Annotated in this window: 46 protein-coding genes (1 of these 46 cut by a window edge); 21 read left to right on the plus strand and 25 right to left on the minus strand. The window is 72.0% G+C overall.

Annotated features, from left to right (window positions below):
• The 5 genes from KBX43_RS17190 to KBX43_RS17210 all read right to left on the minus strand — a co-directional run.
• Positions 1-326 carry the 5' end (the start) of an extracellular solute-binding protein gene (locus KBX43_RS17190; protein WP_104115297.1) on the minus strand. Its footprint begins 748 nt before the window's first position, so 326 of the gene's 1,074 nt are visible here — the first part of the coding sequence; it begins with the start codon at positions 324-326; the stop codon falls past the left edge of the window.
• Between the two features lie 161 nt (positions 327-487).
• A complete protein-coding gene (locus KBX43_RS17195; RefSeq protein WP_113973274.1) occupies positions 488-1,621 on the minus strand; it encodes an ABC transporter ATP-binding protein in 1,134 nt (377 codons plus the stop codon).
• Positions 1,622-1,628: 7 nt separating this feature from the next.
• The gene (locus KBX43_RS17200; protein WP_104115299.1) at positions 1,629-2,486 is read right to left on the minus strand and encodes an ABC transporter permease; all 858 of its coding nucleotides are present in this window, start codon (positions 2,484-2,486) and stop codon (positions 1,629-1,631) included.
• On the minus strand, positions 2,483-3,349 hold the full coding sequence (locus KBX43_RS17205) for an ABC transporter permease (RefSeq protein WP_158559984.1): 867 nt from the start codon (positions 3,347-3,349) through the stop codon (positions 2,483-2,485). The genes KBX43_RS17200 and KBX43_RS17205 overlap by 4 nt, the downstream gene beginning before the upstream one ends.
• Before the next feature lie 40 nt (positions 3,350-3,389).
• Positions 3,390-4,172 (minus strand): IclR family transcriptional regulator, encoded by a 783-nt coding sequence (locus tag KBX43_RS17210; RefSeq protein ID WP_158559985.1) that lies wholly within the window; start codon positions 4,170-4,172, stop codon positions 3,390-3,392.
• Positions 4,173-4,533: 361 nt separating this feature from the next.
• Here KBX43_RS17210 and KBX43_RS17215 point away from each other — a divergent pair, with 361 nt between their 5' ends.
• The 7 genes from KBX43_RS17215 (at position 4,534) to KBX43_RS17245 (ending at position 10,399) form a co-directional block, all read left to right on the plus strand.
• Positions 4,534-5,457 carry a DUF6282 family protein gene (locus KBX43_RS17215; RefSeq protein WP_113973276.1) on the plus strand — a complete coding sequence of 308 codons (924 nt, stop codon included), beginning with the start codon at positions 4,534-4,536 and terminating at the stop codon, positions 5,455-5,457.
• Positions 5,454-6,386 (plus strand): 3-keto-5-aminohexanoate cleavage protein, encoded by a 933-nt coding sequence (locus KBX43_RS17220; protein ID WP_113973277.1) that lies wholly within the window; start codon positions 5,454-5,456, stop codon positions 6,384-6,386. Before KBX43_RS17215 ends, KBX43_RS17220 begins: the two co-directional genes overlap by 4 nt.
• Before the next feature lie 30 nt (positions 6,387-6,416).
• Positions 6,417-7,334 carry a hypothetical protein gene (locus KBX43_RS17225; protein ID WP_199496027.1) on the plus strand — a complete coding sequence of 306 codons (918 nt, stop codon included), beginning with the start codon at positions 6,417-6,419 and terminating at the stop codon, positions 7,332-7,334.
• The gene (locus KBX43_RS17230; protein WP_113973278.1) at positions 7,331-8,131 is read left to right on the plus strand and encodes an HpcH/HpaI aldolase/citrate lyase family protein; all 801 of its coding nucleotides are present in this window, start codon (positions 7,331-7,333) and stop codon (positions 8,129-8,131) included. Before KBX43_RS17225 ends, KBX43_RS17230 begins: the two co-directional genes overlap by 4 nt.
• Before the next feature lie 8 nt (positions 8,132-8,139).
• Positions 8,140-8,598 carry a thioesterase family protein gene (locus tag KBX43_RS17235; protein ID WP_158559986.1) on the plus strand — a complete coding sequence of 153 codons (459 nt, stop codon included), beginning with the start codon at positions 8,140-8,142 and terminating at the stop codon, positions 8,596-8,598.
• Positions 8,599-8,618: 20 nt separating this feature from the next.
• Positions 8,619-9,596: a cyclase family protein gene (locus tag KBX43_RS17240; protein ID WP_158559987.1), complete on the plus strand. Its 978-nt coding sequence runs from the start codon at positions 8,619-8,621 to the stop codon at positions 9,594-9,596.
• Between the two features lie 167 nt (positions 9,597-9,763).
• Positions 9,764-10,399: a helix-turn-helix domain-containing protein gene (locus KBX43_RS17245; RefSeq protein WP_222948663.1), complete on the plus strand. Its 636-nt coding sequence runs from the start codon at positions 9,764-9,766 to the stop codon at positions 10,397-10,399.
• 70 nt (positions 10,400-10,469) lie between these two features.
• On the opposite strand, the gene KBX43_RS17250 is transcribed toward KBX43_RS17245, so the two are convergent.
• The 19 genes from KBX43_RS17250 to KBX43_RS17340 all read right to left on the minus strand — a co-directional run bounded on the left by KBX43_RS17250 (position 10,470) and on the right by KBX43_RS17340 (position 32,975).
• A complete protein-coding gene (locus tag KBX43_RS17250; protein WP_113973280.1) occupies positions 10,470-11,570 on the minus strand; it encodes an alpha/beta hydrolase in 1,101 nt (366 codons plus the stop codon).
• Positions 11,567-12,565 (minus strand): LLM class flavin-dependent oxidoreductase, encoded by a 999-nt coding sequence (locus tag KBX43_RS17255; protein ID WP_043325196.1) that lies wholly within the window; start codon positions 12,563-12,565, stop codon positions 11,567-11,569. Before KBX43_RS17255 ends, KBX43_RS17250 begins: the two co-directional genes overlap by 4 nt.
• Positions 12,562-12,891, minus strand: a complete 330-nt coding sequence (locus tag KBX43_RS17260) for a TIGR04076 family protein (RefSeq protein WP_043325197.1) — start codon at positions 12,889-12,891, stop codon at positions 12,562-12,564. The genes KBX43_RS17255 and KBX43_RS17260 overlap by 4 nt, the downstream gene beginning before the upstream one ends.
• A complete protein-coding gene (locus KBX43_RS17265) occupies positions 12,888-13,892 on the minus strand; it encodes a zinc-binding dehydrogenase (protein WP_113973281.1) in 1,005 nt (334 codons plus the stop codon). Before KBX43_RS17265 ends, KBX43_RS17260 begins: the two co-directional genes overlap by 4 nt.
• Entirely contained in the window at positions 13,889-14,302 is a 414-nt protein-coding gene (locus tag KBX43_RS17270) for a nuclear transport factor 2 family protein (protein ID WP_064447407.1), read from the minus strand. Before KBX43_RS17270 ends, KBX43_RS17265 begins: the two co-directional genes overlap by 4 nt.
• Positions 14,299-15,564, minus strand: a complete 1,266-nt coding sequence (locus KBX43_RS17275) for an amidohydrolase family protein (protein ID WP_043325200.1) — start codon at positions 15,562-15,564, stop codon at positions 14,299-14,301. The genes KBX43_RS17270 and KBX43_RS17275 overlap by 4 nt, the downstream gene beginning before the upstream one ends.
• On the minus strand, positions 15,561-17,231 hold the full coding sequence (locus KBX43_RS17280) for a hydantoinase B/oxoprolinase family protein (RefSeq protein ID WP_210885486.1): 1,671 nt from the start codon (positions 17,229-17,231) through the stop codon (positions 15,561-15,563). Before KBX43_RS17280 ends, KBX43_RS17275 begins: the two co-directional genes overlap by 4 nt.
• Positions 17,224-18,912 (minus strand): hydantoinase B/oxoprolinase family protein, encoded by a 1,689-nt coding sequence (locus KBX43_RS17285; RefSeq protein ID WP_043325202.1) that lies wholly within the window; start codon positions 18,910-18,912, stop codon positions 17,224-17,226. The genes KBX43_RS17280 and KBX43_RS17285 overlap by 8 nt, the downstream gene beginning before the upstream one ends.
• Positions 18,909-20,960, minus strand: coding sequence for a hydantoinase/oxoprolinase family protein (locus KBX43_RS17290; RefSeq protein WP_043325203.1), 2,052 nt, complete (start codon positions 20,958-20,960; stop codon positions 18,909-18,911). Before KBX43_RS17290 ends, KBX43_RS17285 begins: the two co-directional genes overlap by 4 nt.
• Positions 20,957-22,990: a dipeptide ABC transporter ATP-binding protein gene (locus KBX43_RS17295; RefSeq protein ID WP_210885537.1), complete on the minus strand. Its 2,034-nt coding sequence runs from the start codon at positions 22,988-22,990 to the stop codon at positions 20,957-20,959. The genes KBX43_RS17290 and KBX43_RS17295 overlap by 4 nt, the downstream gene beginning before the upstream one ends.
• 2 nt (positions 22,991-22,992) lie before the next feature.
• Complete coding sequence (locus tag KBX43_RS17300; protein WP_064447403.1) at positions 22,993-23,880, minus strand: ABC transporter permease; 888 nt, start codon at positions 23,878-23,880, stop codon at positions 22,993-22,995.
• Positions 23,880-24,890, minus strand: coding sequence for an ABC transporter permease (locus KBX43_RS17305; protein ID WP_064447402.1), 1,011 nt, complete (start codon positions 24,888-24,890; stop codon positions 23,880-23,882). The genes KBX43_RS17300 and KBX43_RS17305 overlap by 1 nt, the downstream gene beginning before the upstream one ends.
• Positions 24,891-24,905: 15 nt before the next feature.
• Positions 24,906-26,561 (minus strand): ABC transporter substrate-binding protein, encoded by a 1,656-nt coding sequence (locus KBX43_RS17310; protein ID WP_210885489.1) that lies wholly within the window; start codon positions 26,559-26,561, stop codon positions 24,906-24,908.
• Positions 26,562-26,874: 313 nt separating this feature from the next.
• Positions 26,875-27,663 (minus strand): ATP-binding cassette domain-containing protein, encoded by a 789-nt coding sequence (locus KBX43_RS17315; protein ID WP_210885491.1) that lies wholly within the window; start codon positions 27,661-27,663, stop codon positions 26,875-26,877.
• Positions 27,663-28,838, minus strand: coding sequence for an alanine racemase (locus KBX43_RS17320; protein ID WP_210885493.1), 1,176 nt, complete (start codon positions 28,836-28,838; stop codon positions 27,663-27,665). Before KBX43_RS17320 ends, KBX43_RS17315 begins: the two co-directional genes overlap by 1 nt.
• A gap of 19 nt (positions 28,839-28,857) precedes the next feature.
• The gene (locus KBX43_RS17325; RefSeq protein WP_030499606.1) at positions 28,858-29,838 is read right to left on the minus strand and encodes an ABC transporter permease; all 981 of its coding nucleotides are present in this window, start codon (positions 29,836-29,838) and stop codon (positions 28,858-28,860) included.
• Positions 29,839-30,804: an ROK family protein gene (locus KBX43_RS17330; RefSeq protein WP_210885494.1), complete on the minus strand. Its 966-nt coding sequence runs from the start codon at positions 30,802-30,804 to the stop codon at positions 29,839-29,841.
• A complete protein-coding gene (locus KBX43_RS17335; protein ID WP_043325210.1) occupies positions 30,804-31,796 on the minus strand; it encodes a phosphotriesterase in 993 nt (330 codons plus the stop codon). Before KBX43_RS17335 ends, KBX43_RS17330 begins: the two co-directional genes overlap by 1 nt.
• A 63-nt stretch (positions 31,797-31,859) precedes the next feature.
• Entirely contained in the window at positions 31,860-32,975 is a 1,116-nt protein-coding gene (locus KBX43_RS17340; RefSeq protein ID WP_043325211.1) for a substrate-binding domain-containing protein, read from the minus strand.
• Positions 32,976-33,317: 342 nt separating this feature from the next.
• Between KBX43_RS17340 and KBX43_RS17345 the strand changes: the two genes are divergently transcribed.
• The 13 genes from KBX43_RS17345 (at position 33,318) to KBX43_RS17405 (ending at position 50,870) form a co-directional block, all read left to right on the plus strand.
• Complete coding sequence (locus KBX43_RS17345) at positions 33,318-34,505, plus strand: ROK family transcriptional regulator (protein WP_187692475.1); 1,188 nt, start codon at positions 33,318-33,320, stop codon at positions 34,503-34,505.
• A gap of 353 nt (positions 34,506-34,858) precedes the next feature.
• Entirely contained in the window at positions 34,859-36,175 is a 1,317-nt protein-coding gene (locus KBX43_RS17350; RefSeq protein WP_043325212.1) for a cellulose binding domain-containing protein, read from the plus strand.
• Positions 36,176-36,504: 329 nt separating this feature from the next.
• On the plus strand, positions 36,505-37,980 hold the full coding sequence (locus tag KBX43_RS17355; protein WP_043325214.1) for an arabinofuranosidase catalytic domain-containing protein: 1,476 nt from the start codon (positions 36,505-36,507) through the stop codon (positions 37,978-37,980).
• A gap of 50 nt (positions 37,981-38,030) precedes the next feature.
• Complete coding sequence (locus KBX43_RS17360; RefSeq protein ID WP_069090013.1) at positions 38,031-40,439, plus strand: ricin-type beta-trefoil lectin domain protein; 2,409 nt, start codon at positions 38,031-38,033, stop codon at positions 40,437-40,439.
• A gap of 124 nt (positions 40,440-40,563) precedes the next feature.
• On the plus strand, positions 40,564-42,303 hold the full coding sequence (locus KBX43_RS17365) for a family 43 glycosylhydrolase (protein WP_210885550.1): 1,740 nt from the start codon (positions 40,564-40,566) through the stop codon (positions 42,301-42,303).
• 11 nt (positions 42,304-42,314) lie between these two features.
• Positions 42,315-43,439: an RICIN domain-containing protein gene (locus tag KBX43_RS17370; protein WP_043325219.1), complete on the plus strand. Its 1,125-nt coding sequence runs from the start codon at positions 42,315-42,317 to the stop codon at positions 43,437-43,439.
• Positions 43,440-43,543: 104 nt separating this feature from the next.
• Positions 43,544-43,960, plus strand: a complete 417-nt coding sequence (locus KBX43_RS17375; RefSeq protein ID WP_030499597.1) for a PPOX class F420-dependent oxidoreductase — start codon at positions 43,544-43,546, stop codon at positions 43,958-43,960.
• A gap of 43 nt (positions 43,961-44,003) precedes the next feature.
• The gene (locus tag KBX43_RS17380) at positions 44,004-44,594 is read left to right on the plus strand and encodes a DinB family protein (protein WP_113973288.1); all 591 of its coding nucleotides are present in this window, start codon (positions 44,004-44,006) and stop codon (positions 44,592-44,594) included.
• An 88-nt stretch (positions 44,595-44,682) separates the two neighbouring features.
• On the plus strand, positions 44,683-46,494 hold the full coding sequence (locus KBX43_RS17385; RefSeq protein ID WP_187692477.1) for a hypothetical protein: 1,812 nt from the start codon (positions 44,683-44,685) through the stop codon (positions 46,492-46,494).
• A 55-nt stretch (positions 46,495-46,549) separates the two neighbouring features.
• Positions 46,550-47,626 (plus strand): glycosyltransferase family 2 protein, encoded by a 1,077-nt coding sequence (locus KBX43_RS17390; protein WP_223201151.1) that lies wholly within the window; start codon positions 46,550-46,552, stop codon positions 47,624-47,626.
• Between the two features lie 114 nt (positions 47,627-47,740).
• The gene (locus KBX43_RS17395) at positions 47,741-48,883 is read left to right on the plus strand and encodes an SPFH domain-containing protein (protein ID WP_030499593.1); all 1,143 of its coding nucleotides are present in this window, start codon (positions 47,741-47,743) and stop codon (positions 48,881-48,883) included.
• 46 nt (positions 48,884-48,929) lie between these two features.
• Positions 48,930-50,018, plus strand: coding sequence for a hypothetical protein (locus tag KBX43_RS17400; protein ID WP_043325226.1), 1,089 nt, complete (start codon positions 48,930-48,932; stop codon positions 50,016-50,018).
• 159 nt (positions 50,019-50,177) lie between these two features.
• A complete protein-coding gene (locus tag KBX43_RS17405; protein ID WP_069090016.1) occupies positions 50,178-50,870 on the plus strand; it encodes a DUF4386 domain-containing protein in 693 nt (230 codons plus the stop codon).
• A gap of 5 nt (positions 50,871-50,875) precedes the next feature.
• Here KBX43_RS17405 and KBX43_RS17410 read toward each other — a convergent pair whose 3' ends face one another.
• The gene (locus KBX43_RS17410) at positions 50,876-51,655 is read right to left on the minus strand and encodes an SDR family NAD(P)-dependent oxidoreductase (protein WP_104115323.1); all 780 of its coding nucleotides are present in this window, start codon (positions 51,653-51,655) and stop codon (positions 50,876-50,878) included.
• Positions 51,656-51,741: 86 nt separating this feature from the next.
• Between KBX43_RS17410 and KBX43_RS17415 the strand changes: the two genes are divergently transcribed.
• Positions 51,742-52,581 (plus strand): helix-turn-helix transcriptional regulator, encoded by an 840-nt coding sequence (locus KBX43_RS17415; RefSeq protein WP_064447392.1) that lies wholly within the window; start codon positions 51,742-51,744, stop codon positions 52,579-52,581.
• Positions 52,582-52,839: the final 258 nt, after the last annotated feature.

Consider the following 52,839-nt stretch of genomic DNA (forward strand, 5'->3'; position numbering starts at 1 on the left):
GTCCCGCAGTTCTGGGTCGCGGCGGCCGGCGCGGTCGCGACCACGTCCCAGAGCACCGCCCCGCTCTCGACCTGGGCCTTCACCTGCGCCACGTCGGGCGGCGAGGTGTTGGTGAAGGTCACGTTCGGGTGCGCCTTGGTGTACGGCTCCTGGTAGTGCTTGATCATCGCGTCCTGGCCGACACCGCCGTAGGCGACGAACGTGAGCTTGACGTCCCCCTCGGGGTCCACCGCGGCGGCCGGCTCGTCTCCGCCGCAGGCGGCGGTCATCGACACGACTGCGGTCGCCACGAGGACCGCGAGGACGCGGGATGTTCTCAACACCATGTCACTTCCTTCGGCTATGGCCCGCGAACGCGGGCGTACTGTTCGGAATATGGATTGGTGCTTCGTATAGTGAACAGTAGCGAGGGCGTAACGTGCCCAACAAGAGCGTGGAACCTGTTCGTTACCAAAGAGCGCGGTCGAATGTGCGTATGGTGAACGAGCTACCCCGCGACGACGCGCTGCCGGTCGACTCGCCACCAGGCGACCACGGGCTGGCCGATCCGCAGGTCGCTCTCCAGCGCGTCCAGCCGGGCGCGGCCCATCACGTCGCCCGCGCCCCCGAGCGACAGCATGGCGGTCCGGTACGCCCCCATGTACTCGATGTCGCGGACGATCGCCGCCGCGCAGTTCGCGTCCGGCGGAACCGCGTCCCGGTCGGCCGCGATCCGGACGTCCTCCGGCCGTACCACCAGGGCGGCCGGGCGGCCCTCACGCACCAGGCCCGACACGGTACGGCCGTCGACCGACCACACCTCGCCCTCCCAGACCGCCGTCGTACCGGTCACCTGCGACAGCGTGAAGACCGTCGAGTCGCCGAGGAACCGCGCGGTGAACAGCGTCTCCGGCGACCGGTAGAGCGCCTCGGGGCGGCCCAGCTGCTCGATCCGCCCGTCGTTGAAGAGCGCGATCCGGTCGGACAGGTTCATCGCCTCCTCCTGGTCGTGGGTGACGAAGACGAACGTCGAGCCGACCTCCCGGTGGATACGGCGGATCTCCAGTTGCAGCGTGGCGCGCAGGTTGCGGTCCAGCGCGCCGAGCGGCTCGTCCAGCAGCAGCGCGGTCGGGCCGAAGACGATGGCCCGGGCCAGCGCGACCCGCTGCTGCTGCCCACCGGACAGCTGCGCCGGGTAGTGCCCGTCCCGGCCGGTCAGCTGGACGAGTTCGAGCACCTCCGCGACCTTGCGCGCGATGTCCGGCTTGGACATGCGGCGTTCCCGCAGCGGATAGGCGACGTTCTGGGCGACTGTCATGTGCGGGAAGAGCGCGTAGTTCTGGAAGAGCATGCCGAGGTTGCGCTTGTGCGGTGGCAGCCGGCTCACGTCCACGCCGTCGAACGAGATGGCGCCGGTGGTGAGCGTCTCGAACCCGGCGATGAGGTTGAGCGTGGTGGTCTTGCCCGAGCCGCTGGGCCCGAGCAGGGTCATGAACTCGCCCGGCTCGATGGTCAGTGAGACGTCGTCGACGGCCGGATGGGTCAGTCCGTAGTCCTTCGTCACGTTGCTGAGCCGGATCTGGGTCCCGGCCCGGGTGGACGCCGGCACGGGCTCGGCCGTGCGGAACGTGGATGCGGACATGATGCTCCTATCGGCTCTTTCGGTTGCCCACGAACAGCACGAGGCAGATGACGGTGACCGCGACGACGACCAGGCTCGACGACGCGGCGATGGTGGGGTCGATCTCGACGGTGACGCTGTTGTACATCTGCACCGGCAGCGTCTGGAACGTCGGCGCGCGGAGGAACAGCGCGATCACCACCTCGTCGAACGAGGTGACGAACGCGAAGATGGCGCCGGTGACGATCCCCCGGCTGATCAGCGGCATGGTCACGAACAGGAAGGTCCGGATCGGCGTCGCGCCCAGCGACGCCGACGCCCGCAGCAGCTTCGGGTCGAAGCCGCTGAGCGCGCTCGTCACCGACACCAGCACGAACGGCACGCCGATCGCGGCATGGGCGAGGACGTACCCGCTCAGCGTGCCGACGAGGTGCCACTTCAGGAACGAGATGTAGACCGCGACCGCGATCACGATCGACGGCGTGACGATAGAGACCATCAGCAACGTCCGGGCGAGCCGCGCGAGCCGCCCGGTCAGGCTGTGCAGGCCGATGGCGGCGGCGGTGCCGACCACTGTGGCGAGCGACGCGGCGAGCACGCCGACAAGCACCGAGGTACGCAACGACGCGAGCCAGGTCGGGTCGGTGAAGAAGTTCTCGTACAGCTTGAGCGAGAAGCCGGTGGGCGGGAACTGGAACGTCGACGCCGTGCTGAAGCTCATCGGGATGACGAACAGGGTCGGCAGGATGAAGTACAGCGCCACCAGGGCGCCGACGAGCTTGAGCCACCAGGGGATCGGGTCCACGGAGGTGGCGCGGCGGCGCCGACGGGCCGGGGCGGGTCGCCTCTGCGTACCCGGAGGGTTGTCGGTCTTCGTCGCGGTCATGGCTGGTCCTTCGTCCTGGCGGCGGCGACCACGCCGATCGCCGAGATGGTTCCGCCGAGGCGGTTCGCCCAGGCGACTAGCACGAGGGTGACGACGAGCACGAGCATCCCCAGCGCGCCCGCGCCCGAGAAGTCGAGCAGCAGGGTGGTGCGCTGGCCGAGCAGCTGCGCGACGAGGGACTGCTGTGGCGACCCGAGCAGGGCCGGCGTGACGTAGAAGCCGAGGCTCAGGGTGAACACGAGGATCAGGCCCGCGACCACGCCGGCGCGCGACAGCGGCCAGTAGATCTTCCAGAACGCGACCAGCGGGTGGGAGCCGAGGCCGCGCGCGGCCAGCAGGAGCCGGCGGTCGATGCCGGACAGCGCGCTGAACAACGGCAGCACCATGAACGGGAGCAGCACCTGGCTCATCGCGACCGTCACGCCGGCCACCGTCCCGTACAGCACGACGTCCAGGCCGAACAGCTCGAAGAAGGAGTGCACCGGTCCGTTGCGTTGCAGGATGACGATCCAGGCGTAGTTGCGGGCCATGACCGACGTCCAGAACGGGATCAGCACGATGATCAGCAGGACGCCGCGCATGCGCGGCCCGACGCGGGTCATCAGGTAGGCGTACGGGTAGCCGAGCAGGAAGGCGATGACGGTGACCGCGGCCGCGGTCAGCGCGGTGCGGACGAGCACCCGCATCGTCACCCCGTCGGTGAACAGCGACTCGTAGTGCCGCAGGGTCCAGTCGCCGTTGCCGACGCTGCGCAGGAAGCTGTTCCCGAGCGGCACGAGCAGGATCCAGGCGAGCAGGGTGAGCGCCGGCACGAGGAGCAGCCACTGCGGACGCGGCCGGAGCCGCCGTAGGAGACCTGGCATGTCTGTTTCCGCCTTCCGCCCGGCGTCCCGGGCTCGCCTTTCATGCATGGCTGGTCGCGATCATGGAGCCCAGGGTCTCGGCCGCCTGTTCCAGCGCGGCGACGCGCGCCGAGGACCGCTCCGCGGGGTTGAGCATCTCGGTCGTGCCGAGCAGGCCCATCGCGGCCTGCACGTCGTAGGTGGCGAAGATCGGCACCGCCACCGAGGCCAGACCGGCCCGATCCAGGTCCGCCCAGGCGATCCGGTGGCGCCGTACCCGGGCCAGCGCCTGCCGCTCCACCGCCGCCTCGGCCGGGGTGAGGCTCGCGTGGGCCCGGGTCACGGTGGCCGGGTCGGCCTGGAAGGCGAGCAGAACGCGGGTCTGCGCGGCCTTGAGTTCCAGCACCGTCCCGATCCGGGCCGTCAGCACGATGGTGCCCTGGTGCGGCTCCTCGACGAGCGTCACCACCGCGCCGGAACGGCCGAGGAAGCTGAGCACTGTGGTGAGGCCGGTCGTGTCCGAGAGCTGCCGCATGATCGCCGGCGCCAGCGTGAGGAGCTGCTGGCGGACCGAGACGAGGGCGAAGAGCTGGTCGAGCAGCGGGCCGGGGCCGAACGACGCGCTCAGGAAGCCGGCCCGTTGCAGGGACTGGAGATAGCGGTGCGCGGTCGTGCGGTTGAGGCCGAGGCGCTCGGCCACCAGGCCGGGGGCGAGACTCCGGGTGTGCTGATCGAGTAGCGCGAGGACGTTCGCCGCCCGGTCGATGGACTGGATCATGGTGCGATCCGTCTCCACCGTCGCCGGCCCGGGGCCGGTTCGCTGGGGGTCAGGATCGGCGCTCATCGTCACCTCCTTACCGGACGCATCCATTTCCAGGGCCCGGTCCAGGGCAAGCGAAAGTTCGCATGCGGGCAAAGGCATGCACGATGCGAACGACGGCTCTTCCGTTCGACGCCTCGACGAGCACGCCGACGAGGCGCTGGCGCTGGGCGGATCCGGCACGACCGATGGTTGGCCCGAGATCGGGCGTTCGTTTTGCGAGCTCCCGCTTTCGGTATGCGGACGATAACCGGTAACCCGCACGCAACACAATGGTCCTTTCGCGGGCCTGGCGCAGCTGTTACGCCGCTCGGCCACCCATGGACACGACCGATGCTCGTCCGTATGCTGAACGCCAAGTTCATGGGACGAACAGGAGGAGTCGATGGGCGTCTCGAAAGGTCACCAGCCGGTCCCGCCAGGGCTGTTGAAGGTCCTGGATGGCACGGTTGACCTGCACTGCCACTCCGGCCCGAGCCCGTTCCCGCGGCGGATCAACCACGTCGAGGCGTCGTACGACGCCGCGCGCATCGGCGTGCGGGCGCTGCTGGTGAAGTCGCACCACCACAACACCGTCATGGACCTGCTGGCCATGGGGCCCTGGCTGAAGGAGGCGCCGACGCCGGTCTACGGGGGCGTCGCGCTGAACTCCGAGGTCGGCGGCATCAACCCGTCGGCCGTCGCGATGAGCCTGCGGATGGGCGGCCGGTGCGTCTGGGCGCCCACCGTGTCCGCGCGCCAGCACATCGAGCACCACAGCCACGAGCACGGGTTCCCGACCTCGGGCCTGGACCTGCTGGAGAGCGAGGTCTCGGTCTTCGACGACAGCGGGTCCGTCTCCGCGCAGACCGAGCAGGTCGTCGAGGTCGTCGCGGACGCCGACGCGCTGCTGACCGGCGGCCACCTCGACGCCGACTCGATGAAGGCGCTGTTCACGGTCGCCGTCGACAAGGGCGTGCGCCGGCTTCTCGTCCAGCACCCCGACTTCATCGTGGGCGCCTCGGACGGCGACATCGAGGAGCTGCTGCGGATGGGGGCGTACGTCGAGCACGAGATCGCGATGTACCACCCCGGCGTCCCGAAGCCGGGCTGGCCGATCGAGCAGCTGGTGCGCTGGATCGAGCGCGTCGGGCCGGAACGGACCACCATCGGCTCGGACCTGGGCCAGCAGGGCAACCCGCTGCCGGTCGACGGCTACATCTACCTCGTGCAGCGCCTGCTCGACCACGGGGTGTCCGAGAAGGACGTCCGGCGGATGATCGCCGGCAACCCGGCCTACCTGCTCGGTCTGGAGGACAGCCCGTCGTGATCAGGGCGGACAGGGTCATCATCAGCGCGGCGGTCACCGGGTCCGTGCACGTGCCCTCGCAGAGCGACCACCTTCCGCTCTCCCCCGAGCAGGTGGTGCGGTCGTCGCTGGAGGCGGCGGAGGCCGGCGCCGCGGTCATCCACCTGCACGCGCGGCACCCGGACGGACGGCCCGCGTTCGAACCGGAGACGTTCGAGCAGATCATCCCCCCGATCGTCGAACGGTGCGACGCGGTCATCAACATCACCACCGGGGGCGCCTCGTCGATGACGATCGAGGAACGGCTCGCCGCCGCGGCCCGGTTCACCCCCGAACTCGCCTCGCTGAACATGGGGTCGATGAACTTCGTCTACTCCGGCATCGCGGACCGGGTCAGCCGGTGGAAGCACGACTGGGAGAAGCCCTACGTCGAGAACACCTACCGGCAGCCCTTCATCAACACGTTCGCCCAGATCGAGTACGCGCTGCGCGAGATCGGCGAGAAGGGCGGCACCCGCTTCGAGTACGAGTGCTACGACATCGGGCACCTCTACACCCTGGCCCACTTCGTGGATCGCGGTCTCGCCCGGCCACCCCTGTTCATCCAGGGCGTCTTCGGCATCCTCGGCGGCATCGGCGCGGACCACGCCAACCTGACCCACATGATCGCCATCGCCGACAAGCTGTTCGGCGCCGACTACCACTTCTCCGCGTTCGCCGCGGGCCGGCATCAGATGCAGTTCTGCACCCACAGCGCGTGGCTGGGCGGGCACGTCCGGGTGGGGCTGGAGGACAACCTCTACATCGGCAAGAGCGAACTCGCCACCAGCAACGCGCAGCAGGTCCGCAAGGTCCGGTCGATCGTCCAGGACCTGGGCCGCACGATCGCGACGCCCGACGAGGCCCGGGCGATCCTCGGCCTCAAGGGCGGCCGGAACATCAGCCGTTGACGCCACCGACACCTCGCAGGGACTGATGACATGACCATGTATGCCAAGGACGACATCCGGTCGCAACTGGCGGCGGCGGCTCCGTCGCGGACTGTCGACCCGTCCACGCCCGTCCGCCCGGCCCAGTACCTCGCGCTGTACGACACGGCACCCACAGCGGTCACCGAGGCGGGCAGCCGGACCTGGCTGGTACGCGGCCAGCACCTCGTGCTCTCCTGGACCGAGGCGGTGGCCGGCGACCGGTTCGCCCGCTCCGCGCAGCCGGACGAGTACGCGGTGCTGATGTACTCCGGCAGCGCCCCGGTACGGGTGCGCGCCGGCGACGGCTCCGCCGAGGTGGCGCAGGAGGCGTTCGTGGTGGTGCCGCCCGGCGACAGCGTGGTCGAGGCGCTCGCCGACGGCCCGGTGATCCGGGTGTTCTCCACAGTCGCCCCGGATCTGGCCGGGGCGGCCGCAAACGCGGCGGCGTACCGCGAGCCCGACCCCCGGTGCGCGCCGCTCGTGGCCTGGCCCGACCCGGTGGACGGGTTCCGCCTGCGGGTGTACCCGCTCGCCGAGCACCCGATCGAGCCGGGCCGGTTCGGGCGTATCTTCCGCACCACCAACATGATGATCAATTTTCTGGCCGAGGAACCCACGCCACGGGACCCGCTGCGCCTGTCCCCCCATTCGCACGACGACTTCGAGCAGCTCTCGTTCGGCGTCAAGGGCGAGTTCGTCCACCACATCCGCTACCCCTGGGGCCCCGACTCCACCCGCTGGCGCCCGGACGACCACGGCCGCCTCGGCGTGCCCTCGCTCTGCGTCATCCCGCCGCCGACCGTGCACACCACCCAGGGCGTCGGCGACCACCAGCAGCTGATCGACATGTTCGCGCCGCCGCGGGCGGACTTCTCCGCCAAGCCCGGCTGGGTACGCAACGCCGACGACTACCCGATGCCGTCATGAGCACCGACGTGGCTGCGCCGAGGCGCAGCCGGTTCCGGGCGGCGCTCGCCCGCCCGGACGCCCCGGCGCTGGGCACCTGGGTGAAGCTGCCGGTGATGGAGAGCGTGGAACTGCTCGCGCTCGCCGGGTTCGACTTCGTCGTCGTCGACCTGGAACACGCCCCGATCGACCTGCAGACGGCCTATCAGCTGATCGGCACCGCCAACCACCTCGGGCTGGCCCCGATCGTCCGGATCCCGGCGCTCGACCCGGGCCTCACGCAGCGGATCCTCGACGCGGGGGCCGAGGGCGTGATGGTCCCGCACGTGGACACCGTCGAGCAGGCGCGAGCCGCCGTCGCAGCGGTACGGTTCCCGCCGCTGGGCGCCCGCGGCGTCGGCAGCACGAGCCGGGCCGGCGCGTGGGGCGCCATGCCCCGCGCCGAGTACCTGCGCTACGGCCAGGAGGAGGTGGTGCTGGTCGTCCAGATCGAGAGCGCCCGGGCCGCCTCGTCCGCCGGGGCCGTCGCGGCGGTGCCCGGTGTCGACGCGCTGCTCGTCGGGGCCGCGGACCTGTCCACGTCCGAGGGCACGACCGAGGACGATCCACGGGTCGTCGCGCTCGTCGGCTCCGCCGTCAAGGACTGCCTCGCCGCCGGCGTACCCATCGGCAACTCCGGCGGGGCGGACGCCGACGCGGTCCGGCGGGCGGCCGACGCCGGCTTCGCCTTCACGCTGCTGAGCAACGACGCCAGCCTGCTCGGCGCGGCGGCCCGGGCCGCCGTCCAGGCGGGCCGCACCGTGCGGTACCGGCGCTGAGGCACGCCGTGGCACCCCTCACGACGACGCTGCACCTGCGCTGGGCCGACACCGACCACTACGGCCACGTCAACAACGTCACCTGGCTGCGGTACGTCGAGGAGGCCCGGATCCGCACGTTCGGGCTGCCGGACCTGCCCGGCACGTTCGATCCGGACCGGCCGCCGGCGCTGGCCGTGCTCGGCGCCGGGACGTTCACCATGACGGCGGCGGCCCGGCTGGAGTTCACCGGCGAGCTCGCCTACCACGGGCAGTCGATCCTCGCCGACGCCTGGCTGTCCCGCACCGGTTCCCGCAGCCTCGACCTGAGCTTCCGCTTCGTCGACGAGGCCCGCACGTCGACGTACCTGCTCGCGCAGACCACGCTCGTGGTCTGCGACCTGGCCGACCGCCGGCCCCGGCCGCTGACCGGCGCCGAACGCGAGGCGCTGGCGCCCTACCAGGGCGAGCCGCTGACCTTCCGTTGAGCCGCCCGAAAGGAATCACCGTGCCGACCTACGACGAGCTCTCCACGGCCGCGGTGCCCGGCGCCGCCTGGGACGTCTTCGGGCCGGGCGACCAGCTCGGCAGCATCAACCGGCTGACGCCCGAGCGCGTGACCGCCGCCGCCCGCCTGGTCCGCCGGGGCGAGCGGTTCAACCTCGACTACCCGGTCAACGCCTTCGAGCCCTACCCGACCGGCACCCGGCGTCCCACCGAGCACCACGTCTTCGCCAACAACCCGCTGCATCGCGACGACTGGATCGACTCGTTCTACCTGCAGTCCAGCTCGCAGCTCGACTCGCTGCGCCACATCGGGCACCCCGCCCACGGCTTCTACGGCGGCCTGTCCGCGGACGACAACAACCAGGGCTCCACCGCGCTGGGCATCCACCACTGGGCGGAGGCCGGGATCGCCGGGCGGGGCGTGCTGCTCGACGTCCCCCGGCACTTCGCCAGCGAGGGCCGCCCGTACGACTGCGAGCAGACGATCGCGCTGGACGAGACCGTGCTGGACGCCGTCGCGCAGGCGCAGGGCGTGTCCTGGCGCGGCGGCGACATGCTGCTGCTGCGTACCGGGTGGGCGGAGAACTACCTGGCCAAGTCCGTCGAGGAACGGATCGAGTTCAACACGCGCAACCGCTCCCCCGGGCTCGCCCAGCGCGAGTCGGTGCTGCGCTGGTTGTGGGACCACGAGATCGCGCTCGTCGCCGCCGACAACCTGGCTGTGGAGGCGGATCCGGTGCTGGATTCGGACTTCCGCACGCCCGACGACCGGCCGCCGCCGCGCGGGGTCGACCACAGCGGCATGCTGCACCGGCCGCTCATCGCGCTGCTCGGGATGGCCCTGGGCGAGCTGTGGAAACTCGACGACCTCGCCGCCGACTGCGCCGCCGACGGCGTCTACGAGTTCTTCCTGACCTGCAAGCCGCTGAACCTGCCCGGCGGCGTCGGGTCGCCGCCGAACGCGCTCGCGTTCAAGTGAGCGGCCGGCGACGCCGGCCGCACCGCTGTCCACCAGGGATGACACCGCCGGAGCGGACCAGGAAATCCCCCGGCCACCCCTCGCACAAGTGCGGGCATGTTCGATAGGATCGAACATCCCGGGCGGATCCCCCCCCGCCACCGCAACAGGAGGTCCCCGTGCGGTCCATGGACAGTCAGCCGCCGTCGGAGCAGGCCGCCCCCGGCGGCCCCGCGGACGAGAGCACCCCGGCGGGGGTGGTCGGCGCCCGGATCCGGCGCTACCGCAAGGAGCGCGGGCTCACCCTGCGCGGCCTCGCCTCCCGCTCCGGCCTGTCGATCGGCTTCCTGTCCCAGGTCGAGCGCGGCATCTCCTCGATCGGCCTGACCGCGCTGGGCAGCGTCGCCAAGGCCCTCGACAAGTCGGTGGCCGACTTCTTCGACGCCGGCAACGGCACGTCCGACAGCAACGTCTCCCAGCTTCCCCGGCACTTCACGCTGACCAGGGCGGAGACGTCGGCAACGCAGTACGTGTCGGGGCAGCAGACCTACCGCATGCTCTCCGACCGGGGGCCGGACCTGGTGCTGGAGCCGATGCTCGTGCACATCGCGCCGGGCGGGCGGCGGGAGAACGCGTACGGCCACCGGGGCGAGGAGTTCGCCTACGTCATCTCGGGCGAGCTGCTCTACGAGGTCGAGGGCGTGGAGCACCGGCTGTGCCCGGGCGACAGCGTGCACCTGCGCTCGTCGGTGCCGCACCAGATGTACAACGACACCGACTCGGTCACCACAGTGGTCTCGGTGGTCACGCCCCGGCTGTTCTGACCGGCGCCACCAACCGCCCTCCGTGTTCACCTACGTGAACTCGGAGGGCGATTCGGTTGCGGGCGCGACGTCAGCGACCGAGGCGGGCGTCCACCGCCGTCATGGTGTCCCGCCAGATGTCCGACGCCGGATCGATGACGGCGAAGTGGTCCCCCGGCTGTTCCAGGTGGCGGATCTCGTCGCCCGCGGCTGCCGCCGCCGCGGCGTAACGCCGGTTGGCGTCGACGAGGTCGAGACTGTCCGCGGTCCCCTGCACGAGCAGCGTGGGCACCCCTGTCGGCAGCCGCAGCATCGGATCGCTCTCGGCGTACCGGCGCGGGGCCGTGGCCGGTGAGCCGCCCAGCGCCGCGGCGATCGCGCCGTCACCGAGGTAGCGCCGCTCGCCCTCGGTGAGGTCGAGCACCCCGGCCAGCGAGACCGCGAGCGCGACACGTGGCCCGCCCGTTCGCGCGGCGAGGTCCGCCGCGGCGCGCAGCGCGAGCTGCCCGCCGGCCGAATGGCCCAGCACCACGATCCGCTCCAGGTCGATCGGCCGGTCGGCGGCGAGGTCCCGCAGCGCGGTGAGGCCGGCTTCGACGTCCTCCGTGGTGGCGTCCCAGCCGTGCCGGTCCGGACGCCGGTACTCCAGGTTCCAGGACGCGTAGCCTCGGGCGGCCAGATCGACGGCGAGCGCGTCCATCAGGTCCGCGCCCCAGACCGACCGCCAGAATCCGCCGTGCAGCAGCACCGCGACCGGCGCCGGCCCGGTGTGCGGGCCCGACGGCAGCCGCAGGTCACCCCACTGCTCCGGGCCGGGACCGTAGGCGATCCGATCGGCCGGCGCGCGGAAGCGGTGCACGGCGTGCCGGATCGCCCAGGTCACGCCCCACAGTCCCCGGCCGGCCAGGTGGACCGCGCCGGGGACCGGCGTCTCCACGGTGAGGTCGTACCAGACCGCGTGCGGCGGCTGCGCGCCGATCAGGGCGCGGGCCGGTGTGGTGGGGCCGGGCAGCACCACAGTCGGGCCCTGCGCCGCGGCGAGCAGCGAGCGCAGCTCGTCGGCCGAGGCGGCGGTGACGACCGTGCCGGTGCTGTCCAGCTCGGCGCTGCTGGTGGCGACGAGCGACGCCAGCAGTTCGGTGTCGGCCACCAGGCCGGGGCCGACCACGACGGTGAGCCGCAACGCGCTCACCTGCGCAGCAGGGGCAGGACGGCGGAGCCGAGCAGGTCCACGCCGCGCTCGTCGGTGAGGCCGTGCGGCGTGCCGAACTCGACCCGGCGCACGCCGGCGTCGATGAGCGCCTGGGCCTGGGCGGCGACCTGCTCCGGGGTGCCGGAGAAGGCGAACCGGTCCAGCACGTCGTCCGGGATCAACCGGCCCGCCGCCTCGTCCTCGCCCGCGTCGACCAGGTCGCCGACGCGCTTCACCAGGTCGTCGGGGAGCACGACGGTCGGATCCAGCTCCGCCACCACGGCCAGGTACATGGCCACCTCGGTGCGGGCCTTGGCGCGGGCGGCCGCGCCGTCGGTGTCGACGACTGTCACCGCGCCGAGCACGATGCCGACGTCCGCGACGTCGCGCCCGGCCTTCTCCGCGCCGGTCCGCAGCCGCTCGCGGATCACCGGGACCATGTCCGGGTTGGCGCTGCCGCCCACCTTGATCTCGTCGGCGATCCGGCCGGCCAGCGCCGCGCCCTGCGGACCCCACGCGCCCAGCAGCAGCGGCGGGTCGGGCCGCTGCACGTCGTAACGCAGCGCGGTGCCGGCCTCCAGCGAGAAGACCTTTCCGGTGAAGCCGCTGCGGTCGCCGCGCAGCAGGCGGTAGACGACCTGGACGGCCTCCTCGATGGTGGTCAGCGGCCGCGGCTGCGGCAGGCCGACCGAACCCAGCCAGGTCCCCCGGGCCAGGCCGAGGTAGGCCCGCCCGTGCGAGGCCAGGTCCAGGGCGGCGAGCTGACCGGCGATCTCGTACGGCGCCATCGAGTACGGGTTCAGGCAGGCCGCGCCGAGGCGTACCCGCTCGGTCGCCTGCGCCATCTCCAGCAGCGGGAAGATCGGCGGCTGGTACATCAGGTCGCCGAAGACGGTGAGCACGTCGAAGCCGTGCGCCTCGGCGGCGCGGGCCAGCCGGGCGTACGCGCCGGCCGGCTTGTCGCTCTGCAGGCCGAGTCCGATCTCGACGGTCATGTCAGGTCCGCCGAGTTCATCGTGCGCCGGCAGGTCCGTTCCACCTTCATGACGAGCCGCTCCTCCGGGTCGGGGCAGATGAAGTGGGAGTCCTGGGCCAGCCAGTCCCCCGGCGCCAGGTCACGCTGCTTGGCGGCGAGGAAGGGCAGCACCGACGCGAGCGCGTACACGCAGAAGTGCTTGCCCTCGGGCAGCCGCAGGTGGGCGCTGTTGGTCAGCTCGAAGGAGTCGCCCACGGCCATGCCGCACACCGACCGGCCCTCGATCCGGTCGACTGTCACCTTCAGGTCGTAGATCTCCATGTCGCCGTCGGCGGTGTCGCTCACGGCCCCTCCCCTTCGTCGATCCGTACGATGATCTTGCCGGTGGTCCGGCGTTCGGCCAGCTCGGTGAGCGTCGCGGGCGTCTCGTCCAGCGACACGACGCGGCTGACCGGCGGCCGGACCGCGCCGGAGGCGCACATGTCGAACAGTTCCTGGTAGGCGGCCTCGACCGCGGACGGGCGCTGCCACGGGTACTGCGAGCCCCAGGACAGGCCCACCAGCGTCGCGTTCGCCGCCATCAGCCGCAGCGGATCGACGGGCGGCGGCGCGCCACCGGCAGCGCCTACCGCGACCAGGCGGCCCTCGAAGGCGAGGCACTCCCAGGAGCGGGCGAACACGTCGCCGCCCACCGGGTCCACCACGACGTCCACGCCCCGCCCGCCGGTGGCCTCCCGCACGGCGGCCACGAAGTCCTCCGCCGTGTAGTCGATCGCCACCTCGGCGCCCTGGTCGCGGCAGATCGCCGTCTTGACCGGGCCGCCGGCGGTGGCGAGGACCCGGGCGCCGCGGGCGACCGCGAGCTGGATGACGGAGATGCCGACACCTCCCGCGCCGGCGTGCACCAGCACCGTCTGCCCGGCGGTGACGCCCGCCCGCTCCAGCGCGAACCACGCGGTCTGATAGGTGACCGGCAACGCCGCCGCGGTGACCGGGTCGACGGTGGACGGCCGCGGCACCACCACCGCGGCGTCCACTGTGACTGTGGTGCCGAGCGCGCCGCGCGGCAGCGCCGGGCAGGCCAGCACCTCCTGACCCAGCAGGTGCCCGGCCCCGTCGCCGGCGGCGACGACCCGCCCGGCCGCCTCCACCCCCGGCGTCATCGGCGGATCCGGCCGCACCGGGTACTCGCCCCGGCAGAGCATGACGTCCAGGAAGTTCAGCCCGACCGTACGGACGGCGAGCCGCACCTGGCCGGGGCCGGGCGGCGGGTCGTCGGGCAGCTCGGCGACCGACAGCACGTCCGCCGGTTCACCGGTCCGCCCGGCGACCAGCCGCCGGATCATGCCGCGCCCACCGGTTCCCGGACCAGCTCGGCGTGGTGGTGCACGATCACCCAGCGGCCGTCGACCCGGCGCACCACGTCGGTGACCCGGGTGATCTCCGGCTCGTCGTCCGGGCCGAGCTGCGCGACCAGCTCGTACCGGGCCACGCCGAAGTCGTCCCACACGTCGATGCGCTTGCCCCGCGCGGCGAGCACCGCCAGCCGGGGCCGCTGACCGGCGGCGTCCCGCTGGGCGCGGTACTCGTCCAGCTCGGCCCGGGTCCGCAGCGGTCCCGGCAGGTGCGTCTCCCAGGTGGTCACCTCGGGGTCCAGGTGCGTGTCGAACCGCTGCTGGTCCCCGGCGAGGAACGCGTCGTACATGTCGTCGATGCCGGCGGCGATCTCCGCCGCGCCTGCCTGCGCGAAGGTCATCGCGTCTCCTCCTGGTTGCGGTCGTCGCGGGCGATCTGCCCGCCCTTCATCACCCACCGCACGTCCCGGAAGGCCGAGGTGTCGGCCAGCGGGTCGGCGTCCGTCGCGATCAGGTCGGCCAGCTTGCCGACCTCGACGGTGCCGAGGTCGGACTCCGCGCCGAGCCACCGGATCGGGCCGAGCGTGCCGGCGTGGATGGCCCGGGCGGCGCCGATCCGCTCGGACATGTACTCCAGCTCCCGGATCGAGGCGGTGGTGCCCTCGAACTCCCAGAACGGGGGCATGTCGCTGCCGAGCAGGACCTCCACCCCGGCGGCGATCGCCATGTCGAAGCTCTCCAGGTGCCGGGGGCCGGCGCCGAGCGAGCGGCACTGCATCCACTCCGGCACGCCCAGCTCGTCGAAGAACTCCTTGCAGCGGGTCACCAGCAGCGTCGGCACGAGCGCCGTGCCGCGCTCGGCCATCCGCGCCGCGACCTGCGGGGTGAGCTGGTAGCCGTGCTCCACGCAGTCCAGTCCCAGCTCGACCGCCGCGCCGATCACGTCGGCGGGCCCGGCGTGCGCGGTCACCTTGCGGCCCCACGCGTGCGCCGTCTCGATCACCGCCGTCATCTCGTCGGCGAACAACTGGGGCGTGTGGATGCTCTCGTGCTCACCGGCGATGCCGCCCGAGATCATCACCTTGATCAGGTCCGCGCCGGCCTTGATCTGGCTGCGCACGCCGTGGCGGAAGCCCACCGGGCCGTCGCACTCGAGCGTGTCGTTGCTCTCGTGCCCGTGCCCGCCGGTGCACACCAGCGCCCGGCCCGCGGTGTAGATGCGCGGACCGGGGACCCGCCCGGCGTTGATCGCCCGCCGCAGCGCGAAGTCCGCGTGGTCCTTCTCCGCGACGCAGCGCACGGTGGTCACGCCGGAGTGCAGCGTGCGCCGCGCCCCGTCGGCCATGTAGTGGGCGAGGTCGTACGCGCCCATCCCCTTGACGCCCTCGCCGGCGGAGCCGGGCAGCGACAACGAGAAGTGGGTGTGCATGTTGACCAGGCCGGGCGTCACGTAGGCACCGTCGAGGTCCACCTCGGTCAGCCGGCCGGCGGCCCGCGCCTGCTCGGCCACCTCGGCGTACGGCCCGACGGCGGCGATCCGGTCACCCCGGACCCACACCCCGGCACCGGTCACCGGCGCCATGCCGTCCACCACGCGGGCGTCGAGCACTGTGCAGTTGCCGAGCAGCGTGCTCGGCTGCTCGGGCGAATAGGCGGCACTCACGCGATCACTCCATAAACGTCTCGGGCGGCCCGCGCGGAGACGTAGCCCTCGGCCACGTCCCGTCGCACCGCCTCCGGATCCCGACTCCCCGGGTCGCCGTGCCCGCCGCCACCGGCGGTCAGCAACGTCACCCGATCCCCCACCGCCACCGCGGTACGCCGTGTGCTCACCCGGTGCTCCCGGTCCGTGCCCGGGAAGACGATCACCTGGTTCGGCTCCGGCTGTGCGCCGCCGGCCAGCGCCCACGGCGCGCTCTTCGTCTTCTTGATCACGGTCAGGAACTCGCCGGGCGTCACGAACCGGATGTCCCGCCGCAGGCCGCAGCCGCCCCGGAACCGGCCCGCGCCACCGGAGTCGGTACGGATCTCCACCCGCTCGAAGAACATTCCCGTCTTCGACTCCAGCACCTCGACGGGCGTGTTACGCGCCTGGGTCTGGCACAGGTGGTTCGCCGGCCCGATCCCGTCGTGCCGGGGCGTGCCGCCCCAGCCGACCGGGTCGTTGTTGCTGACCGCGAACATGTCGCCGGTGTCCGGATGCCGGCCGACCATCATGAACCCGGGCACGTCGCCGCCGGAGGAGGCGGCCAGCCGGTCCGGCATGCCCTGGGCCAGCGCCTTGAGGATCAGCTCCAGTGCGACGGTGCCGGTCCACTGGGTGAACGTGGCGGCCGGGTACTGCGCGTGGAACAGCGTGCCGGGCTCGGCGCGTACCCGAAGGGGCGCGAAGTGCCCGGCGTTCGTCTGCTCGTGCGGCGTGGTGACGCCCTTGAACGCGACCCGGCAGGTGGCGATGGTGGCGCCCAGCGGCAGGTTCACCGGCCCGGGCACCGCCGGCGACGAGCCGGCGAAGTCCACTGTGAACTCGCCGTCGGCGACGGTGACGGTGACCCGCATGAGGATGGGATCGTCGCTGACGCCGTCGTCGTCGAGCCAGTCCTCGGCGGTCCAGCTGCCCTGCGGCAGCGCGGCCACCGCCTCCCGGGCGCGCTGCGCGGCGACGTCGATCACCCGGTCGATCACCGCGTCGACCACTGCGGGGCCGTAGTCGCGGTACAGCTCGGTCATCCGCCGCTCGCCGGTACGCAGCGCGGCGATCTGCGCGTTGAGGTCACCGATGACCAGTTCCGGCATCCGCGAGTTGAAGCGGATCAGCTCGTGGATCTCGCGCACCGGCTCGCCCCTGTCGTACACCTTCGTGCCGGGGAAGATGATCCCCTCCTGGTGCATGTCCGTGGAGTCGAGCACGTACCCGGGGTCCTTGGCGCCCAGGTCCATCCAGTGCGCCCGGATGCACAGGAAACCGATCAGCTCCTCGCTGTCCGGCAGGACGACCGGCGCGAACATCGTCGCGTCGTACGTGTGCGCCGCGTTCCAGTACGGGTAGTTGAGCAGCACCACGTCGCCGCGGCGCAGGTTCTCCCGGCCGACGTACTCCACGCCCTTGCGCAGCGAGTAGTCGTTGGCGCCGAGGAAGCGGGACAGCCCCGTGGACTCCGCGACCAGCCGCAGCTGCCGGTCGTAGATGGAGATGCCGAAGTCGTACACCTCGTAGATCACCGGGTTGAACGCGGTGCGCACGAGCGCGGCCCGCATCTCCTCGGCGGCCGAGACGAGGTGGCTGCGGACGACCTCGACGGTTGCCCCGTCGACCGTCGGCTCACCCATCGACGTCCACTCCGTAGACGTCCCGGGCCGCCTCCCGGGAGACGTAGCCCTCGGCCACGTCCCGCCGTACCGCCTCCGGGTCGCGGCTGCGCGGGTCGCCGTGCCCGCCGCCACCGGCGGTCAGCAGCGTGACCCGGTCGCCCGCGGCCACCACGGTGCGCTTGGTGCTCACCCGGTGCTCGCGGTCGGTGCCCGGGAAGACGACCACCTGGTTCGGCTCCGGCTGCTCGCCGCCGGCCAGCGCCCACGGCGCGCTCTTGGTCTTCTTGATCACGGTCAGGAACTCACCGGGCGTCACGAACCGGATGTCGCGGCGCAGGCCGCAGCCGCCCCGGAACCGGCCCGCGCCACCGGAGTCGGCGCGGATCTCCCAGCGCTCGAAGAACATCCCGGTCTTGGCCTCCATGACCTCGATCGGGGTACCCCGGCCGGTGCTGCCGGAGACGTGCGTGGCGGCGTCCATGCCGTCGTGCGTCGCGGTGCCGCCCCAGCCCACCAGGTCGTTGTTGCTGACCGCGAACATCTTCCCGGTGTCCGGGTGCAGGCCGACCATCATGAAGCCGGGCACGTCGCCGCCGGAGGAGGCGGGCAGCAGGTCCGGCATGCCCTGGGCCAGCGCCTTGAGGATCAGCTCCACCGCGACGATGCCGGTCCAGAGCGTGAACGTGGGCTGCGGGTAGACGGCGTGGAACAGGCTGCCCGGCTCGGCCCGCACCTCCAGCGGAGCCACGGTGCCGGCGTTCGACGGCTCGTCCCGCGACGTCAGCGACTTCAGCACGACCTTGCAGATCGCCTCGGTCGCGCCGAACGGCATGTTGATCGGGCCGCGGGTGGCCGGGGCCGAGCCGGCGAAGTCGACGATGAAGCGCCCGTCGTCGATGGTGACGGTGACGCGCATCTTCACCGGGTCGTCGGTGATGCCGTCGTCGTCCACCCAGTCCTCGGCGGTCCAGGTGCCCTGCGGCAGCGTAGCCAGCGCCGCGCGGGCGCGGGCCTCACCGTCGGCGATGATCCGGTCGATCGCCTGGTCCACGGTGTCCCGGCCGAACTTCTCGATGATCTCCAGCATCCGGCGCTCGCCGGTGCGCAGCGCGGCGATCTGCGCGTGCAGGTCACCGAGCACCGCGTCGGGCATCCGCGAGTTGAAGCGGATCAGCTCGTGGATCTCGCGCACCGGCTCGCCCCGGGACACGACCTTGGTGCCCGGGAAGATCAGCCCCTCCTGGTGCATGTCGGTCGAGTCGAGCACGTAGCCCGGGTCCTTGGCGCCCAGGTCCATCCAGTGCGCGCGGACGCAGAGGAAGCCGACCAGGTCGCCGTCCGCGTCCGGGTCCGCCTCGTCCGGCCGGAACACCGGGGCGAACAGCGTCGCGTCGTACGCGTGCGCCGCGTTCCAGTACGGGTAGTTGAGCAGCACCACGTCGCCGCGGTGCAGGTTCTCCCGGCCCACGTACTCCACGCCCTTGCGCAGCGAGAAGTCGTTCGCGCCGAGGAAGAACGTCAATCCGGTGGCCTCGGCGACCAGCCGCAGGTCGGCGTCGTACATCGACAGGCCGAAGTCGTGCACCTCGTAGATGACCGGGTTGAACGAGGTACGGATGAGGGTGGCCCGCATCTCCTCCGCGGCCGACAGCAGATAGCTGCGGACGACCTCGACCTGGGCTCCGTCCAGCGTGGTCATGCGGCTTCCTCCAGGGTGACGAGCAGGTATCCGTGGTCGTCGACGGTGACCCGCTGGCCGCTGGGCACCACAGTGGTGGAGGTGCCCTCGTCGATCAACGCCGGTCCGTCGAAGGTGTCGCCCGGCTCCAGGCGGGCCCGGTCGTAGACCGCGAACGGCACCACCGCGTGCTGCCCGAAGTCGTAGGCGTCGCGGTGCGTCAGCAGCGCCTGCGACGGGTCGCCGTCGCCGCGCGGCAGGGTCTGCAGCTCGGGACGGTCGGTGCGCCCGATGCCGCGCACCCGCAGGTTGAGGATCTGCAGCGGGTTGCCCATGGTGTGGCCGTACCGGGCGCGGTGCGTCTCGTCGAACGCGGCGCGGATCGCGTCGCGGTCCAGCTCGCGCCCGACGGTGACCATCAGGCTGTGTTCCTGGCCCAGGTAGCGCAGCTCGAACTGCCGCTCCAGCACCGCCTCGCCGGCCGGCACGCCCTGCGCCACCAGCGACGCGACCGCCTCGGCCTCGACGGCCTTGAACAGCTGCTCCAGCTCCGCCAGGTCGGCGTCGTCGAGCGTGGCCATCACGGTACGGCTGAAGTCGTTGACGATGTCGGCGGAGAGCATGCCCCAGGCGGAGAAGCCGGACGGCGCGAACGGCACGATGACCTCGCCGATGCCCATCTCGCGGGCCAGCAGCGGGGCCAGCAGCGGCCCGGCGCCGCCGAACGCGAGCAGCGCGAACTGCCGGGGGTCGTGACCCCGCTCGACGGTGATCTGGCGGACCGCGCCGACGGTGCGGGCCAGCAGCACGTCGAACACGCCGGCGGCCGCGTTCTCCACGGTGAGTCCGAGCGGCTCGGCGAGTTGCTCCTGGATTGCGGCGCGCGCCTCGGCGTCGCGCAGCCCCATGGTGCCGGCGAGGAAGCGCTCCGGGTCCATGTAGCCGAGCACCACAGCGGCGTCGGTGACCGTCGGCTTGGTGCCGCCCCGGCCGTAGCAGACCGGGCCGGGGTCGGCGCCGGCGCTCTGCGGGCCGACCTTGAGCAGGCCGTGGTCGAGCCAGGCGATCGAGCCGCCGCCGGCGCCGATGGTGCGGATGTCGTACGTGGGGATGAGCAGCGGGAAGTGCTCCAGCTGAGCCTCGTACGCGGCGACCGGGTTGCCGCGCTCGATCACGCAGGCGTCCAGCGAGGTGCCGCCGATGTCGAACGTGAGCACGTTGTCCCGGCCCAGCTCGGAGGCGACGTACGCGGCACCGACGATGCCGCCGGCCGGTCCGGACAGCACGGTGTGCGTGGGGGCGGTCTTGGCGACCGCGCTGGTCATCGAGCCGCCACCGGAGCGCATGATCAGGAAGCGCCCGGCGAAGCCGCGCTCGGCCAGGCCGGACTCCAGCTCGTCGACGTACCGCTCGAAGATCGGCCGGATGTACGCCTCCAGCACCGTGGTGCTGGTCCGCTCGTACTCCCGGTACTCGCGCACGATGTCCGTCGACAGCGACAGGCTGACCTCGGGGAACTCCTCGTGGATGAGGCGCGCGGCCTCCCGCTCGTGGCTCGGGTCGAGGAACGAGTGCAGGAAGCAGATGGCGATCGAGGTGACCTGCTGGTCCACCACGAGCGTGCGCGCGGCCGCCCGGACGCTGTCCGGGTCCAGCGGCTCCACCACCCGGCCGCGGTAGTCGAGCCGGCCCCGCACACCGGCGGTGAAGCGGCGCTGCACCAGGCTCTCCGGCCGCTGGTACTGGAAGTCGTACATGTGGTCGGAGGGCACGTTGCCGCGCCCGATCAGGAAGATGTCCCGGAAGCCCTCGTTGGTGATGATTCCGGTACGGCCACCGCGGCGCTCCAGCACCGCGTTGAGGCCGAGCGTGGTGCCGTGGATGAACAGCTCCACCTCGGACAGGTCGGTGCCGAGCGCGCTGATCGCGTTGAGGACACCGTCCGCGGGCCGGGCCGGGGTCGTCGCCGCCTTGCGGAAGCGGACCCGGTTGGTGCGCGTGTCGAGTTCCATGGCGTCCACGAAGGTCCCGCCGATGTCGACGGCGAGCCGGATGGGGCGACGGGTCATGGCGTGACAGCCTGCCTTCCGATGAGGGCGGGAAGCTCGGGAACGCGCCAGCAGGCGGCCCGGCTCTCGCCGTACGACTGAAGCTCCTGCTGCTCCGATCGGCACCGGTCGGTGACGAACGGGCACCGGGCGGCCAGTGGGCACCCGGTTGCGGCGTCGGCTTCCTCCAGGTCCTTGACCAGCTCGACGGCCTCGCCGTCGGACCCGGCCGTCCCGCCGAGGCGGGGGGCGCTGCCCAGCAGCGCGCGGGTGTACGGGTGCCGGGGCGTGTCGAAGACGACGTCCACCGGCCCCTCCTCGACCACCCGGCCGAGGTAGAGCACCACGACGCGGTCGGCGAAACCGCGCACCGTGGCCAGGTCGTGGGAGATGAACACCGAGGCGCGTTCGGCGTCGGCGGCCACGTCGGCGATCACGTCGAGGATCTGCGCCTGGACGGTGACGTCCAGGGCCGAGGTCGGCTCGTCGAAGACGATCAGGTCCGGCTCGCCGACCAGGGCGCGGGCGATGCCGATGCGCTGGGCCTGGCCGCCGGACAGCTCGTGCGGGTACCGCTGCAGGATCGAGCGGTCCAGCTCCATCCGGTCCAGCACGGCGGTGACGCGCTCCTCCCGCTGGGCCGGGGACAGGCCCGCGGCGCGCAGCGGCTCGGCGATGGAGTCGCCGACGGGACGGCGCGGGCTCAGCGAGCCGATCGGGTCCTGGAACACCAGCTGGGCGCGGGTCCGGGCCCGGCGCAGCGCCCGGCCGCGCGGGCGCGGCCGGCCCGGCTGCTTGACCAGGGCCTGTCCGGCGACTGTGACGGTGCCGGAGGTGGGCGCGACCAGGCCCATGACGAGCTTCGCGAGGGTGCTCTTGCCGCAGCCGCTCTCGCCCACCACGCCCAGCGTCTCACCCGGTGCGAGCCGCAGCGTGACGCCACGCAGCGCGTGGTGACCGCCGGAGCCGAACCGGCTGCGGTAGACGACGTGGGCGTCCTCGATTTCCAGCACGGCGGGCTTCGGGTCCGCAGCCGCCGGCTGGGGGGCGCCCGCCCCCGCCGTGTGTGGCGTGGACGGCAGGTCGGCGTCGAGTGGCCGGGTCTGCGGGTGGAAGCAGGCCAGCGACCATTCGCGGCCGCCGGGGATCGGCTGGGTGCCGGGCCGCCGGGACGAGCAGGTGCGGTCGGCGTGCGCGCAGCGGGCGACGAACGGGCAGTTCTCCGGCGCCTGGGTGAGCAGGGGCATGGCGCCGGGGGTGGCGACGACCGGCCGGCCGCCGACGTCCGGCACCGACCGCAGCAACGCCCGGGTGTACGGGTGCGCGGGCTCCCGCAGCACCTGCGCGGCCGGGCCGCTCTCCACCACCGTGCCGGCGTAGAGCACCACCACCCGGTCGCAGACCTCGGCGATCGAGGCGAGGTCGTGGGAGATCAGCAGCACGCCCCGGCCGTCGGTGTCGGCGGCGTGCCGGAACTGGCGCAGGATCTCCCGGGTCAGCGTCACGTCCAGGCCGGTGGTCGGCTCGTCGGCGATCAGCAGGTCCGGCGCGCAGCCGGTGGCCAGCGAGATCATCACCCGCTGGGCCATGCCGCCGGACAGCTCGTGGGCGTACGCGTCGAGCCGCCGCTGCGGGCTGCGGATGCCGACCGCCTCGAACAGCTCGCGCGCCGCCTCCCGGGCCCGGTCGCCGGACATGTCCTGGTGGGTGGCGAGCCGGTCGACGAGCTGCTTGCCGATGGTGCGGGTGGGGCTGAGCGCGCCGCGCGGGTTCTGGAAGCAGATCGCCACGCCGCGTCCGCGGTGCGCGGCGAGCGCGGCGTCGTCCATGCGCAGCACGTCCGAGTCGCCGAAGCGCACCCGGCCGGTGGCGTGCGAGCCGCCGGGCAGCAGCCCGACGATGGCGCGGGCCACCATGCTCTTGCCGCCGCCGCTCTCCCCGACCAGGCCGACGACCTCACCGGGGCGTACGGCGAAGGTGACGCCGCTGAGCGCGGCCACCTGCCGGCCGGGTCGCCGGATGGTCACCGAGAGGTTCTCGATCGACAGCATGGTCACCGCCGCTTCGCGTTGGCGCGGTCCTGCAGGCCTTCGCCGAGCAGGCTGAACCCGAGGACGCAGACGAACAGGGCCAGGCCGGGTGGGACGGAGGTCCACCAGCGGCCACCGACCACGTCCGCGGCGCCCAGGCTGATCATGGCCCCCCACTCCGCCTCGGGGATGCTCACGCCCAGGCCGAGGAAGGAGAGCCCGGCCAGGGTGAGCATCGCCCAGCCGCAGTTCAGCGGCGCGATCACCCGGACCGGGGTGAGGCTGTTGGGCAGCAGGTGCCGCCAGAGCACGCCCACCGGCGACGCCCCGGAGGTGATGGCGGCGTCCACGAACGGCAGTTCCCGCAGCGACCGCACCTCGGCGCGGACCAGCCGGGCGTACGCCGGCGCGTTCACGGCCGCGATCGTGATGATCAGGTTGATCGTGCCGTTGCCGAGCAGGGCGGCGACCGCCAGCGCCAGGATGAACGTGGGGAACGACTGGAAGATGTCGACCACCCGCATCAGCACGTCGTCGAGCCAGCCGCCGAAGTAGCCGGCGACCAGGCCGAGCAGCGTGCCCACGACCACCGCGAGCGCCACCGCGGCCAGGGCGATGCCCAGGTCGAGCCGGGCGGCGTAGAGCACCCGGCTCCAGATGTCCATGCCGTTGCCGTCGGTGCCGAGCAGGTGGTTGCCGCCCGGCGCCACCAGGGTGTTCGCCGGGTCGATCTCGGTCTCGCCCCACGGGCTCAGCAGCGGCGCGAACACCGCCACCAGCGCCACCACCGACAGGATGGTCGCACCGACGATGATCATGCGGCGGGCGAACCGGCTGTCCCGGTCGCCGCCGGCGACGACCACCGGCGTCTGTGCGGAGTCGCCGCTGACGGCGGCGCGCAACTCGGCCATCAGAGCCTCACTCTCGGGTCGAGGATCGCGTGGACCACGTCGGCGATGAGGAACACCAGCACGTAGCACAACGCGATGACCAGCACCGATGCCTGAACCACCGGGTAGTCCCGGTAGAGCAGGCCGCGCAGGGCCCACTGGCCGAAGCCCTGCCACGAGTACACGTACTCGACGAGCACGGTGGAGCCGATCGCCGTGCCGAAGACCAGCGCCGCCAGCGACGGCAGCCGGACCAGCGTCGCCCGCAGCAGGTAGCCGTAGTGCAGGGTGCGGTCGCGCAGCCCGTGCGCCTTCGCCGCGGCGTACGACTCCGAGTGCAGCACCTCCAGCGCGGAGGCCCGGACGCTGCGCAGCAGCGGCGCGACCACGCCGACCACCAGGGTCAGCACGGGCAGCACCAGGTACGCCGCGGCGGAGGCGATCGCCGGGCCGTTGGCGGTGAGCACGGCGTCGACGAGATCGGCCCCGGTGAGCGGGGTCAGGTTCGTGTCCGGGTCGACCCGCCCGTTCGGCGCCGGGAACCAGCCGAGGATGCTGTAGCCGACCAGCACCAGCACCAGGCCGAGCCAGAACTCGGGGATCGAGTTGCCGACCAGGGCGAACATCCGCACGCTGTGGTCACCGACCCGGTTGGCGCGCTTGGCCGACCAGATGCCCAGCACCGTCGCCACGACGAGCGCGATGCTCACGGAGATGACGACGAGTTCCAGGGTGGGCCCCACCCGGAGCGCCATCTCCGATCCCACGGAGTTGCCGCTCTGGATGGAGGTCCCGAAGTCACCGGTGACCAGTCCCCTGAGGTAGTCGAGGAACTGCTGCCACAGCGACTGGTCCAGCCCGAAGCGGGCCCGGGCGGCGGCGGCGTCCTCCTCGGTCGCGTTCTGCCCCAGGATGCTGCGGACGGGGTCGCCCGGCAGCACCCGGACCAGGAGGAACGCCAGGACGACCACTCCGAGCAGAACGGGGATCAGCTGGAGCAGTCGCCTGACGACGAAGCGGAAGATTCGCATGGGCGGTTGACGTCCCTAGGCCGACGCGCTCAGGTAGCGCAGGCGGGCGAGGCCGTCCATCGGCTGCACCCAGCCGGCGACGGACTCCCGGACGGGCAGGTTGAAGTTGGGCTGGCAGATGACCACCCACGGCACGTCGGCGGCGAGGATCTCCTGGACCCGCTTCCAGAGCGCGTTGCGGGCGGCCGTGTCGACGGTGGTGTGCGACTTCTCGTAGATCTGCTCGATCTCCGGGTTGCTGTAGTTGGAGTAGTTGAGGTTGGCGCCCTTGACGAAGCTCGTCGCCAGCATGTACTCGACGTCGTCCACCCAGAGCTGCCCGGAGGTGATCTGCAGCGGGATGTTCTTCTTGGTCCGCCGCTCACCCAGGGTGGCCGGGTCCAGCGGGGTCAGCTTGAGCCGGATGCCCGCCTTGGCCGCCTCGCTCTGCACCTGGACGGCGATCTTCTGCTGCTCCTCGTTGTCGGCCTCGAAGACCAGCTCGGAGTCGAGCGACGCCCGGCCGGCGGCGGCCATGGCGGCCTTCGCCTTGTCCAGGTCGTAGGTGTACGGGTAGCCGCTCTCGTCGTAGCCGGGCATGTCCAGCGGGACCGGGCTCTTGGCCGCGCGGGCGTCGCCGCCGTACACGTTGTTGATGATCTGCTCGTAGGGCACCGCGTACGCGAGCGCCTTACGCACGTTCACGTCGTTGAACGGTGCCGCGGTCACCGACATCTGGATCGCGACCTGGCGGTTGCTGGCGGCCGAGATGACCTTGATGCCCGGGGCCTTCTTGAGGTCCTGGATGTCGCGCTGGCTGATGCCCAGCGCGATGTCGATGTCACCGGCCTGGAGCTGGAGCCGCTGGTTGGACGCGGCCGGCACGACCGAGATCCGGATGGTCGGCGTCTTGGCCGGGTCCGGGCCCGGGTAGTCGGTGTTCGCGCTGAGTTCGATCTCCTGGCCCTGGGTGGCCTTGGCGACGTTGAAGTAGCCGCCGGTCGGCGGGTTCTTCGCGAACCACTCCTTGGCCCAGGGGTCGCTGGAGCTGGCGCGCTTCTTCGCCTCGACCGAGTCGAAGACGTACAGCGAGATCGCCTGGATCTGCCGGGTGAGCGCGCTCGGGAAGGCCTGGTGGAACTCCACCGTGTAGTCGTCGACGACCTTGACCTGGTCGGCGCTGGTCAGACCGATGGTGCGGTAGACGCCCGCGACGTTGGCCTGGGCGGCGAACGCGCGGTCCTTCGACCACTTCACGTCCGCGGCCTTCATCTCGTTGCCGCTGGCGAACTTCACGCCGCGGCGCAGCTTGAGCGTCCACACCTTCTGTTCGGCGTCGGGCTCGAAGGACTCGGCGAACGTCGGGGTGATGTTCTGGGTGTCGAGGATCTGGCTGCCGCCGGCGTTGGTGACGCCGTAGTCGATCAGGTACGGGAAGACGTTCTTGTAGAGCATCAGCGCGGTCAGGTCGAAGCCGACGAAGTCCTGGTCCCAGCTCGACAGGTAGCTGGAGACGGCGATGCGCAGCGTCTTGGCGGCGGTGCCGTCGGACTTGCCGTCGGTGGACTTGTTGCCGCTGTCCGCGGCGCAGGCGCTGGTGGCGAGCAGGAGCGCGACGCCACCCCCCAGCTGCAGGACGCCGCGGCGGGAGAGCGCGGGCGAGGAGGCGCCCGGACGGGGTGAACGAGCCATGAGAAGTCCTCCTAGAAAGCACGAGGCAGATGGCCCGAGCAGCGGACCTATCAGGAGTTCTACCGGATTTAGCAGCAGTGAACAATAGGGTGAACGGCGTTCACTGAGCCCTCATGGACTCGGCTTGATAACGCTCCCGAACTGCGAGACAACGCACGAAGCCGCGTTCACAGAAGTTCACACGACCGTTACGCAGGACCCGTCCGCCATCGGTGTTGATCATGGAGTCGCCTCCCCGGCGAACCGGACGCGGAACGCCGATGACCCCGGGAGGGACACCCGGGGTCATCGTGCGCGCGGCCGGCCGCGCGGTTCAGGGGCGGGCGGTCTCCTCGGAGGCGCCGGTGATCATCGAGACGATCTCGTTGCGGCTGGTCCCGGTGATGCTGCGGACGCCGACCTGGCGTCCCCGGCGCAGCACCGCCACCCGGTCCGCGATCCGGAACACCTGGTCCAGGTTGTGGCTGACGACGAGCACGGCGGCGCCCCGCTCCCGCAGCTTCAGGATCAGCTCCTCCACCTTGGCGGTCTCGGCCACGCCCAGCGCCGCGGTCGGCTCGTCCATCAGCACCAGGCCGCTGGCCCAGTGGGTGGCGCGGCAGATCGCCACCGCCTGCCGCTGGCCGCCGGACAGGTCCCGGATCGTCGCCTTCGCGCTGGGGATGCGTACGTCCAGCGCGTCCACCAGATCCTGGGTCTCCCGGGCCATCCGGCGCCGGTCGAGCAGGCGCAGCGGGCCACGGGTGAGTTCCCGGCCCAGGAACATGTTCATGTAGACCGGCTGCGAGTCGGCCAGGGCCAGGTCCTGGTAGACCACCTCGACCCCCTGCCGGCGGGCGTCGGAGGCGTCCCGGAAGGTCACCGGCCGCCCGTGCATCTCCAGTTCACCCTCGGTCGGCTGGTACACGCCGGAGATGATCTTCACGAGGGTGGACTTGCCGGCGCCGTTGTCGCCGACCAGGGCGGTGATCTCCCCGGCGGCCAGTTCCAGGTCGAAACGCTCGATCGCGACGACGCCGCCGAACTGCTTGCGGATGCCGCGCAACCGCAGCGCCGGGGCGCCCGCCCGGGTCGCGTCGTCCTTGTGGGTGACGGTGCTCATCATGCCCTCCCTGCGCGGCGAGCCGCCTGGATGCCGGGGCCGTCGCCCGCGGCGGTGTCCTCCAACCTGATCGGCGCCGAGCCGTCGGCGGCGTACACCCCGGCCACGGCCGGCGCGCCGGACCGGATGCCGGTCACGCCGGCGGTCAGCGCCCGGGTGACGAACGCCTGCGGCCGGAAGCCGAACAGGACCGTGTCACCCGGGGCGCACCCCGGCGCCGCGCTGACGTCGGCCATCGCGTAGTAGTCGATCGCCTCCGGCGCGGGCATCTCCACGTCGACCAGGTAGGCGTCGTCGAGTCCACCGCCCCGGGGCACGATCAGCGCCCGGGTGCCGCCCAGGCCGAGCACCGGGTCGACGTAGAGGCCGCCACCGAAGACGTACGCCCGACCGTCCCACAGGTGCGACACCTCGCTGACGTAGAGCACGGCGGGCTCCTCGACCAGGTCGGTCACCGCGTGCCAGGGCGTCGTGCCGGTGAGCCCGTGGCCGGGCTCGACCTGCGTCACGCCCGCCTCGGCCAGCGTGGCCAGGATCGCCGTCGACGTCGTACCCGGGGCGTTGATCTCGACGTGCGACCGCCCGGCGGCGCGCAGCGCGGCGGCGGCGCGTCGCAGGGTGCCGAGGTTGGGCGTCGGCACGACCCGTCCGGCGGCCGTGTCGAACAACTGGGTCGGGAAGCTGGTGACACCCGCGAACCGGGCGCCGGGAAGGGCGTCGAGCCGGTCGGCGACCGCGACGATCTCGTCGGCCGCCCAGCCGCCCTCGTGGCCCCGGTAGAAGCGGTCGCCGGGCGCGGCGATCCGGGCGAGCAGCGCCTGCTCCCGCCCGGCCGCCGCCTCGTGCCGGGGGATCTGCACCAGGTGACCGAGGTGACCGATGCCGAGCCCGCCGTGCCGGTCGGCGAGCGCGCACTGGAGGTCGACGCCGACCGCCTCGGTGATGCCCGCGTCGCGGACCGTCCGGCAGAAGTCGGGGTTGCGCCCGACCTGCTTGGTCATCGCGTAGACCGACAGACCGAAGCGGTCGGCCTCGCGGCGGATGGCGGCGGCGTTCGCCGCGACCGTGTCGAGGTCCAACGCGTAGGAGTTCGCCGGCAGGTCACCGCTGTCGTGCAGGTGCGCGGCGGCGGCGAGCAGGCCCGGATTGCGGCGTCGCAGCAGGTCCAGAAACATGCGGTTGCTTCCTTCCGGGTCAGCTTCGCCGCTCGCGCAGCGAGAGGGAGACGGCCACCAGGATGATCGCGCCGCGCGCCATCATCTGCTGGGACACGGACAGGCCGGCCAGGATCAGGCCGTTGTTGAGCATGCCCATCAGCAGGCTGCCCAGCACCGCGCCGACGATCGAGCCCTTGCCGCCGAAGAGGCTGGTGCCGCCCACGATCACGGCGGCGATCACGGACATCAGGTCGGCCTCGCCGAGGGTGTACCGGGCGCCCTGGAGGCGTCCGGCGTACAGCAGGCCGGCCAGGGCGGCGCACATCGCGCTGCCCATCAGCACCATGATCTTGACGCGGATCACCTTGATGCCGCTGACCCGGGCCGCCGCCACGTTGTCGCCGATGGCGAGCGTGTGCGCGCCGTACCGGGTCTGGCGCAGCACCAGGTACCCGACCACCGCCGCCGCCACCGACCAGAGCACCAGCCCGGGGATGCCGAGGATCTCGCCCTGGCCGAAGAAGGAGAGGAACGCGTCGTTGCTGACCGGCACCGACTGCAGGCCGGTGACCTCGCGGGCCAGGCCCGCCACCGCGCCCATGGTGGCGAGCGTGACCAGGAAGGAGGGCAGCCGGACCAGGGTGACGAAGACGCCGTTCACCAGGCCGACCGCCGCGCCGGCGGCGAGACCGGCGGCCACGCCGAGCAGCATGCTGTCGGTCTCCCGCAGCGTCACCGCGCCGACCAGCGCGGAGAGCGCGACGACCGAGCCGATCGACAGGTCGATCTCGCCGGCGGCCAGCACGAAGACCAGCCCGACCGCCATGATCGTGATGGGCGCGGTCTGGATGACGATGTTTGTGAGGTTGCTCGTGGTCAGGAAGCCGTTGCTGCCCTGGGTGACGGCGAAGAACAGGAACACGACCGCGAAGCCGATGTAGACCACGTAGTCGCGCCAGTTGATCCGGCGCCAGGCCGGGGCGGCGCTGGTCTTCACCGCCGCATCGGTGTGGGTCATCTATCGTCCCTCCGCTGTCTGGAAAGAGGTGGTCGTGCCGTCGTGGACGCCGGCCTCCCGGCAGGCCACCGCGACGGCGCCGAGCAGGCCGGCCCGGTCGCCGAGCAGGCTGGTCTTGATCAACGGAACGCCCGTGCTCAGCGCGGCGACCCAGCGCCGGACCGGCTCGACGAGCTCGGTCCGGGAGCCGATGCCGCCACCGAGGATCACCGCCTCCGGGTCCAGGACGGCGGTGACCGCGACGACCGCCAGGGCGATCAGCCGGGCCTCCTCGTCGATGGCCGCCAGCGCGACCGGATCGCCGGCGGCGGCCCGGTCGAAGACGTCGGGCACGCTCGCCTGCTCGCCGGACACCGCCCGGTACCGGGCGGCGAGGGCGGCGCCGGCGACTGCCTCCTCCAGCGCGCCCTTCACCTGGTTGCCCGGGTCGAACGGGTCGGTTCCCAGCGGCAGGTAGGAGATCTCCCCCGCCGCGCCGCGCGCGCCCCGGACCAGCTCCCCGTTCAGCACGATGCCCATGCCGACTCCGGTGCCGACCGCCACGAACACGAAGTGCCGGTGGGTACGCCCGCTGCCCAGCCACCGCTCCCCGGCGGCGGCCATGTTGACGTCGTTGTCCAGCACGACCGGGTGCCCCAGGCGGCGGGTCAGCTCGGCCCGCACGTCGAGCGCCTCGAGGTCGGAGACGTTCGGCGACAGCTCGATCGCGCCGGTCGCCGGGTCGGGCACGCCGGGCAGGCCGATCGCGCTGGCCCGCACGTCGGACCAGTCGACGCCGGCCCGGGCGGCCAGTTCGCGCAGCAGCGTGTCGATCTGCGCGGCCACCGCCGTGCCGCCCCGGGGGTCGGTCGGCTGCACCTGCTCGCTCACGACGAGACCGTCGAGGTCGGCCAGCGCGGCCCGCAGCTTGGTGCCGCCGAGGTCGACGCCGGCGACGTAGCCGGACGGACGCGGATGCGCGGCCATCAGCCGACCGTCAGGAGTCGGGCCGGGTTGGCCGCCAGCATCTGGTCGATCGCCTCCGGCGGCACACCGAGGCGGGTGAGACCCGGCACGATCTCCCGGCCCAGGTAGGAGTAGCCGAGCCGGCCGTGCGTACGCGGGTTCAGGTACGCCTCCGCGCCGGTCAGGTCCATCGAGAGCAGGATCCGGTCGGCGTACCCGTCGCGGACCAGCCCGGCGAGCATGTCGAGCCGGGCGCGGTCGGGCCGGTGGTACGCCCGCTTGCCGAACTCGCCCTCCGGCGGGTTCTCCGGCAGCGGGGCGAGCACGAAGTCCCAGAACTGCTTGCCGAGCGTGTCGAAGGCGATGTTGACGCCGGTGGCCAGCACCGCCCGCAGGTAGTCCGGGTCGGGGTTGATGTCCAGGTGGCCGATGACGACGCGGGAGGGGTCCATCTTCTCCTCGCGCAGGATCTCGACCTGCTCCAGCGCCATGGTGCCGTGCGTGGTGTGCGTGTTCAGCGCCAGGCCGGTGGCGACGGCGGCGCGGGCGGCGGCACGCAGGCACTTCTCCTCGTGCGCGGTGATCTCGTTCAGCCCGGTGGCCTGCTCGCCGAAGATGCCGACCTTGATCCCGGTGTCCCCGACACCGACGGTGGCGTCGGCGACGAAGCGTTCCCGCATCTCGTCGACGCTCGCGCGCAGCGCCCAGCCGGGCGAGTACGGCTCCAGGTAGATCGCCGATCCGGCGACCACGTGCAGGCCGGTACGCAGTGCCACCTCGCGCAGCAGCGTCACGTCGTGACCGACCACCTCGTACGGGGACAGGTCCACGATCGTGCCGAAGCCCAGCTCGGGCAGGTCGCGTACCGCCCCGGCGGCGAGGTCCGCGCGGTCGTCGGCGACGCCGCCGGACAGCCACGGCCCGGGCACCAGCGCGCCGAGGTGCTCGTGACTCAGCACCCGGCCGAGCGACTCGGGAGGCACCGGTCCGAGGACTGTCTGGACGTACCCCATGTGCTTCTTCCTCTCGTCTCGCGGTGCTCGCGGACCCGGCGGTGGGCCGGACCGCGCCCGGCGTCAGTTGCCGAGCACCTCGGCCGGGGGCTCCTGGCCGTAGTCGTCGCGCCAGGCGTCGGCGATGTTGTCCTTGGTCGCGGCCATCGGCGATCCGACGACCAGCTCCGGGGCCTTCTTGCCGAGCAGGCCGTACGCGGCGACGACGCCCAGGTTCTGGCCGAGCCGGGTCGAGCCGTTGGCGACGATGCCGGCGACGTTGCCGCCCTTGACCATGTCGGCGGCGAGGTTCGCCTCCAGGTCGTTCGTGACGATCTTGACGTCGGTGCGGCCCTGCTGCCGGGTCGCGGCGAGCACGCCCTCGGCGGCGGTGGCCCAGGCGACGTAGACGCCCTTGAGGTCGGCGTGGCGGGTCAGCATCGCGGTGGCGATGTCCTCGGTACGCGCCGGGTCGGAGAACCCGGCCTCCTCGACGATCTCGATGTCCGGGTAGAGGTAGCCCAGCCAGTCCTTGAACGCCTTGTCCCGCTGGTTGGTGAACCAGAAGTCGGCGTCGTGGTAGACGTAGCCGACCTTGCCCTTGCCGCCGAGCGCCTTGCCGAGCATCTCCGCGTTGGCCTTGCCGAACGCGGTCAGGTCGGCGGTGACGATGCCGACGATCTGCTGCCCGGACTTGTAGTCCTTCGGCGGGGTGGTCATCACGACAAGCTTGACGCCGGCGTCCACGGCAGGCTTGAAGGCGGCGGCCGCAGCGGTCGGGTCGACGGCGATGGTGACGATCAGGTCGGGCTTGAGCGCCAGCACGGTCTGCACGTTGTTGGCCTGCCGGGCGGCGTCGAACTCGGCGCTGGTGCTGGCGAGCACCTTGATGCCGAGCTGGTCGAACTCCTTGCGGACGCCGGACTCGACGGCCTTGGTCAGCGCGGAGCCCTCGTGCCAGACGAAGGCGGCGGAGTAGTTGCCGTCCTTGACCTTCTGCCGCTCCTCGTCGGTCAGCGAGAGCTGGTCGGCGGCGGTCGGCGTCTCGCCGCCGGGGCCGACGAACGACAGGCTGGGTTCGGTACGCGGGCCGCTCGACGCGCCGCCGCTCCCGGAGGTCTCGTTCGAGCAGGCGCCGACCATGAGCGCCAGAGCGCAGAGCGCGCCGAGGGCGGCGCCACGTCTACGGCTGAGAATCATTGCTCTTCCCTTCACAGCAACGGGGTCCGGAACCGGGATTCCGGACTGACACGGGGGTCCGATGCGACCGGCACGGCGCGTACGGGGGCACGCGCCGCCTCCCTGGGCCGGCGACCTCTATTTCCGTTCAGGGTGAAAGTATTATCGCGGTCATCACAGTCCGTCAAGAGCGCTGGTCAGAGATTCGACCCACTCGGTTCGACCGTCACCACCGGCCTCACCTCGGAATTCAGCGGGATCCGTCGCCCGGGTGCGGGCCGGAAGACGACATGGTCCGGGTGGTTGCTCATCCAGCGGCGTGGCTTTAACATTCGGGCGGAAAGAAAATCGGCGGAGGTGGGCGTGGAATCTCGAGCACCACGGGCGGCGAACCGGTCCACAGTGCTGGCCCACGTGCTGACCCACGGCCCGGTGAGCCGCACGGCCATCGGCCACGAGACCGACCTCTCCCCCGCCACCGTGTCGCGGATCGTGGAACAGCTGCTCGACGAAGGGCTGCTGACCGAGACCGACGGCGCACCCACCACCAACCGGGGCCGCCGGGCGACCCAGGTCGCGATCGCCGCCGGACGCGGCGTGGTCTGCGGCGTCGACGTCGGCGGCTCCAACGTCCGGCTGGTGGTCGCCGATCTCGCCGCCCGGCCGCTGACCGGCCGGACCGTGCCCACACCCGCCGACTACGACGCGCCCCGGCTGGCCCAGTGGCTGGCCGACCTGATCATGCGGACCGTCGGCGCCGACCGGGAGCGGCTCGACTGCGTAGCGGTGGGCCTGCCCGGCGCCGTCCGGCAGGGAGACCGCGCCGTCTCCAACGCCCCGAACCTGCCCCAGGTGGAGGACCCGCTGTTCCTGCGGCTGCTGGAGAAGCACCTGGGCGCCGCGGTCGAGGTCGACAACGACTCCAACTACGCGCTGCTCGGGGAACTGCGCTTCGGCGCCGCCCGGGACGCGCAGACAGCGGTGATGCTCACCATCGGGGCCGGACTCGGCGCCGGCGTCGCCATCGACCGCCGGCTGTTCCGGGGCCGCAGCGGCCTGGTCGGCGAGTTCGGCCACCTGCCGGCCGGCCCGCTCGGCGCGCCGCTCGAACGGATCATCAGCGGGTCCGGCATCCTCGCCCGCGCCCGCGAACTCGGCCTGTCGTTCGACAACGCGGCCGACGTGTTCCGCTCGGCCGACCCGCGACTGGCGCCGGTCAAGCAGTACGTCGAGCAGGCGCTGCTGGTGGTCCTCACCGCGGCGGTGGTCGCCTACGAACCGGAGGTGATCGTCCTCGGCGGCGGCGTCTCCCACGCGCTCACACCCGACCTGGTCCGGCTACGCGGTCGGCTGCACGAGATCGTGCCGGCCGCCGAGGCGGCAGTGCACGGCGCGGAACTCGGTGACCTCTCCGGCGCGCTGGGCGCCGTGGTCGCGGCGCTGCACACCGCGTACCGGCGGCTCGGGCTCGCCGAGGCGGACCTCGCCCGCGTTCCCCAGCCGGACGCCCTCGCCGGCTGCGACCTGCCGGCCCTGGCCGACCACTCCTGAGCAGGCGGCAGCGCCCCCGCCGGGCGCTGCTGTGAGCGTTCACCCGGCGGCCGGCCCGCTCCTTCTCCGGAACCGACCGGTTGAACATGTTATCGATAACCTGCTATGTTCCGGCACGGGAGCGAAGGGCACGCTCCCCGTCACCCCCGCAATCGGCACGGCGCACGAGGGTCCCCTCGCCGTCCGGCCGATCGGTGACCAGTCCGGGCCGCTCCGCCGATGCACGCCGACGCAGGCGGCCACCGGACGACTTCGGCCCAGCCGCACGCACGGCTCCGCGCCCTCTTCGCAGGCGACGTCGGCATCGACGGACGGCCCGGCCTGCACCACCACCCAGGGCAAGGAGTCCAGCAATGGCGAAACGAACATCCCTTCTCTCCTCCGTCGCCGCCGCGGCCGTGCTCCTCGCGGCGGCGGCCGGCGGCGCGCTCAGCGCCGACCTCGGCGAGACGGCGCAGGCGTCGACAAACGGCACGCTCGCGGCGACCGCCGGCTGCGGCAAGGCGCCGACGCTGTCCAGCGGAACGCGCACCATCTCCAGCGGCGGGCAGAACCGCAGCTACATCCTGCGCATCCCGGACGGGTACGACCGCAACCACCCGTACCGGCTGATCTTCGGGTTCCACTGGCTGAACGGCTCGGCCAACAACGTCGCCTCGGCCGGCTACTACGGCCTGCTGCCGCTGTCGAACAACAGCACGATCTTCGTCGCGCCGCAGGGCATCGACAACGGCTGGGCCAACACCAACGGCCGGGACCTGACGCTGTTCGACGACATCTCCCGGCAGATCGAGAACGACCTCTGCGTCGACACGTCCCAGCGGTTCGCGCTCGGCTGGAGCTACGGCGGGGCGATGAGCTACGCGGTGGCCTGCGCCCGGCCCAACGTCGTCCGCGCGGTCACCGTCATCTCCGGCGCGAACCTGAGCGGCTGCAACGGCGGCACCCAGCCGGTCGCCTACTTCGGCATCCACGGCATCTACGACAGCGTGCTGAACATCTCCATGGGCCGCTCGCTGCGCGACACGTTCGTCCGGAACAACGGCTGCACCGCGCAGAGTCCGCGCGAGCCGAGCCGGGGCAGCCTCACCCACATCACCACCACGTACTCCGGCTGCCGCGAGGGCTACCCGGTGCAGTGGGCCGCGTTCGACGGCGACCACACCCCCAGCCCGGTCGACGGGTCGTCCAGCCCGAACGACTCCCGGACCTGGACCTCGGGGGAGATCTGGCGGTTCTTCAGCCAGTTCGCGTCCACCACGCCGCCGACCACGGCGCCGCCGACCTCCGTGCCGCCGACCACGCCGCCGGTCACCACCGCACCGCCCACGACGCCGCCGGTCACGACCCCGCCGCCTGGCGAGCCGGGCGCCTGCACCGCGACCTACCGGACCGTGAACACCTGGCCGGGCGGCTTCCAGGCCGAGGTCACCGTGGCCAACAACGGCGCCACCACGCTCAACGGCTGGACCGTACGCCTGACCCTGGCCTCCGGCCAGGCGATCAGCAGTCTCTGGAACGGCGTCAACACGGGCACCTCCGGCTCGGTGTCGGTCCGCAACGCCGACTACAACGGCACGGTCGGCGCGAACGGCTCGACCACGTTCGGGTTCACCGCCACCGGAAACGGGGCCACCGCGCCCAGCGGAGTCAGCTGCACCAGTCCCTGATCTCCGTACCGCCGAACCCCCGCACGGGGAGCCGGGCCGTGGGTGGCACGCCGCCGCCCTCGGCCCGGCACCGCCGGGACAACTGAGGTCCCGCCGGACGCCGGGATGTGCTCTAATTAACCCTGGTCGATGTTCGCGCTAACATTTACGACCCCACAGGCCACCACCACCGACATGTCGGGGCCGCCGCCACACCACTGTTAGCGCTTACGCCGACGGCCATCCACAACTCGCGAGGCACCGTGCCGGACGGTCGGGTGCTCGCGCGTATCCGAGGAGCCGTCATGGTGATCCCCCGTCCCCGGTCCGTCCGATCCGGACCACCGCGTATGACCATCTCCGCCCTGGTGCTCGTCCTGGCCGTCGCCGGCGCCGCCGTGGCCGCGCAGACCCGAAGCGCCGTGGCCGCCCCCGGGCCCGGCTCCATCGTGGGCGTGCAGTCCGGCCGCTGCGTCGACGTCCCCAACGGCAGCACCACGAACGGCACCCAGGTCCAGCTGTACGACTGCACCGGCGGCACGCCGCAGAGCTGGACGTACACGTCGGCGAAGCAGCTCACGGTGTACGGCAACAAATGCCTGGACGCCAACGGCCAGGGCACCAGCCCGGGCACGACGGTGATCATCTGGGACTGCAACGGCCAGGCCAACCAGCAGTGGAACATCACCTCGGCCGGCACCGTCACCGGTCAGCAGTCCGGGCTGTGCCTGGACGCGACGAACGCGGGCACCGCCAACGGCACCAGGATCATCCTGTGGACCTGCAACGGACAGGCAAACCAGCGGTGGAACGTCTCGACCACACCGTCGTCACCGCCGCCCACCTCGACGCCGCCGCCCGGCGGCCGGCCGTGCGACATCTACGCCGCGGGCGGCACCCCGTGCGTCGCGGCGCACAGCACCACCCGGGCGCTGTTCTCGGCGTACGGCGGCAACCTCTACCAGGTCCGCCGCTCCTCGGACAACGCCACCCGCAACATCGGGCTGGTGAGCGCGGGCGGCTACGCCGACGCCGCTGCGCAGGACGCGTTCTGCTCCGGTACGAGCTGCGTGATCACCGCCGTGTTCGACCAGTCGGGACGCGGTAACGACCTGTGGTACCAGGGCTCCGCGCAGGTCCCCGGCTCCACCTCCAGCCGGCCCGCGAACGCGACGAGCGAGTCGCTGACGGTCGGCGGCGCCCGGGCGTATTCCCTCTACATCAACCCTGGGAACAGCTACTGGCGGGACGGCCACCTGACCGGCGTCCCCACCGGCTCCGCCCCCGAGGGCATGTACATGGTGACCAGCGGCACCCACGTCAACAGCGGCTGCTGCTTCGACTACGGCAACAGCGAGACCACCCGCAGCGCCGACGCGGCGGGGGCGATGGACGCGATCAACTTCAGCACCAGTTGCTGGTTCGGCGGCTGCTCCGGCAGCGGCCCCTGGGTGCAGGCCGACCTGGAGTGGGGTCTCTACCCGGGCGGCAGCCAGTCCTGGAACCCGAACCAGCGGGCGTTCACCAACCGGTTCGTCACCGCCACCCTGAAGAACAACGGCACCTCGCGGTTCGCCATCAAGGGCAGCAACGCCCAGTCCGGCGGCCTCTACACGCTCTACGACGGGTCGCTGCCGGCCGGTTACAGCCCGATGCGTAAGCAGGGCGCGATCATCCTGGGCAGCGGCGGCGACTGCTGCAAGCCCGGCGGCGGCGCGAACCTCAGCGCCGGCACCTTCTACGAGGGCGCCATGGTCGCGGGCTATCCGTCCGACGCGACCGAGAACGCCGTCCAGGCCGACATCGTCGCCGCCGGCTACCGCTGACCGGCGAGCCACTCGGCGACCACACTCCGCATCTCCCGAAAGGACTCGTCATGTCCGAGCCGAGATGGATACGCCGACTGCTGGCGGCGTTCGCCGTCACCGTCCTGGCCGCCGCCGGCGGCCTGATCCTCACCGCCGGCCCCGCACAGGCCGCCACCTCGATCACCGTCAACGGCGCCTCCGGCGGCCAGACGTTCGACGGGGTCGGCGCGGTCAGCGGCGGCGGCGGCAACAGCCGGCTGCTGATCGACTATCCGGAGCCGCAGCGCGGGCAGATCCTGGACTACCTGTTCAAGCCCGGATACGGCGCCGCGCTGCAGATCCTCAAGGTCGAGATGGGCGGCGACACCAACTCCACCAGCGGGTCCGAGCCGAGTCACGAGCACGTCCGGGGCGATCTCAACTGCAACCGCGGCTACCAGTGGTGGATCATGGAGCAGGCCAAGGCCCGCAACCCCGCCATCAAGCTGGCGGCCCTGCCGTGGGGCGCTCCCGGGTGGATCGGCAACGGCAACTTCATGTCCCAGGACATGATCAACTACTTCGTGGACTGGCTGGGCTGCGCGCGGCAGCACAACCTGACCATGGACTACATCACCGCCGCCCAGAACGAGAAGCGGACGGACGCGAACTGGACCATCAGCCTGCGCCAGGCGCTGAACGCCAACGGCTACAGCGGCGTGAAGATCATCTACGGGGACGACTACCCCGGTAGCTGGGGCCCGGCCAACGCCGTCGCCGGCAACGCCACGCTGCGCAACAGCATCGACGTGCTCAGCGGCCACTACCCGTGCGGCTACCTCAGCGCGCAGACCACCTGCACCGTGTCCTCGACAGCCACCTCCACCGGCAAGACGCTGTGGAACAGCGAGGGCGGCTCGCAGGACTACAACGACGGCGCCAAGCCGCTGGCCCGCGGCATCAACCGCGGCTACATCGACGGCCGGATGGTCGCCTACCTCAACTGGGACCTGATCGCCGCCATCACGCCGAACCTGCCCTGGTCCACGGTCGGGCTGATCCTGGCCAACCAGCCCTGGTCCGGCTGGTACTCGGTCGGCAAGAACACCTGGGCGCTGGCCCACACCACCCAGTTCACCGCACCCGGCTGGCGCTACCTGGACTCGGCCTCGGGCTACCTGGGCGGCAACCGCAACAACGGCAGCTACGTGTCGCTGCGCTCGCCCACCACCGGCGACTACAGCACCGTCATCGAGACCATGGACGCCACCGCGGCCCAGCAGGTCACCATGACCGTCACCGGCGGGCTGTCCACCGGCCAGGCGCACATCTGGGCCACGAACCTGAACTCGACAAACCCGAACGACTTCTTCGTCCGCACCGCGGACGTCACCCCGTCGGGCGGGTCGTTCACGTTCACCGCCCAGCCCGGCCACCTCTACACCGTCACCACCACGACCGGGCAGGGCAAGGGCACCGCCACCAGCCCGGCGCAGGGCTCGCTGGGCCTGCCGTACCGCGACGACTTCGACAGCTACGCCAGCGGGCGGTTCCCGAAGTACCTCCAGGACATGCAGGGCGCGTTCGAGATCGTCGGCTGCGGCGGCGGCCGGTCCGGCATGTGCCTGCGCCAGATGTCCGCGCAGGCGCCCATCACCTGGAAGACCCTCGCCGACCCGGCGACCTACGGCGGGAACCTGAGCTGGGGCAACTACACGGTCTCCGCCGACGTCCTGCTCGAACAGTCCGGCTACGCCCAGATCCAGGGCCGCGTCGGCAGCACCAACCTGGACCCGATCGGCCGCTACAACGCCTACTTCCTGCGGGTCACCGACGCCGGCGCGTGGTCCATCCTGCGCAACAACACCGCCGGGCAGCTCACCACGCTGCGCAGCGGGAACGTCGCGGCGCTCGGCACCAACCGCTGGCACAGCCTCGCGCTGGGCTTCGCCGGCACCACCATCACCGCCACCATCGACGGCGCCACCGTCGGCACGGCCACCGACTCCACCTTCGGCTCCGGCCAGGTCGGCTTCGGCACCAGCCAGGGCGAGACCGCGCAGTTCGACAACCTGTCGGTGGTCGCCGGCCCGGGTGGCAACCCCGGCGGTACGAGCGGCGCGTGGCTCAACCCCAACTCCAGCCGCTGCCTCGACGTGCCGAACCAGTCCCAGACCAACGGCACCCAGGTGACGTTGTGGGAGTGCAACGGCGGGACCAACCAGCAGTGGACGGCGACGTCGAGCCGGCAACTCCAGGTGTACGGGAGCAAGTGCCTGGACGCCGAGGGGCAGGGCACCTCGTCCGGCACCCGGGTGATCATCTGGGACTGCAACGGCGGCGCCAACCAGCAGTGGAACGTCAACACCGACGGCACGATCACCGGCGTCCAGTCCGGACTGTGCCTGAGCCCGAACGGCGGCGGGACCGGCAACGGCACCTCGATCATCCTGTCCGCCTGCACCGGCGCGAACAGCCAGAAGTGGAGCCGGGCGTGACGGCCCGACCCTCGCCGACCACACCATCCGCCGCGGCGCGGCCTACCCCGGGAGATGACCTGTGACGTCAACGCTATGGAGAACCGACCGCCGGACCAGACGATGGCTCGCTCTGGCGGTGACCATGCTCGCCCTGCTCGGGCTGGCCCCGGCCATCGCCGGCGGGCTGAGCCCGACCGCCGCCCGGGCGGACAACCCGATCGTGCAGACCATCTACACGGCCGACCCGGCCCCGCTCGTGTACAACAACCGGGTCTACCTGTACACCGGCCACGACGAGGACAACTCGACCTGGTTCACCATGAAGGAGTGGCGGGTCTACTCGTCCGACGACATGGTGAACTGGACCGACCACGGATCGCCGCTCAGCCTCGCCACGTTCAGCTGGGCCAAGCAGGACGCGTGGGCCGGCCAGGCGGTCCACCGCAACGGCAAGTTCTACTGGTACGTGCCGATGGTCGTGCGGGCCACCGGCCAGATGGGCATCGGGGTGGCGGTGGCGGACAGCCCCACCGGGCCGTTCCGGGACGCCATCGGGCGCCCGCTGGTGAGCAACGGTGAGATCGACCCGACCGTGTTCATCGACGACGACGGCCAGGCGTACCTGTACTGGGGCAACCCCCGCCTGTGGTACGTCAAGCTGAACGCGGACATGATCTCGTACTCGGGCAGCCCGACCCAGATCCCGCTGACCGCGGCGGGATTCGGCGCACGGACCGGTGACGCGAACCGGCCGACCCTCTACGAGGAGGGTCCGTGGGTGTACAAGCGCAACGGCCTCTACTACATGGTCTTCGCGGCCAAGTGCTGCTCGGAGTTCATCGCCTACTCCACCGCGCCCGGGCCGCTGGGGCCGTGGACGTACCGCGGCACCGTCATGCCCACCCAGGGCAGCAGCTTCACCAACCACCCCGGCATCACCGACTACAAGGGCGGCTCGTACTTCTTCTACCACAACGGCGCGCTGCCCGGCGGCGGCGGTTTCACCAGGTCGGTGGCGGTGGAGAAGTTCTCCTACGGCGCTGACGGCTCGATCCCGACGATCAACATGACCACCACCGGCGCGCCGCAGATCGGCACGCTCAACCCGTACATCCGGCAGGAGGCCGAGACGAGCGCCTGGGCGTCCGGCGTGGAGACCGAGCCGGCCAGCGGCGGCGGGATGAACGTCGGCTTCATCGACAACGGCGACTACCTCAAGATCAAGGGCGTCGCCTTCGGGTCCGGCGCGACCTCGTACACCGCCCGGGTGGCCTCCGCGGGCAGCGGCGGCACCATCGAGCTGCGGCTGGACGGCACCAGCGGCCCGGTGGTGGGCACCTGCCGGGTGTCCGGCACCGGCGGCTGGCAGACCTGGGCCGACACGACCTGCGCGGTCAGCGGCGCCACCGGCACCCACGACCTCTACCTGCGGTTCACCGGCGGCAGCGGCTCGCTGTTCAACATCGACCACTGGCGGTTCACCCCCGCCGGGAGCACGCCGCCGCCCACCGACCCGCCGACCACCACGCCGCCGCCGATCGATCCCCCGCCGACCACTGCGCCGCCCACCACGCCGCCGCCGGGCGGTGGCGCCTGCACCGCCACCTACCGCACCACGAACTCCTGGTCGGGCGGCTTCCAGGCCGAGGTGACAGTCACGGCCGGCACCGCGGCGCTCAACGGGTGGTCGGTGCGGTGGAACCTGGCCGGTGGCCAGAGCATCAGCCAGGTCTGGAGCGGCACGCTGAGCACCAGCGGCTCCACCGCGACAGTCAGCAACGCCGCGTACAACGGCTCCGTGCCCGCGTCCGGCTCCACCACGTTCGGCTTCATCGCCAACGGCTCGCCGACCACCCCGTCCCTGACCTGCACCACCCCGTGAAAGGAGCACACATGCGTACCACTGTGCGGAGATGGCTCACCGCGGGCGCCGCGCTCGCCGTGCTGGCCGCCGGTGTGCTGACGGCGACCGGACCGGCGGCCGCCGAGTCCAACGGCGGCACCCGCGTGATGCCGCTCGGTGACTCCATCACCGAGGGCACCCAGGTGCCGGGCGGCTACCGGATCGGCCTGTGGCAGCGGCTGGCCGGCGGCGGCTACCGGGTCGACCTGGTCGGCTCCCAGTTCAACGGGCCGGGCAACCTCGGCGACCACGACCACGAGGGCCACCCCGGCTGGCGCATCGACCAGATCGACGCCAACATCACCGGCTGGCTGAACGCCTACCAGCCGCGCACCGTGCTGCTGCACATCGGCACCAACGACATCCTGCAGAACTACAACGTCTCCACCGCGCCGAACCGGCTCTCCTCGCTCATCGACCGCATCACCAACACCGCGCCGAACGCGGACGTGTTCGTCGCGCAGATCATCCCGCTCGCCAACTCCGGCCAGGCGGCGGCGGTACGCACGTTCAACGCCGCGCTGCCCGGCATCGTGCAGTCGAAGGTGAACGCCGGCAAGCGCGTCCACCTGGTCGACCAGTACTCGGCGCTGACCACCGCCGACCTGATCGACGGCATCCACCCGACCGCCACCGGCTACGACAAGATGGCGGCGGTCTGGTACCGGGCGTTGCAGTCGGTGTCCGGCAGCATCGGCACCCCGGGCAGCGGCGGCGGCACGTACCAGAACGTGCAGCTCGTCGGCGCCGGCTCCGGCCGGTGCCTGGACGTGCCGAACGGCAGCACCACGAACGGCACCGCGGTGCAGCTGTACGACTGCTGGGGCGGCACCATGCAGCGCTGGACCTACACCTCGGACAAGCAGTTGCAGGTGCTCGGCAACAAGTGCCTCGACGCCAGCGGACGGGGCACCGCGAACGGCACCAGCGTGATCATCTGGGACTGCAACGGCCAGCCCAACCAGCAGTGGAACCTCAACGCCAACGGCACGATCAGCGGCGTCCAGTCCGGGCGCTGCCTGGACGCGGCGGGCTACGGCACCGCCAACGGGACGAGGATCAACCTCTGGGACTGCCACGGCGGCACCAACCAGCAGTGGAGCGCACGCGCCTGACCGGCGTGCGACGGGCTCCCCGGCGGCGTCCGCCGGGGAGCCCGTCCGGGCGGCGCCCGCCGCATGACCAGCGGCGGGCCCGGCGGGTACGTAGAGTGAGAGCCATGTCGAAGCCGCCGCTGCCCGAGCCCGCCGTCGCCATGCTGGGCAAGCCGAATCCCGCCGTCATCGCCACGCTTCGCGACGGCCAGCCGGTGTCCGCGGCCACCTGGTACCTCTGGGAGGACGGCCGCGTCCTGGTGAACATGGACGAGGGCCGCCGCCGGCTGGCACACCTGCGCAGCGATCCCCGGGTCTCCCTGACCGTGCTGGACGAGGGGAACTGGTACACCCACGTCAGCCTGATCGGGCGGGTGGTCGAGCTGCGCGACGACGAGGGCCTGGCGGACATCGACCGGATCTCGCAGCACTACACCGGGCGGCCGTACCCCCGGCGGGACCGCAAGCGGGTCAGCGCGTGGATCGAGATCGAGCGCTGGCACGGGTGGGGCGCGCACAAGGACAACAGCCAGACCGGCTGACGGCGCCCCCACGATGTCCGACCCATGCGGAAGAGTGTCGGGCATGAGTGAGCCGTACGACCCGAAGGCAGCGCTGCACCACTACCTGCGCGCGATCCGGGAGAATCTGATCTGGAAGCTCGACGGGCTGAGCGAACGCGAGGCCCGGCTTCCCCGCACCGCGACCGGCAACAACCTGCTGGGGGTGCTCAAGCACTGCCTGAACGTCGAGGCCGGCTACTTCGGGCCGACGTTCGGCCGCGAGTTCCCCACACCGGCGGAGCTGGTCGCCACCGAGACGTTCGACGCCGACCCGCAGGCCGACTGGTACGCCCGCGAGGACGAGACCAAGGACGGGCTGATCGACCTGTACCGCCGCGTCGCGGCGTTCGCGGACGAGACGATCGACACGCTGCCGCTGGACGCGCCGGGGCGGGTGCCGTGGTGGCTGCCCGGCCGGCAGGACGTGACGCTGCACCAGGTCCTCGTGCACGTCTGCGTCGACCTGGCCCGGCACGCGGGGCACGCCGACATCCTGCGCGAGCAGCACGACGCCGCGATCGGGCTGGGGCAGGAGAACCGGAACGTCCCCGAGGGCTACGACTGGCCGGCGTACGTCGACCGGCTGTCGGCGCTCGCCGACCGGTTCGCGTAGGCGGTTTTCCGGTAATGCGGCCGGAAGTTTCAACCACATTTCGGACAGTGGATCGACAGGACCAGCAGCATCGTGAAGCATCTATCCCATGAAGATCCGGCCCGCCGTCGCCCCGCCGACCGCTGAGGACACCGGTCCCGAGCAGCCTCCCGCCGACCGGCCCTCGGACGACCGCCCCTCCGACGAACGGCCTGTGGACGGCAGACGCCGATGGCGGCCGAACCCGGAGTGGACGCTGGCGATCCTGGGCAGCCTGCTGCTGGCGGTGGTGCTGACCTGGCCGACGATGCGGCACCCGGCGACCACCATCCCCGGCGACCTGGGCGACCCCACGTTGCAGGCGTGGCAGGTCGCCTGGTCGGGGCACGCCCTGCTCAACGACCCGGCCAACCTCTGGCACTCGAACACGTTCTTCCCGGAGCGCTACACCTACGCCTACAGCGACACGCTGCTCGGCTACGCGCCGTTCGGGATGGTCGGCTCCGGCTTCGAGGCCGCCGTGATCCGCTACAACGTGCTCTACGTGCTGCTGCACGCGCTGGCGTTCCTCGGGGCGTACGCGCTGGCCCGGCAGCTCGGCGCGAACCGCTGGGGCGGCGCGGTCGCCGGGATCGCGTGGGCGTACGCGCCCTGGCGGCTGGCGCACTCCGGCCACCTGAACATCCTGTCCAGCGGCGGGATCGCGCTGGCCCTGGCGATGCTGGCCCGGGGTCACGGCTGGTCGCTGCGCCACGGCTACCGGCCGGAGCGCCGCCGTCCCGGCTGGGCGGTGGCCGGGTGGCTCGTCGCCGCCTGGCAGGTCACGCTCGGCTTCGGCATCGGGCTGCCGCTCGTCTACTTCCTGCTGGCCGCCGTGCTGGTGGCGGCCGGCTGCTACGGCTGGTCCTGGTGGCGCAAGCGGGAGCGTCCGCCGTTCGGCCGCCGGCTGCTGATCGCGGACCTGGCCGGCGGCGCCGTGTTCGGCGCCGTGACGCTGCTGCTCGGCCTGGTCTACCTGCGCGTCGTCGACCTCAACCCGCAGGCCGTCCGCTCGCTGGACTGGACCAAGATGTTCTCCCCTCCGCTGATCGGGTTCATCACCGCGCCCGGCGACTCGTGGCTGTGGGGGGAACGGCACGCCGCCGCCCGGGAGCAGCTGACCTGGCCGCCGGAGATGGCGCTGCTGCCCGGGATGACGCTGATCGGGCTGGCCGCGGCGGGGCTGTTCGTCTCGTCGTTCCCGGTGCGGCACCGGGTCGCGCTGGGGCTCGGCGTGCTCGGCACCGTGCTGCTCGGCCTGGGCGCCACCCTCGGCGGGGACGGCGACCCCGGCTATCTGACGCTGTCCACGCTCCTGCCCGGCTGGGACGCGCTGCGCACGCCGGGCCGGATGATGCACTGGACCAGCCTGCTGCTGGCGGTGCTGGCCGCCGGGCTGGTCACCGCGCTCGCCGAGTCCTGGCACCGGCCCTCGGCCCACCGCTGGTCCCGGGCCGTGGCGCCGCTGGTCCTGCTGGTGCCGCTCGCGCTGGTGACGCTGGAGGGCGTCAACCGCACGCCGCACCCGGTCGTGCCGACGCCGCCGGCCGCGATGCGTACCGCGCCGGAGCCGATGCTGGTGCTGCCCGCCGGCGGGATCGGCGACCTGAACTACATGCTCTGGTCCACCGACGGGTTCCCCCGGATCACCAACGGGCTCGGCGGTTTCGAGCCGGTCACCCAGGCGCAGACCCGGGTCGCCGTGGCGACGTTCCCCGACGCGGGCAGCGTGGCGTACCTGCGCGGCATCGGCGTCCGGTCGGTCGTCGCGGTGCCGAGCCGCGCGGCGGGCACGCCGTGGGAGGGCATCGAGAACCGGCCCGTTGACGGATTGGGCATCACCCGGGAGGACCTCGATGGCACGCTCGTCTACCGGCTCTGACGCCGCCGGCGCCGGAGGCCCGCGCCCGGGCGCCGGGCCGGGCGGGACGACGCCGATGCGGCTGTCGGTGGTGGTGCCCTGCTTCAACGAGGAAGAGTCGGTGGAGCGGCTGCACGAGATGCTCAGCACCGCGCTCGCCGAGCTGCCCGACGTGGACGTCGAGGTGGTGTACGTCGACGACGGCAGCGAGGACGGCACGCTCGCGGCGCTGCGCCGGCTCGCCGCCGCCGACCCGACGGTCTGCTACACGTCGCTGAGCCGCAACTTCGGCAAGGAGGCGGCCATGCTCGCCGGGCTGCACCGGGCCACCGGCGACGCGGTCGTCATCATGGACGCCGACCTGCAGCATCCGCCGCGCCTGCTGCCCGAGATGGTCGCGCTCTACCGCCAGGGCTTCGACCAGGTGATCGCCCGCCGCGACCGGCGCGGCGACCGGTTCATCCGGATGGTCGCCTCACGCTCGTTCTACCGCCTGGTCAACTGGTGGATAGACGTCCGCCTGCTGGACGGCGCGGGTGACTTCCGCCTGCTGTCCCGGCTCGCGGTGAACGCGATCCTGGCGATGCCCGAGTACAACCGCTTCTCCAAGGGCCTGTTCTCGTGGATCGGCTTCCGCACCGTGGTGGTGGCGCACCGCAACGAGAGCAGGCAGGCGGGGCGGAGCCGGTGGACGTTCGGCAAGCTGTTCAACTACGCGTTCGACGGTCTGCTGTCGTTCAACAACCGGCCGCTGCGCCTGGCGATCTACGGCGGGCTCTTCCTCACGCTCATCGCGGTGGGCTACATGGCGTGGGTGGTCGCCGACGCCGTGGAGAAGGGCATCGACGTGCCCGGTTACACCACCATCATCGTCAGCGTGATCGGCCTCGGCGGGATTCAGATGATGATCCTGGGCGTGATCGGCGAGTACATCGGCCGGATCTACTACGAGACCAAACGCCGGCCGCACTATCTGGTGCAGGAGACCGAACGTCCGGTCCCGGAGACCGGCGGCCCGCCCCGGCTGCCGAACCAGCGCGCCGCGTGGTCCACCGACCGGGGTCCACGTGCGGCGCCGGCTTGGGAGGATCCGTCCCGAGATGCCTCCCGGCGTCACGGGGGCGGGGAATCGATGAGCGGCGACACCGGCTGAACGACGGCGATCGGTGTGCGCCGATCAGCGCACCATTGTTCTCTTTTCGCAGGTGGCGGGGGGTTGCTATCGTCGCCCGCGACGCCGGAGAACGGCGCCGAGGAAAGGGTTGCGATGGGGCTGATGGACAAGCTCCGGGGCGAGCTCATCGACATCGTCGAGTGGCTGGACGACAGCCGGGACACGATCGTCTGGCGGTTCCCCCGGTATCAGAACGAGATCAAGATGGGCGCCAAGCTGGTCGTCCGGGAGTCCCAGACGGCGGTGTTCGTCAACGAGGGGAAGATCGCCGACGTCTTCCCGCCGGGAACGTACACGCTGGAGACCCGCAACCTGCCGATCCTGTCCACCCTGAAGGGCTGGAAGTACGGCTTCAACTCGCCGTTCAAGGCCGAGGTGTACTTCGTCAACACCCGGCAGTTCACGGACATGAAGTGGGGCACCCAGAACCCGGTGATCCTGCGCGACGCCGAGTTCGGCGTGGTCCGGGTGCGGGCGTTCGGCGCCTTCGCGGCGCGGGTGGTCGACCCGGCGCAGCTGCTGCGTGAGCTGGTCGGCACCGACCCGCAGTTCCGCACCGAGGAGGTGCAGGAGTACCTGCGGCAGCTGATCGTGGGCCGGCTCGGCGGCGCGCTCGCCACGGCCGGCGTGCCGCTGCTGGACCTCGCCGCGCACCAGGACGCGATCGGCCGGCGGCTGGCCGCCGTGCTGACCGAGGAACTGGCCGAGGTCGGTATCGCGATCCCCAAGTTCGTCATCGAGAACGTGTCGGTGCCGCCGGAGGTCGAGCAGGCGCTGGACAAGCGGACCAGCATGGGCGCGGTCGGCGACCTGGACCGCTACACCCGCTTCCAGGCCGCGAACGCGATGGAGGCCGCGGCGAACAACCCGGGCGGCGAGGCGGGCGCGGGCATCGGCCTGGGCCTGGGCATGGCGATGGGCCAGCAGATGGCCCGGACGATGGGCGGCGGCGGGGCCACGCAGCCGGCGCCGGCCCCCGCGCAGCCGTCGGCCGCGCAGCCGGGCGCCGCCGAGCCGCCGCCGCTGCCGGGCCAGGCCCAGTGGTACGTCGGCGTCGGTGGCCAGCGGCAGGGCCCGTACGACCTCGGCGGGCTGGCCGAGCAGGCGGGCGCCGGCGCGCTCGGCCCGGACACGCTGGTCTGGCGTGCCGGGATGGCGCAGTGGCAGCCCGCCGGACAGGTGCCGGAGCTGGCGTCGGTGCTGGCCAGCGTCCCGCCGCCGCTGCCGCCGCAATGAACGCACGTCAGCGGGTGAGTCGTCCCCGCACCGGGCAGGTGCCGGCATGAGCGACACGACTGTCTCCCCGCCCTCGTACCGGTGCGGGGGTTGCGGGGCCCGGGTGGAGTTCGCGCCGGGCACGACGACGCTCAGTTGCCCGTACTGCGGGCACCGGCAGGAGATCGCCGGCGCGGGCCGCGAGGTGCGCGAGCACGCGTACGCGGATCTCGCGTCGCTGCCCCGCAAGCCGGTGGCGAGCGTCGGGGCGCACACGTTCGTCTGCCCGGGCTGCGGGGCCCGGACGGAGAGCGACGTGCTGGCGCAGCGCTGCCAGTTCTGCGCCACGCCGCTGGTGGCCGACGCCGCGGCGGGCGAGCTGATCGCGCCGGAGGCGGTGCTGCCGTTCGCGGTGGACCGCAACGGCGTACGGACGGCGCTGGGCCAGTGGTGCCGCAGCCGCTGGTTCGCGCCGGGGAGCCTGAAGAAGGTCAGCGAGGCGGAGACGCTGAAGGGCACGTACCTGCCGCACTGGACGTTCGACGCGCGGACCGTGTCGGACTACCGGGGTCAGCGGGGCGAGTACTACTACGTCACCGAGACGTACACGGTGACCGTCGACGGCAAGCAGGAGACGCGGACCCGGCAGGTGCGGCACACCCGGTGGCATCCGGCCGCCGGCACCGTCAGCCGGGACTTCGACGACGTGCTGGTGCCCGCCACCACCCACCTGCCCACCGAGCAGCTGGACAAGCTGGCGCCGTGGCCGCTGACCGAGGCGGCCGCGTACCACGGCGACTACCTGGCCGGATACCAGGCGCTGCGGTACGACACCGAGCCCGAGGCGGGCCTGACCGAGGCGAAGGCGCGGATGGCGCCGGTCATCGAGGGGGACTGCCGGTCGGACATCGGCGGTGACGAGCAACGGGTGTCCGCAGTGGACACCACGTACTCCGACGTGTCGTACAAGCTGATCCTGCTGCCGGTGTGGATCGCCGCGTACCTGCACGCCGGCCGCTCGTACCAGGTGCTGGTGAACGCGCGCACCGGCGAGGTGATCGGTGAGCGGCCGTACAGCGCCGCGAAGATCGCGGCGGCGGTGTTCGCCGCGCTGGTGCTCGTCGCCGTAGTGGTGGCGCTCATGATGAACCGTTAGCGTCGCCGCGCTGTCGTACGCCCACGGGCCACCGGTATCCGTTACCGGTGGCCCGTGCGCATCGCGCGAGGAGTCTGACCGAGCGGCCGATTCGCCGCCGCGCCGATCCGCCGCAGAGTGAGGGAACGACCACCGGCCGAGCGGCGGAGGGCAGCCCCGATGGACTCACTGCGCAAGACGTCGCTGGTCGCGGGCGGGTTCTACCTGCTCACCTTCGTCTCGATCCCGACCCTCACGCTGTACGCCCCGATACGCGAGGCGGACTACATACTCGGCGGCACGCCGGACACCCCGGTCGTCGTCGGCGGCGTCCTGGAGGTGATCGTCGCCCTCGCCTGCATCGGCACCGCGATCGCGCTGCACCCGGTGCTCAAGCGGCAGGGTGAGGCGCGTGCGCTGGGCTTCGTCGCCGCCCGCGTGCTGGAGGCCGCCGGCATCTTCATCGGCGTCGCGAGCATCCTGACCCTGGTCGCCCTGCGGCGGGCCGGCGCCGAACCGGACGCGCTGGTCACCGGCCGGACACTCGTCGCCTTCTACGACTCGGTGTTCCTGCTCAGCCAGGCGCTCCTCCCGGCCGTGAACGCCCTGCTGCTGGGCTCCCTGCTCTACCAGTCCCGCCTGGTGCCGCGCATCCTGCCGGTGCTCGGGCTCGCCGGGGCGCCGCTGCTCGTCGCCTCCGATCTGGGCACGCTGTTCGGCGCCTGGGACCGGCTGTCCCCGGTGGCGGCGGTCGCCGCGCTGCCCATCGCGGTGTGGGAGTTCTCGCTCGGCGTCTACCTGGTCGTCAAGGGCTTCAAGCCGGTCACGGACGGCACGGTCGCGCCCCGGCCGGTCCAGGACGCCACCGTCTGAGCCGGTCAGGCCCGCGCGCCGCCGTCGACCCGCAGCACCGTACCGGTGACGAAGGAGGCGCGGTCGCTGAGCAGCCACGCGGCGGCCTGGGCGATCTCGTCGGGTTCGGCGGCCCGGCGCAACGGGCTGGCGGCGGCGAGCCGCTCGATGATCCCGGGTGACTCCGCGTCCCAGGCGCGCATCATCTCGGTGAGCGTGCTGCCCGGGGCGATCGCGTTGACCCGGATGCCCTCCGGGCCGTAGGTGATAGCCGCGGATTCGGTGAGGCTGTTCACCGCGCGCTTCATCGCGCCGTACGCGGGCAGCGCGGGGTTGCCCATCAGGCTGCCGACGCTGGAGTTGTTCACGATCGCGCCGGTGCCGGCGGTGGCCCGGATCGCGGCGACCTCGGCGACCATGGCGAGCCACGGTCCCTTGAGGTTGACGGTGTAGAGGTGGTCGAAGTCCTCTTCGCGCACCCGGTCCATCGGTCCGGGCGGCACGATCGTCGCGCCGTTGTTGAAGGCGACGTCGAGGCGGCCGTACACCTCGACGACGCGGTCCACGGCGGCGCGCACGCTCGCCGCGTCGGCCAGGTCGCAGACGACGTACTCGGCGGTGCCGCCGGCGGCCCGGACCTGTTCGGTGACCGCCTTCAACTGTTCCTCGGTCCGGGCGGCGAGCAGCACCCGGGCGCCCTCGGCGGCGAACAGCCGGGCCGCCGCGGCGCCGATGCCCCGCCCGGCGCCGGTGATGAACGCGACCTTGTCTGCGAGCAGGCCCTCAGTGGTTCGTGTGGTGTCCATGCGGCAAGCCTGCGGCCGGGCGCGGAGCCCATCCAGGCACCGGCGGTACCTGGCTACCAGCCGCCGTGCACGGGCACACTGGGGTCGTGGACCGACGTGAGCTGGCAGTGTTCCTGCGCAGCAGGCGGGAGCGGATCGCCCCGGCCGACGTGGGCCTGCCCGCCGGGCGGCGTCGCCGCACCCCGGGGCTGCGCCGCGAGGAGGCGGCGCGGCTGGCGTTCATCTCGACCGAGTACTACACCCGGCTGGAGCAGGGCCGGGCTCCGCGTCCGTCGCGGGAGGTGCTGGCCGGGCTGGCCCGCGCGCTGCGGCTGTCCGACGCCGAACGCGACCACCTCCACCACCTGGCCGGGGAGCCGCCCGCGCCGCCGCCCGGGCCACCCCGGGAGGTACGGCAGAGCGTGCTGGACCTGCTGCACCGGCTGCCGCAGGCGGCGGCGTTCGTGACCTCGGCGACGTTCGAGGTGATCGCCTGGAACGACCTCGCGGCGGCGCTCATGGAGGACTTCTCCGCGGTGTCCCGGCGGGATCGCAACCTGGTCCGTCGGGCGTTCCTCGGCCCGCACCTGATGTACGGCGTGTCGGACGCGAGCGAGTTCGCCCGCCACTCGGTCGGGCGGCTGCGCGCCGCCGCGGCCCGCTATCCGGACGACCCGGAGATGGCCGCGCTGATAGCGGACCTGCTCGCCGGCAGCGCGGAGTTCGCCCGCCTGTGGGCCTCCCACGACGTCGGCGGCGCGCGGACGCTGTGCAAGACGTTCCGGCACCCGCTGGTCGGGCCGGTGACTGTGAACTGCGACGTCCTCGACATCACCGACCGCGACCAGCAGGTGGTCATCTACACCGCCACGCCCGGCTCGCCCTCGGAGGAGGCGCTGCGGCTGCTCTCCGTGATCGGCACCCAGCGCATGACCGCCGAGCGCTGAGCCCGCGCCGAGCCGGCCCTCCACGGGCCGCACCGGCTCGGGGCAACGGGCCGATCTCGGCGAGAATGCGGGATGCGCGTTCCGAATAGCGAGATGCGGGAAGATCTTGGTACGAGAGCGCCCCTACAGGGGCTGTCATGTCCCGGGACATGTGTCAACGGGAAGTCCCGATAGATGTGTCAGGGGTTGTGGATCGTGGGGGTGGGGGTGAGGGGGATGTAGTTCTTGTCGGGGTTGAGGTGGAGGTAGCCGATGGGT

It is taken from the genome of Micromonospora sp. C41 (assembly GCF_018070485.1).
GTDB lineage: Bacteria > Actinomycetota > Actinomycetes > Mycobacteriales > Micromonosporaceae > Micromonospora > Micromonospora chalcea.

Bases quoted from the DNA above. Each gene is read 5' to 3' on its own strand.
- KBX43_RS17365 (WP_210885550.1), top strand. From the start codon at position 40,564: ATGCTCGCCCTGCTCGGGCTGGCCCCGGCCATCGCCGGCGGGCTGAGC.
- KBX43_RS17395 (WP_030499593.1), top strand. From the start codon at position 47,741: ATGGGGCTGATGGACAAGCTCCGGGGCGAGCTCATCGACATCGTCGAG.
- KBX43_RS17210 (WP_158559985.1), bottom strand. From the start codon at position 4,172: ATGAGCGCCGATCCTGACCCCCAGCGAACCGGCCCCGGGCCGGCGACG.
- KBX43_RS17360 (WP_069090013.1), top strand. From the start codon at position 38,031: ATGTCCGAGCCGAGATGGATACGCCGACTGCTGGCGGCGTTCGCCGTC.
- KBX43_RS17310 (WP_210885489.1), bottom strand. From the start codon at position 26,561: ATGGCTCGTTCACCCCGTCCGGGCGCCTCCTCGCCCGCGCTCTCCCGC.
- KBX43_RS17390 (WP_223201151.1), top strand. From the start codon at position 46,550: ATGCGGCTGTCGGTGGTGGTGCCCTGCTTCAACGAGGAAGAGTCGGTG.
- KBX43_RS17200 (WP_104115299.1), bottom strand. From the start codon at position 2,486: ATGACCGCGACGAAGACCGACAACCCTCCGGGTACGCAGAGGCGACCC.
- KBX43_RS17265 (WP_113973281.1), bottom strand. From the start codon at position 13,892: ATGATCCGGCGGCTGGTCGCCGGGCGGACCGGTGAACCGGCGGACGTG.
- KBX43_RS17285 (WP_043325202.1), bottom strand. From the start codon at position 18,912: ATGACCACGCTGGACGGAGCCCAGGTCGAGGTCGTCCGCAGCTATCTG.
- KBX43_RS17385 (WP_187692477.1), top strand. From the start codon at position 44,683: ATGAAGATCCGGCCCGCCGTCGCCCCGCCGACCGCTGAGGACACCGGT.
- KBX43_RS17350 (WP_043325212.1), top strand. From the start codon at position 34,859: ATGGCGAAACGAACATCCCTTCTCTCCTCCGTCGCCGCCGCGGCCGTG.
- KBX43_RS17325 (WP_030499606.1), bottom strand. From the start codon at position 29,838: ATGACCCACACCGATGCGGCGGTGAAGACCAGCGCCGCCCCGGCCTGG.
- KBX43_RS17305 (WP_064447402.1), bottom strand. From the start codon at position 24,890: ATGCGAATCTTCCGCTTCGTCGTCAGGCGACTGCTCCAGCTGATCCCC.
- KBX43_RS17225 (WP_199496027.1), top strand. From the start codon at position 6,417: ATGACCATGTATGCCAAGGACGACATCCGGTCGCAACTGGCGGCGGCG.
- KBX43_RS17380 (WP_113973288.1), top strand. From the start codon at position 44,004: ATGAGTGAGCCGTACGACCCGAAGGCAGCGCTGCACCACTACCTGCGC.
- KBX43_RS17215 (WP_113973276.1), top strand. From the start codon at position 4,534: ATGGGCGTCTCGAAAGGTCACCAGCCGGTCCCGCCAGGGCTGTTGAAG.
- KBX43_RS17290 (WP_043325203.1), bottom strand. From the start codon at position 20,960: ATGACCCGTCGCCCCATCCGGCTCGCCGTCGACATCGGCGGGACCTTC.
- KBX43_RS17255 (WP_043325196.1), bottom strand. From the start codon at position 12,565: ATGACCGTCGAGATCGGACTCGGCCTGCAGAGCGACAAGCCGGCCGGC.
- KBX43_RS17410 (WP_104115323.1), bottom strand. From the start codon at position 51,655: ATGGACACCACACGAACCACTGAGGGCCTGCTCGCAGACAAGGTCGCG.
- KBX43_RS17230 (WP_113973278.1), top strand. From the start codon at position 7,331: ATGAGCACCGACGTGGCTGCGCCGAGGCGCAGCCGGTTCCGGGCGGCG.
- KBX43_RS17300 (WP_064447403.1), bottom strand. From the start codon at position 23,880: ATGGCCGAGTTGCGCGCCGCCGTCAGCGGCGACTCCGCACAGACGCCG.
- KBX43_RS17320 (WP_210885493.1), bottom strand. From the start codon at position 28,838: ATGTTTCTGGACCTGCTGCGACGCCGCAATCCGGGCCTGCTCGCCGCC.
- KBX43_RS17315 (WP_210885491.1), bottom strand. From the start codon at position 27,663: ATGAGCACCGTCACCCACAAGGACGACGCGACCCGGGCGGGCGCCCCG.
- KBX43_RS17405 (WP_069090016.1), top strand. From the start codon at position 50,178: ATGGACTCACTGCGCAAGACGTCGCTGGTCGCGGGCGGGTTCTACCTG.
- KBX43_RS17295 (WP_210885537.1), bottom strand. From the start codon at position 22,990: ATGCTGTCGATCGAGAACCTCTCGGTGACCATCCGGCGACCCGGCCGG.
- KBX43_RS17370 (WP_043325219.1), top strand. From the start codon at position 42,315: ATGCGTACCACTGTGCGGAGATGGCTCACCGCGGGCGCCGCGCTCGCC.
- KBX43_RS17205 (WP_158559984.1), bottom strand. From the start codon at position 3,349: ATGCCAGGTCTCCTACGGCGGCTCCGGCCGCGTCCGCAGTGGCTGCTC.
- KBX43_RS17245 (WP_222948663.1), top strand. From the start codon at position 9,764: ATGGACAGTCAGCCGCCGTCGGAGCAGGCCGCCCCCGGCGGCCCCGCG.
- KBX43_RS17195 (WP_113973274.1), bottom strand. From the start codon at position 1,621: ATGTCCGCATCCACGTTCCGCACGGCCGAGCCCGTGCCGGCGTCCACC.
- KBX43_RS17335 (WP_043325210.1), bottom strand. From the start codon at position 31,796: ATGGGGTACGTCCAGACAGTCCTCGGACCGGTGCCTCCCGAGTCGCTC.
- KBX43_RS17355 (WP_043325214.1), top strand. From the start codon at position 36,505: ATGACCATCTCCGCCCTGGTGCTCGTCCTGGCCGTCGCCGGCGCCGCC.
- KBX43_RS17400 (WP_043325226.1), top strand. From the start codon at position 48,930: ATGAGCGACACGACTGTCTCCCCGCCCTCGTACCGGTGCGGGGGTTGC.
- KBX43_RS17330 (WP_210885494.1), bottom strand. From the start codon at position 30,804: ATGGCCGCGCATCCGCGTCCGTCCGGCTACGTCGCCGGCGTCGACCTC.
- KBX43_RS17375 (WP_030499597.1), top strand. From the start codon at position 43,544: ATGTCGAAGCCGCCGCTGCCCGAGCCCGCCGTCGCCATGCTGGGCAAG.
- KBX43_RS17280 (WP_210885486.1), bottom strand. From the start codon at position 17,231: ATGGGTGAGCCGACGGTCGACGGGGCAACCGTCGAGGTCGTCCGCAGC.
- KBX43_RS17270 (WP_064447407.1), bottom strand. From the start codon at position 14,302: ATGACCTTCGCGCAGGCAGGCGCGGCGGAGATCGCCGCCGGCATCGAC.
- KBX43_RS17340 (WP_043325211.1), bottom strand. From the start codon at position 32,975: ATGATTCTCAGCCGTAGACGTGGCGCCGCCCTCGGCGCGCTCTGCGCT.